Raw genomic sequence first — 56,539 nt, forward strand, 5'->3', positions numbered from 1 at the left:
TGAAATAGAAGACCAACCGAGCAGGCAATGCGCGGGTCCGCTGTTCCCGACGCCAATACTGGTCAATGACCCGATCGACCAACTCCACCGGAAACGTCCGAGTCAGCACACCAACCGCAGCTCGGTCGGCCAGACCGCCGCCCTCGCGCACACCCAACCCAAGATCCACCACCGCAGGCTACAGCCCCGCCATGACCTAACCGACCGGCATTGGGCCTAGGCGAGCAGGTACGGGATGTCGGCCACCGACGGGAGCAGGTGGGTGTGGCGCTCCCGGCCGAGGGTCTCGGCGTCTTGGGCGCCGGTGAGCACGCCGAGCACGTAGCGCGCGCCCGCGTTGGTGCCCGCGCGCAGGTCGAGGATGGTGTCGCCCGCGGTGAGGACGGCGTCGGCGCGCAGGACGCCGGTGGCCTCCATGGCGTGGAAGATCATGTACGGTGCGGGCCTGCCCGCCGCGACCTCGTCGGCGGTGACCAGCGCGTCGATCGCGGCGCCGACCTGCCAGCCCAGCACGTCGAGGATGCCCTCGGCGACGTCGCGGGAGAAACCCGTGGTCAGGGCCACCTGCACGCCTCGGGCACGCAGCTCGGCCAGCGCCGACTCGACACCGGGCAGGGCCGTGGGCGGTTCGGCCTCGTAGGCGGCGGCGAGGCGCGCGCGGAAGTCGTCGAACACCGTCTCGACCTCGGCCGGGGCGCCCGCGAGCAGGGCCGCGATGGCCTCGCGCTTGTCCGCGCCCATCCAGCGCCGGATGTCGGCCTCGGGCACGGGGCGGCCCGCGGCGGCGGCGACCGCGTCGGCCAGCGCCCGGTACACCGCGCCGCTCTCCTGCACGGTGGTGCCCGCCATGTCGAGTGCGACCAGCTCGATGGTCACGAGGTCTCCTTGAGTACGTGTTGGCCCGCGCGGCCCGTCTGGGCGTTGTCGATGGTGAAGGTGACGAGGTCCGGTCGGTAGCGGTCGTCGCCGTACTCGACCCGGGCGCCGGTGGCGTCGGTGGCGCGGCGGCGTTCCCGCAGCAGCGGCGCGCCCTCCGCGATGGTGAGGTGTTCGGCGTCGACCGCGTCGGCGCCGATCGCGTCGATGGTGTGCCGGGCCGCGCGCAGGTCGACGCCGCGGCCGAGCAGGTGCTCGTAGATCGAGCCGGAGTCGGGGTCGAAGTCGAACAGCAGCCGCCCGACCGGCTCGACGAAGCTGCTGCGCTCCAGCATGGTCGGGATGCCGTCGAGCAGCCGCAGCCGCAGCACCTCGACGACCGGCGCGCCCTCGTCGATGCCCAGCGCGTCGGCGGCGACCGGGCTGGCGCCGCGGCGGGCGACCTCGATGGTGCGCTGCCCCGGTTCGCGGCCCATCTCGCGGGCCCAGCGGGTGAAGGAGAGGAACGTCTCGAACGGCTGGGCGACCGCGGCCTGCCGCACGACCGGCGGTTTACCCTGGCCACCGCCGATCAGGCCCTCGTTGCGCAGCGCGGCGAGCGCCTGGCGGACGGTGCCGCGCGAGGCGGTGAACTCCTCGCAGAGTTGCGCTTCCGACGGCAGGGCGGCGCCGACCGGCAGTTGGCCTCGGCTGATCCGGCCGCGCAGGGCGTCGGCCACCCTCAGGTGCAGCGGTGGGGTCACGGACTTGACCATACGAGTCGAGGACACCCCGCTGTCAAGTTCTGTGGTGCACGGCTCTGAACAGGGTTAACAACGCGGAAACTTGTCTGAACAAGTGGCGCTCACCCCTTGTGATCAAGGCGGGTGGCACCGCACCTTTCTCGGCATGGCACCCCGTACACCTCCCACCGGGCACGTCGACCTCGCCATCGTCGGCGCGGGCGTCGTCGGCCTCGCGCACGCGGTCGAGGCGGTCGAGCGCGGGCTCTCCGTCGTGGTCCTCGACCGCGACGAGCGGGCCGTCGGCGCCTCGGTGCGCAACTTCGGCCACATCTGCCTGACCGCCCAGCACGGGCCCGCGCTCGAGTACGGGCTCGCCGCCCGCGAGCGGTGGCTGGCGATGGCGGCCAAGGCGGGGTTCTGGGTGTCGGAGGCGGGCACGGTCGTCGCGGCCCGCACCGCCGACGAGCACGCCGTGCTCGCCGAGTTCGCCGCCGAACGGGGCGATCAGGTCCACCTGCTCGACGCGGCCGGGGTGCGGTCGAAGCTGCCCCGGGTGTCCGACGAGGTCACCGGGGGCGCGTGGCTGCCGCTCGACCTGCGCGTGGACCCGCGCGAGGCGATCCCCGCGCTGGCCGCGTGGCTGGCCGCGCAGGGCGTCGACTTCCGTTGGCACACCTCGGCAACCGGGGTGGAGACCGGTGCGGTGCACACCACGCGCGGCACCGTCACCGCCGACCGCGTGGTGGTGGCGGTCGGGCACGACGTCGACCGGCTGCTGCCCGGTGTCGCCGAGGCGGCGGGCGTGCGGCGGTGCCTGCTGCAGATGCTCGAAGTGTCCACACCGGACTCGGTGGTGTTCGACCCGGCGGTCCTGACCGGGCTGTCGATGGTGCGCTACGCGGGTTTGCGCGCGTGCCCGTCCGCCGACGAGGTCCAGCGCAGGCTCGCCGCCGACCACCCGGACCTGCTCGAGGTCGTCATGAACCTGATGTTCACCCAACGCCCGGGCGGCGACCTGGTGATCGGCGACACCCACGCCTACGCCACCACCCACGGCCCCTTCGACGACGAGGCCACCGCCGACCTCGTGCTCCGCGAAACCGCCCGGCTGCTCGGCGTCGACCGGCTCACCGTGCGCAGGCGCTGGCGCGGCGTCTACGCGTCGGCCGACGCGGAGTTCCTCGTCGCCCAACCGTTCCCCGGCGTCCGCGTGGTCTCGGTGACCTCGGGCATCGGCATGACCACCGCCTTCGGGCTCGCCCCCACCGTGCTCGACGACCTGCTGCGCTGACTTCCCCTCTTCCCCGCCCGGCATCGTCCCCGACTTGGCGAGCCGGCGCGATCCCCGCTCCCCGCTCACACCTGAACCACAGGAGTTCCCCACCATGAAGCGCATCGTCGCTCTCGCCGTCGCCGCGGGCCTCGCCCTCACCGCGTGCGGCAGCGAGGAACCCGCCAAGCCCGCGGCCGCGTCGTCCGCGTGCCCCAACGGCGAGGTCAAGTTCGGCATCGAGCCGTACGAGGACCCCGCCAAGCTCACCCCGGCCTACCAGGTGCTCACCGGCGCGCTGGAGCGCGGCCTGAACTGCGAGGTCAAGCTGCAGATCGTGCAGGACTACTCGGCCGAGGTGCTGGCCATGCAGAACGGCAAGCTGGAGCTGGCCCAGTTCGGCCCGCTCGGCTTCGTCTTCGCCAACCGCCGCGCCGGCGCCGAGCCGCTGGTCTCCTTCGGTGACGCGCAGGGCAAGCTGACCAGCTACCAAGCGGGCATCTGGGTCCCCGCGGACTCGGCCGTCAAGTCGATCGCGGACCTGCGCGGCAAGACCCTCGCGCTGTCCGAGCCCGGCTCCACCTCCGGCGACGCGCTGCCCCGCGCGGCCATGGCCAAGCTGGGCCTGGACAAGACCTCGGTCAAGCTCGACTACGCGGGCGGGCACCCGGAGGCGCTGCTGGCGCTGACCAACGGCAAGGTCGAGGCCGCCGAGATCAACACCCAGCAGCTGGCCACGGCCAAAGCGGCGGGCAAGTTCGACGAGAGCAAGTTCCGCCAGATCTGGTCGTCGGACCCGATCCCGAACGACCCGATCACCGTCGCGGGCGCGGCCGACCCGGCCTTCAAGGAAGCCGTCCGCAAGGCGCTGCTCAACCTCAAGCCGGACGAGGTCGCCCAGGTCGGCAAGCTGCTCGACGTCGACCCGGCGGGCCCGATGGTGGCCGTGGACAAGAACACCTACCAGCCGCTGTTCGACCTGGCCGACACCCTCGGGCTGACCGAAGGCGACGTGTGATCTCCTACGACCGGCAGGCGGGAGGGTCCAGGCCCCTCCCCGCCTGCCCCACTCCTCCCGAGCAGCAGCTGACCCCGTTGGACACCGCGCTCTCGGTGAGCGGGCTGCGCAAGTCCTACGGCGACCGGCAGGTGCTCAAGGGCGTCGACTTCGCGGTCGCGCCCGGCGAGCTGGTGGTCCTGTTGGGCGCCAACGGGTCCGGCAAGTCGACGGCGCTGCGCTGCGTCGTGGGGCTGGCCGAGGCGGACGCGGGTGAGATCCGGCTGGCCGGGCGGCGGCTGCGCGGGCTCGGCGGTGCCGAGCTGGCCAAGGCGCGGCGCGCGGCGGCCATGGTCTTCCAGCAGATCCACCTGGTGCGCAGGCGAAGCGCGCTGGACAACGTGTGCGCGGGCGGGCTCGCCGGGCTGCCGCTGTCGCGGTCGCTGGCCCCCGCGTTCTTCCCGCGCGAGTTGCGGGAGCGCGCGATGGCGTGCCTGCAACGGGTAGGGCTCGCCGACCGCGCGCACGACCGGGCGGGGAGCCTGTCCGGCGGGCAGCAGCAGCGGGTCGCCGTGGCGCGGGCGTTGTGCCAGGGGGCCGAGGTGCTGCTGGCCGACGAGCCGGTGTCCGCTCTGGACCCGGCCGCCGCGACCCAGGTCATGGCGCTGCTGGCGGAACTCGCGCGGCGCGACGGGTTGGCGGTGGCGGCCGTGCTGCACCAGCCGGACCTGGCGCGCGAGCACGCGGACCGGGTGATCGGGTTGGTCGACGGCGAGATCCGCTTGTCCTGCCACGCTTCCGCACTGTCCGAATCGGACATCGATGCGCTCTACCAGTCGGAGGACTCGTGACCACCACCGAACGCCCGCGCGTGCCGGTGCCCGCGCGCGACCGGAAACCGTTCTACCTCGGTGTCGTCGTGGTCGCCGTCGTGCTCGGCGCAGCGCACGTCGGCGCGTGGCGGGTCACCGAGTTCTCCCCCGGCGCGCTGGTCGACGGCTGGCACGGGATGATCCGGTTCCTCGGCGAGGCGCTGCCGCCGGACCTGGACTGGGCTTCCGTGGTCCAGCCGGGCCTGGAGGCGTGCTTGACCACCCTGGCCATCGGGCTGCTCGGCACCACGCTGTCGGTCCCGGCGGCGCTGCTGCTGGCGGTGCTCGGCACGCGCGGCCGGAACCGGGTGGTGTACCAGGTCTCGCGGTCGGTCATGTCGCTGCTGCGCGCGGTGCCGGACGTGGTGTTCGCGCTGATCTTCGTGACCGCGGTCGGGCTCGGGCCGTTCGCCGGCGTGCTGGCGCTGATCTGCCACAACGTGGGCGTGATGGGCAAGCTGTGGTCGGAGGCGATGGAGGAGGTCGACCCGGGTCCCGCCGACGCGCTGCGGGTGGCGGGGGCGCGGGAGTCGCAGGTGGTGGCCAACGCCGTGCTGCCCGCGGTGGTGCCGTCGCTGGTCGGGCTGCTGCTGTACCGCTTCGACGTCAACGTGCGCTCGTCGCTGGTGCTCGGGCTGGTGGGCGCGGGCGGGGTCGGGTTCCTGATCAACCAGTCGATCCAGCTGTTCGCCTTCGACGAGATGGCGACCTACATCCTGATGGTGCTGGTCCTGATCATCGCCGTCGACCTGCTCAGCGCGGCGGTGCGCCGACGACTGGCCGAATGACGTCTCATCGAACGGGGAAGCGATTACCCCCGTTCGGGTGACTACTGAATGTTCAAGTAACAGTTCGTTGCCAGATACGCGATGCACCCCGCACACGGCTTGGTCCAGAGGGGAGCTTGAGATGTCCACACGGGTGAAGTCCGTAGTGATCACATCCCTGCTCGGCGCCGCCCTGCTCGCGGGCTGCGGCAACCAGGCCGGTGTCACGGCGACGGGCAGCGCACCGCCCGCCACCCCGGCCGCGGGGTCCACGACCACCGAACGCCCAACCACCACGACACCTCCCGCGCCGGCGCAAGCCACGGTGTCCGAAGTGGTCGACGCCCGAACCGTCCTGACCTCGGCGGGCGCGCGGGTCGTGGTGGCGGGCCTCGCGGCCCCGGGGGACTGCTGGCAGGCCGCGGCGGTCGCGTTCGCCAAGGACACGTTGGTGGGCAAGCCGATCCAGCTGACGAACGCGGGTTCGGCCCTGCTCGCGGACGGCACTGACTTCGCGGCCCTGGCCATCGGCAAGGGCATGGGCAAGGCCACGGCCGTCGCCACCACGGCGTTGACCGACGCCCAAGCCGCCGCCCAGTCAGCAGCCCTCGGCCTCTGGGGCGCGCCGTGCAACGGCTCGGACGCTCCCCCGGCCCCACCCGCTCCCCCGGCGCCGCCCAAGACGACCACCGCCGCCCCCAGGGCAGCCGCGCCACCCGAGACGACGACGGAAGAAGAACCCGCCCCCAAACCCGCCGCCTACTACAAGAACTGCGACGCGGCCCGAGCAGCCGGCGCGGCCCCCTTGTACACGGGCGACCCCGGCTACCGCGCCGCCCTGGACCGCGACCACGACGGCGTGGCCTGCGAATAGCCGCTAGGCGAGCCGGTACCGCAACGAGTCGATCTGGTCCTGCCGCACGTCCTCGACCGTGAGCCCCGGGTCCCCGATGTGCGCCTGCGCGATCACCGCCGGATCCGGCTGCGCCGACGCGTCCAGCCAGGACTCGGGCTGCCACACCCTGGACCGCACAAAAGCCTTGGGGCAGTGCGTGAACACCTCCTCGGGCCGCACCACCAACGCGGCCCGCGGCGGGTTCCCCACCGCGGTCAACCCCGCGAGCAACTCGGCCCGCACAGAAACACAAGCCCGCCCATTGACCCGCAACGTCTGCCCACGACCGGGAATGATGAAGACCAATCCCACCCGCCCCGTGGCAACCACGTTGCGAAAGGTGTCCAACCGACGATTCCCGGTGGCATCGGGGATGACCACGTCCCCACTGTCCAAAACAGACACAAACCCCGGCGGCCCACCCCGCGGCGTGGCGTCGCACCGCCCATCGGCCCCGAAACTGGCCACGAACACCATGGACGAGCAGGCGATGAACTCCCGAGCCAGCTCATCCACCCCGGAGATCTCCTTGGCCCGGGCATTCGCCTTCGGGTCCTCGTAGATCGAGCGGAGTTCTTCCTCGGAGGCAACGGCGTCAGCGAAGAGGTCCACTCCCGCCACGCTAGCCCGCCCCGGACCACCCCGTCCTGTGCTTTTCCTCGCCCTCCCGCACAGCAAAGAGCCCTGGTTGCCCCGAACGGGGCAACCAGGGCTCTCGACCTGTGGAGCCGCCTAAGGGAATCGAACCCTTGACCTGTTCATTACGAGCGGCTCGCGGCTGTTTGTTCACCTCGACAAACAGGCTGGTCAGCCACCGCGCATCGTCCTAGACAGTCCACGGCGATCCACGGCGATCTAGGGCCGTAGTCACTCGCTTCGTCGCTCACCGCCACCCCGGCAAACCAGGAAGAGCGGCCGGGACACCCCGGCGGTGTCCCGGCCGCTTGTCCGTGAACCCCGCCCCAGGCAGGTGAAGCGTGACAGCGCGCGGAGCTGTCACCGTCAATGTCACTCTCGTTTTCCCAGGTCACCCTGTGCGGTGTGTCAGAGTGACAGGTGTGACACGCGCCCGGTAGAGCCCACGGGTCATTCGAGGGCGTCCAATCCATCGCCGCGTTGCCTGAGCGCGCGAAGGTCGCGTTGGAGCTGGTCGACGTCCCAACGGGCGTGACCTCCTACCGTCTCGCTTGCCGGGGTGACGAGTCCCGCGCGCCACCAGGCCCGCAGCGTCTCTCGGCTGATCCCGAGTTCTCTCGCTGCGTCTCCGGTTGACACGAGACGTACGGCCACGGGACACAGCCTGCCTGGCATTTCTGGCGTTTGTCCTGGTCACCTGGCGTTAGTGGCGGATCTGGCGATTCTGGCGTTTACTGATGGTTGTCAGGGCTAGCTTTCGACTCGAAAGGGTGCCGTCGTGCGGCTCCTGTGGTGTACCCGCGACCGCCTGGTTCACCTCTGGGTGTCCCCTGACCCCGTGCCTGGCCGCGTCAAGGAGACCATATGCGGCTTGAGCATTCCCGTAGAACTCATCTACGACCGGCGCGGCAGGGTCTGCGCTAGATGCTTGCGTGCTGTTTCAGACATGTCCTGCCGTGCTAAAGCTCACGAGTCATCGTTCATCTCGTTTAAGGCCATCTAGCATCTCTTTCAAGTCAGTAACGTAGGGCGTCGCCCGATGTATTACTAGCAGATCTTTTCGCCATTTACCGATTTCGTCAATAGCATCCCATAGGAATATGCCATTGTTGCCAAAATAGCCCTTATGGACGAATGACTCCAGCTCGTTGGAAATTTGGGTTAGACAGTACTCCCATGAATCGCGCGTAAGCGAATGACTAAACAGCCGTGGTATCCATACGTCTGCCTCGGTGATATGCCAGCGTCCTTCAAGCTCAAGCACTCTAGGACGTACGTAGTTTTGTAGAAAATTCCATCGCGCCTCCATATACGGGCGAACCAGTTCGCGTTCCGTTGCGGTTGGAAGATACTTCCCGAAAGCGGCTTTGGTCTCCTTTAGATCGGCCAAGAGCTCTTGTATTGCTGCTTTCAGCTCGTTCGATGCTGGCCTTCTTGCGGATTCTTGCGGATCCACGAGCGACCAATTCCGCTCGTCCCTCGCTCGCGCATAGGCAGGCAGTAGAACGCGCACTTTAGGCTCGATAGCTTCTGCGGCCCCGGCGAGGTCTTTATATAGGTCGAAACCGTTAGGATAATTCAGAATCTGCGCATCCAGTAAGGTCATCACCTCCTCTATTGAGGCTATCGCGAGATTCATCGTCGAGCGCCACTGGGCCTGCTCTGTCGCTCGACTGATCACATTTTGCAGTACCAAAAGCGCAATCGGTACGCCAATTAACGCTCCGCATGCCGCTGACAATATGTTTGTTAGAAATGGCGCATTCTGCAAGGGGTGGGAGCTGGTGAAGTCGAGAATTACTCCGATTATGGCAGATGTTAGTCCCGTAAGGCCGCACACGATTATCGCAATTGTGGTTTTTCGACCATACCGAGCCGCTCTTTTGGTGCCGCCCATCTCTTCTCCTTGGTGTCATCCGATTCTCCCACGGTTGGAGTCGGGCGCGTATCTAAGCTGGATGAGTGTGCGCCTGTGGACCCTCTACTGCGACCGCTCGATGAGCTATGTAGCGATGCGAGCCGGTATTGAGTAGAGAATACCTTCCGTTCGTGCGTCCTCGGCTCAAGTCTGTCTATCGACCCTTATCTTTGAAGGGTGTCGGGTTGATATCTGGACCCTTGACATTCGGATCGTAGTTCGAAACTTCTTTCTCGAATAGGGTTGCGCTTGGGGTCCAATGGTCGCTCACAGTTCTCACGTACTTGAACCCGAGCGATTCGTAGTACTCATGCAGAGACTTGTTGGTGTTCCACGCATCCAAGACCAGGTACTGGCGCCCGTGTGAACGAGCCAGATCTTCCGCAAAGGCGATCATCTCCTTGCCGATTCCTTGGCCAGCGTGGCTGCGAGGAACCATCATCCGATGGACAATATAGGACTTGCTTAGTTCGTCACCGGTCCACAAGCCTTCGTCGGGCACCAGGTCAATTGCGATGGTTCCAACCGGCTCACCGGAATTGTCAAGGGCGAGCCAGGTCTCTCCTGCCTCAATGGACCTGCTGATGCGACGTTGGAACTCATCGCGAGAGAGGCCAGTACTGTCCCACTGGTCGCTGCCCTTGCTGTGAATCCAGTCGGTCACCTCCCAGCGCCAGTCGGTGATGAGGTCCATGTCGGCGACTGTGGCACGGCGGAACTGCATCCTAGGCCCCTTCACTGTTGTCAGTGAGATGGGTGATGATGTTTCTGTCGGCCGGAAGGATTTCGACGGTAAGTCGAGTGACTACATCCTTGGCGGTCGCGAGTCGACGGAACAGCAAGACGGAAACACCTGGTGCTAGGTCGAACCGTTCGCGTTCATCGGCTCTGGCTGGGCGGCTGCTGATTTCGTGGACGATTCGGTCCTCGACGTAGCCGCGTGCGGCCATTCGTCGCACCGTTCCTTCGGCGATATCGGTCGGCGTGTCGAGCCCGCATGCCTTGGCTATCTCGTACGGGTAGAACGTGGTCTGCACGGACCAGGGGATGTCGTTGACGTAACGGAACATCTCGCGCACGACGACGAGGTCATTGACGGCGACGTTCAACCTGTCCGCGATGACGACAGTGGCGGGTTCTATGCGGAATTTGAAGTCTTGACTGGGCTCCCGGCCGGACTCCCGAACCACAGAAGACCAGGTGTCCGTCACTGTGCCCGTACGGTCCCGTCGTCGCGGGTGTTCGGCGTCAACGTTGTACTCAAGCAGGGGGAGCCGTCGGATGTAGGTTCCCGCCCGGCCGCGTGTCTCGATCAACCCTTCGGCGGCGAGTCCTGCCAGGGCAGCCCGGATCGTTCCTCGCCCCGACTGGTAGTGGTCTGCGAGCTCGGGCTCGGTGGGGAGCTTGGCTCCATCCACCAGTTGCACGCCAAGGACCGTCGCCTCAGCCTGGATGGCTTCCCGCAGTTCGTCGGCAAGCTCTTGGTACCTAGGTCCTGGCCCCATGGTCCGCCTCACCCTTTCGATTCGTTCGAACGAATCCTACGCAACCTATTGACACCGGTCCAGCCAGCGCCCTAACGTTCGTATCGTTCGAACGCAACAACGATACGAACCGAAAGGACGATGATCGCAGATGGCAAGTCGACGGTGGTTCGACCCGGAGGGCCGGAGTCGAGCGGACATCGCCGCACTGAGGGTGCCCGAGGCGGAAGGCGGACCGGAGCCCACGACCGCGTTGTTGGACGGGTCCGCCCGGGCACGGCGGGAGCGCCGCGAGATGAACCGGGCGTTGGCAGCCGCGGTTCGTGTGTTGCCGGTGGCGGACCAGGAGGTTGTGTGGGGTGAGGCGGCGTGAAGCGTGGCGGTTCTGTGCGCTTCGCTGTTGCCGAGTTGGGTCCTGCCCTGCGGCTGGTGTACCGGCCTCGCTGGGTGTCCGATCACCACCCGTGGGTGCCGGTCAACGGTGCCCCGTGGCGCTACAGCCACCGGGAGGTCACCGAGACCGCTGTCGATGGTTCGGTGACGGTCTCGTGAGCGCCACGGTGGTCCGGTTGCCGTGGAGCGGGCAGCACTGGCCGGGTCGTATGGCCGATGGTGTCCCGACCTTCCGCTATCGCGACGTCCCCCCGGGGCTGGTGACCCGCCGCTGGCTGCGTGCCCGCGGCTTGTGCCCGGGTGGTGCGGACTGGGTGGCGCAGATCCGGTGGCGGCGGGGGCGTCGGTGGGCGGCGCTGTTCCGGCTGGATCTGGCCCGACCGTCTCCGGGCGCCACGACAGCCCAGTTGGTGTCGCTGCGCAAGGCCCACCGAGTGCTGCGCACCTGTACCGCCTGCGGACTGCTTGCCCCTACCGCCTACCCGTCTCCAACGGTCGCCGCTGCTGGCCGTGCGAGCGGGCCACGAACTCCGAGTCCACGAACTGATCACAGGAAGAGCATCGACATGGCCAAGAACAACAGGAACAGCAACTACGACGAGTACGACCCGGAGCAGGACCCGATGTTCGCCGGGATGATCCGGGGCGCCCGCGCCTGCTATCAGCGGGAGATGGCGGACCTGCACGAGCGTTGGGGCAGGTCGGTGGAGTCCGGCGAGTCGGTGACCGACGACTCGTCCGGGACGGGCAGGTGAACACCGCATCGGCCTTCAGGGCCGTGTACGGGATGTGCCCCCGGTCTGGCGCTCGAACCGCCAAGAACGCTCGCCAGACCGGGTCGCTCAACCACCACCAGGCAACCGGTAATGGAGAGGGACAGATGGTATCCGGAAGTTCGGGCGCGGCCGTGGGTCGTGGGCGCTCGATCAGTGTGGTGTCGTTCGGGTTCCTGCACGGTCCGGCCCCGGAGGCGGACGTGGTGGTGGACCTGCGCCGCTACCTGCGGGACCCGGCGCGGATGAGCGCGGACCTGCTCGACCTCGACGGGCGGGACCTGGCGGTGATGCAGGTGGTGCTCGACACCCCGGGCGCGCTGGCCACGGTGCACGAGGTGGTCGCGCTGGTGGAGGCCGCGCCCCGGATGACGTCGGTGGCGTTGGGCTGTGCGGGTGGTCGTCACCGGTCGGTGGCGCTGGCGCTGTGCGTCGGGTGGGGCCTGCGCGGCAAGGGGCTCGACGTCGACGTCACCCACCGGCACGTCCACCTGCCCCGTGTCCTCACCAACGGCGAAGGGCAGAGCCGGTGAACACCGTGGTCATGGCATCACAGATCGAGCTGCCCGACGGGGGTTGCTACGGGGTGCGGATGCGGGTGCCGGTGGGGGAGCGGGTGTACGCGTTCGACCGGCCGCTGATCCCGGTGTCGCAGGTGGCGGCGGTGGCTCCGGACATCACCGTCACCGACCGGGCGATCGAGATCCGCACCGACCGGTGGGGCGTGATCGAGGTCCGCGACCCCCACATCGGCGAGCAGGCCCGGGTGCTGCCGGTGGTCTGCGGTGACCCCGACCTGGCCGCGCGGGTCGCGTCGGCGTTCACCGCCGACTCCGCCATCGGCTGGGACAGCGACGCGGTGGAGCGCGAGGCGTGGTGCCTGTGCTGGATGTCCACCTACCACCACGACCGCAACGGAGGCGCCGCGTGAGGACCCGAACCCACCCCGCCCCGGCCGTGGAGATCGAGCAGGACGAGGCGCTGTGCGAGTGCCGCTGCGGCCAACTGCCCGGCACCCACACCGCCGGTCAGTGCGGCAGCGCCTGACACCCATCCCCTCCTGCCCCGATAGCACCCCAGTTCAGCGAAAGGACGTGCCATGAGCACCCGCGACAACAACGACAAGACGACCCGGCCCGGTGTGAGCGTGGAGGACCTCGACCGACTGATGCAACGCGCGGCCCGCAACGGCGGCGCGATCGAGCGCGACGGCGTCAGCATCCGCGGCGCCCACCCCGGCCACACCGCGACCGTCGTCATCGACGGCGACTTCCACGCCTGACAAGGAGATCGACCATGGACACGACCAAGCTGATCCTCACCGCCGACGCGGTGGTGTTCACTCGCGCCGACGGGCGCTGGCACGTGCTGCTCATCGAACGCAAGTGGGACCCCTTCGAGGGCCGGTGGGCGTTGCCCGGTGGCCACATCGACCCCGGCGAGTCCCCGGACGCGGCCGCGGTGCGGGAGCTGGGGGAGGAAACCGGGCTGCTCATGCCGACCACCGCCGTCAAGGTCGGTGTCTACGACGCACCGGGCCGTGACCCGCGCGGCCGTTACGCCACCCACGCCTACGCCGCCGTTGTCGACGGTATGCCCACCCCGGTCGCCGCCGACGACGCCCGCGCCGCCCGATGGGTGCCGCTGACCGAGGTCACCGCCACCGGGCTGGCGTTCGACCACGGCCGCATCGTCACCGACGCCATGGCGCAGCTCGCCATCTCCTGACTCTGCCCCGGCCCGGTGGTCCTTCCGGCAAGAACGCCCACCGGGCCGGGCCTTCCAACCACCACCTGACTTCTGTGGAGGCGTTACCGATGGTAGCCACGCCCGACAGGACCGCTGAGGTCCTGGCGCGAGTTGACACGATTCTGACCACTCTGATCACCCTGTCTGCCGAGCACGGCCTGTTCGTTGACCACGTGGCCGTCAGCGGCGACGCGCACGTGTTCGTGGACACCTTCGACCGGTTCACCGCCTGGGCGCGGCTGCTGGGTGCCACCAGCCTCGACGCGTGGACCTCCCGCGACCGGGTCACCATCCTGGTCAAGGGGAGGGTCGACGGGATCGACATCACCGTCTTCGGCGAGTTGCCGCACCTGCCGGGCTTGGGGGAGAAGACGGAGCGGTTCCCGCTCGCCGTCCTGGACACCGTCACCGGTGCCGAGATGGCGGTGGCGGCATGACCAGCGCCTACCCCATCACTGTCGATGCGCTGGTCGAGCGGGTCAAGGCTCGTGCGGTCGAGTTGGGTCAGGTGCCCACGCGTAACCGGATCAAGACGGAGTTCAGGGTCGGTGCTCCGAAGGCGAACGCGGTGCTGGCCGAGTTGGAGGCCACCGGGTTCGACCCCGCCGTCCGGCGCCTGCACACGGTCTCGCCCACCGACCCCGCCCCGGAGGACGAGCCAGGCCCAGAGAACGAGCCCGCCGAGCCCGGCCGGGGTCAAGGTGAGCCGGTCACGGCCGACCCGGACGAGCCGGTCACGTCCCCGGTGACGGAAGCGCCCTGGGCGCCTCTGGTCGCCGACGACACGGGAGCCGCGCGGGTGGCCTGCGCCGAGGTCACCGCACCCGTAGACCCGGGTCCCACGGCCGCCCCGCAACCGGGTCCAGTACCGGCGGAGGCCGGGCAGAAGCCGTGGTGGAGTCGGGGACGGTCGCACTCGTTGCCGTTGCTGGTGATCGCGGCGGGGGCGTTCGTGGCGATCTGGGGCGGGTGGGTCGGACTCGGCGAGAAGGCCGGGTTCGGGCTCGTCCGGCTGCTGCCGGGCATCGCCGACGAGTTCGTCATTAACTCGGCGATCACGTTGCCGCTGGGCATGGAGGCGTACGCGGCGTTCGCCCTGCGGGTCTGGTTGACCAGTTCCCGCGCCGCGAAAGGGCGTGGGTTCGCCAAGTGGTCGGCTATCGCCGCGCTGATCCTCGGGGGACTCGGACAGGTTGCGTACCACCTGATGGAGGCTGCCGGGATCACCGTCGCTCCGTGGTGGATCACCACGTTCGTGTCGTGTCTGCCGGTGGCGGTACTCGGATGCGCGGCGGCTCTGCTGCACCTGTGGCGTCAGGACATCGACGGGTCGGACCGGCGATGAACGGGCAGGTCAACAACCCCGTGGACCCGGGTTCGGGGTGGCGGTCGGTGGTGCGTGCGGGCTGGCGCCGGGTGGTGTCGGTGGTGGGGTTCGTCGCGGTGCCGTTGGACGAGTTGGTGACGGCGTGGCTGGGTGTGGCACCGGTGGTGCCGCGTGTGCGGTGGTGGTGCCAACAGGTGGCCTGCGAGTGGCGTGCGTGGCGGTGTGGCGTGATCGACGCCGAAGTGGTTGACGGGGAGAAAGGGGTGTGGCGATGAGCAGCAGGGATCGCAGGATCGGTGAGCTGGCCCGGGTGGAGTTCACCGGGTCGATGGGTGAGGCGATCGGGCACTACTCGGCGGCGTTGCGCACCATCTCGCGTCGCTGGGACACCGAGTTGGGGCTGGCGTCGGCGGACGTGCGGGCGGCTCTGGTGTCGATCCGCGGGTCGTGGCTGGGGCTGGACAAGGCGGCCCGGCGACTGCGGGCACGGCGGGTCGCGCGGCGGTTGCGGCGGGCTCAGTCGCTGGCATCGGCGCTGGCCGACCGCGCCGACCGGTTCCGGGTCCAGTACGCCAGGCAGTTCCTGGTGATGAGCGCCGACGAGGCCAAGGACCGCACCCGCAAGCTGGACAGGAGCGGCGAATGAAGACCGCAGGGGAACGGATCGAGGAGATCGCCGACTGCGAGTTCACCGGGGACCGGGTGGCGGAGCGCATCGCCCGCTACGCCCAACTCACCCAGCGACTCGCCCACGACCTCGCCCGGGAACTGGACATCGCCGAGGAAGCGGCGGAGGCGGCGTTGCGGCGGCTCAAGGGCCACCCGCTGCTGGTGGGGATCGACGTGCGGTTGCGGGCGCGGAAGGTGGCGCGGGAGCTGCGTGAGGCCCGCGATCTGTGCAAGGGCATCTCCGCTGAGGCGGTCGCGTTCAACCTCCAGTTCCGCCGCGAGTTCGCCGAGGCGCTGGACCCGACCCGGGCCGCGAAGACCAAGCACCACCGAGGGGAGGTCGACCTGTGATGCGCCGCAACACCAACGCCGTGACCATGGTCGCCGCCGACGAGGCGACCACACCACGCCTGTGGGCCAAGGTCGGCAGCCAGGCCGGGGTGTTGGCGCCGCCGTGGTTGTTGCTGGCCGGTACCGCCGGTGCCGGGGCGCTCTCGCACGCGGTGTGGGGCGATCCGGGCGAGGTCACCTGGGCCGCGGTCGCCGCGACCCTGGGCACCACCGGCCTGTCCAGCCTGACATGGGCGATCACCCACGCGCGGCGGCTGCTGGGGCGGGTGCACGCCTCCGCCACGGTCGCGGCCACCGGGGCGTGGCTGACCACCGCCACGGTCACCGGCCTGGACTCCGAGGTGGTCACCGGCGCGCTGTGGTGGGGCGGGGCCGGTCTGGCGCTGTCGTGGAACCTGCGGACGGTCATCCGCCGCCTGGACCCCGACCAGCAGGGCGGAGCGGACGCGCTGGCCACCCTGTTCGACAAGGCCAAGGACCAAGCCGGACTCAAGGGCGCCCGCGCCCGGGCCACCCAGGTCACCGACCGCAAGATCAAGGGCGTGGTCGCGCTGGCGCCCGGTGAGGCGACCGTGCACGACGCACAGCGCTCGATCGGCAAACTGGAGTCCGGGATGCAGGTCCCGCCCGGCACGCTGGCGCTGGCCGCCAACCCCGACCGCGCCGACCTGGCCGAGATCACCGTCTCCGACCCGCGTGTGCTGCGCACCCCGATCCCGTGGCCCGGACCGTCCCGGCCTGGCGCGTCCGTCGCCGAACCGTTGCGGGTCGGGGGGTGGCAGGACGGCGACGACGGCGAGTTCATCCTGCCCGGCAGGCACTTGCAGGTCATGGGCATGAGCGGATCGGGCAAGAGCTTCGGCTCGGCCTGGAACACCCTGGCTGAGCTCATGACCCGCCGCGACGTGCAGATCATCGCCATCGACACCAGCAAGGACGAGCAGACTCTCGGTCCGCTCAAGCCCGGCCTGGCGGCCTTGGTGACCGACCAGAACAGCGCGGTCGAGATGCTGCGCAGGCTGCACCGCCAGATCCCCGAGCGCACCAAGACGCTGGGCCGCAACGGCTACAGCAAGTGGTCCGAGGGCTGTGGCATGGACTTCGTGGTGCTGTGGATCGAGGAAGCCTCCAAGTTCCTCGCCGCGCTGTCGGGAAAGGACGAAGAGCGCTTCGAGGAGATCGTCAAGGAAGCCCGCTCCGCCGGAGTGGCCATCGTGCTGTCGCTGCAACGCTCCGACTACACCCAGATGCCCACCCTGGTGCGCGGCCAACTCTCCAAGTGGTGCTTCGGACTGGGCTCCTCCGACGACGCCAAGTGGGGATTGTCCACCCGCCAACAGAAGGTCGACACCGTCGCCCCCGAGGAGTGGGAGGCCAACTACCCCGGCATGTCCTACCTCGACGCACAAGGCGTCTCTGAGAAGCACGCCATGATGCCGCTGCGCTGCTACAGCTGGGGCGAGACCACCTACAGGGACGCCATGGCCGCCCACCTTGCCGAGTACCACCAGCCCCACGCCCCCGACCCGCTCACCGCCCGACTGCTGGGCCCAACCGCCACCGACACCCGAGACACCGACCTCACCGACACCGACGACGAGGACACCGAGGAGTGGGACGTGGCCGCGGACGAGTTGGACGAGGCGGCCCGGCGTGACCCCGAGCTGGCCGACCCCGACACCGCGGTCACCGCCGCCGCGCGGCCCGACACCCCGATCCAGCACCCCACCGCCGAAGAGGCCCAGGCGGTGGAAAGCGACCCGCCCGCCCGGCGGGCCACCCCGGCGCAATCCCGCGCCGCGCTGCACGACTGGCTCACCGAACGCGTCGCGGCCGGACACGACACCTTCACCGCCTCCGACCCCAGCCTCGCCGCGCTGCGCCACCATCTCGGCATGGGACGCTCCTGGACCTACAAGGTCCTCGGGGAACTCCAGGAAGCCGGACGGCTGACCGTCCACAACGGCGTCTACACCATCGAACCCGACACCGACCACACCCCCGACGTCGACACCGGGCAACTCGCCGCCTGACCCCCGCGCGCGGCTGCGCGTAGGACACCCGGCCGCCGTGAAAATGATCTTGTCACGCGGGTGTCACACCCACCCGCGACCGCTGTCACGGCACCTGTCACAGGCGGTGTCACGGCACCTGTCACGACCCGTGACACCGCCTGCGACCTCCCACTCTCCACCCCAACCCCGCCCCGCGCGCCACCCCGACTGTCACGCGCGCCGACCGGCACCACCACCACACATCACCCCCAAGGCCACGCCCCCGGTTCGACGCGCCCAAAAGACCCGAAGGAGTCCCATGACCACCCAGCCCCCCGACCTCGACCCCCACCGACTCCAGGTCGCCATCCACGAACTGGGCCACTACATCGCCTGGCGCGATCTGCCCGGCGCCGGCATCCGCGCCGTGCGCGTCACCGGCCACGGACGCCACACCGAGGGCATCACCACCGTCGACTGGCCCACCGACGACAACGGCGCCCTCGACCACGGCTACCTCGTCGGTCTGCTCGCCGGACGCGAAGCCGACCTGTTCCACAAGCCGCACTCCACCATCCCCTACGACCCCAGAGGCTGCGCGTTCGACCTCGGCCTGTTCCGCCGCGTGCGCCGCCGTCACCAACCCTCCCGGCAATGGTCGGAACACGACCTACGCGCCAGCGCTCGCGCACTGATCCGCGCCCACTGGGCCGAAATCCAACGACTCGCACCACGCCTGGCCCGCCGGGGACGGCTGTAACCCAGGCCCCGCCCCGGAGAGCCGACCGCCGCCCCGTCCGTCCGACTCCGTCTCGAAGGACTCACCATGACTTCCTTGCTGTCTGCCGCGCTCGCCGCCGTCGAACGCGGATGGACCGTGTTCCCGTTGCAGCGCAACGGAAAATTGCCCGCCTTCCACGGGCGCGACCGGTGCCCTCGGACGGGGCCGTGCGTGTCCGGGCACTTGGAGCCGGAGCGGCGGGCGATGGGCGACCCGGAGAAGGTCCGCTGGTACTGGGGCAGCGAGCGGGGCCGTGACTGCAACGTCGGGATCGCCACCGGCCCATCCGGGCTGTGCGTGGTGGACCTGGACATCGCCAAGGCCGACGACCCGCCGCGCCCGGCCGCGTGGGACCTCCCGGGTGTGGGGGACGGGGCCGACGTGTTCACCGTGGTCTGCCAGAGCGCGGGCCAGGAGGTCCCCTGGGACACCTTCACCGCGGCCACTCCCTCCGGCGGCACCCACCTGTACTTCACGGCCCCGGAAGGCGTGGAGTTGCGCTGCACCAACGGGGATCGCGGTCGTGGGCTGGGCTGGAAGGTCGATACCCGCGCGTGGGGCGGGCACGTCGCGGCCCCCGGGTCCACAGTCGACGGCCGCAACTACACCATCACCTACGACCGCGAGCCCGCGCCGCTGCCCGACTGGTTGGTGGCCCGGCTGCTCCCGCCCCCGGCCCCGATCGCTCCCCCGTTGCCCACGCGCGTGGGCGAGTCCCGGCGGGACAAGTACGTCCACGCGGCCGTGGTCGCCGAAACCGCCAAGGTCCGTGACGCCACCCACGACCGCAACGCCACCCTCTACGGCGCCGCTATCGCCCTGGGGCGCCTGGTCGCCGGGGGCGCGCTCACCGAGGACGACGCCCGCACCGCGCTCATGTCCGGCGCCGCCCGCCACATCGGCGTCCGCCGGTTCAGCGAACACGAGGCCCACAAGACCATCACCTCTGGCATGCTCGCCGGAGCCAAGCGACCCCGTCAGGTGGCCTGACATGGGCACCATCACCCGCTTGCCGACCGTGCTGCCGAAGTTCCTGCTGGGTCTGCACCAGCCCAGCGATCTGCCGAGGGCGGGGGTTCCGGCGTTCGTGTCGGATACGCGGCTGCGGGCGCGCAAGACGCTGCCTCGGGCAGCTGCGCCGGTCGCCTACGACTCCGGCGGGTTCACCCAGTTGCAGAAACACGGCGCCTGGACCATCGGCCCCCGCGAGTACATCGCCCGACTGCGCCGCTACCGCGACGAGATCGGCGGCATGCTCTGGGCCGCACAGCAGGACTGGATGTGCGAACCGCTGATCATCAGCGGCGGACGCGCCGGACCGAACGTGTTCGTTGGCACCGGGTTGTCGGTGCCCATCCACCAACGCCGCACCGTGGACAACCTCATCGAGATGCGCGCCCTGGCCCCCGACCTATGGATCGTGCCGTCCTTGCAAGGCTGGGAAGTCGACGACTATCTACGCTGCCGCGACCTCTACGACCGGGCCGGGATCGACCTCACCGCCGAACCACTGGTCGGACTCGGCAGCGTCTGCCGACGACAAGGCACCAAGGAAGCCGGGCAGATCCTTCGCGTCTTGCACACAGAAGGCATCACCCGCATCCACGGGTTCGGCTTCAAAACCCTCGGACTCATCGAACACGGCCACCTGCTCACCTCATCGGACTCCCTGGCCTGGTCCTACGACGCCCGCCAACTCCGACGCCTTTCCGGGCTGCCCGACTGCCCCGGCACCCACAAGAACTGCGCCAACTGCCTGCCCTACGCCCTGCACTGGCGTGCCCGCGTCCTCGCAGCTGCCACAACGAACACCACAACCACCTGGGAGGCAGTCGCGTGACCCCGCACCTGAGGCCCGTGGTCGACGCCAAACCGGTCCGTCGGCAGTCGCGGTGGACCGACACCGAACTCATGGCCACCCAGTTCCCCGAACCCCGCTGGGCCGTCCCCGGCCTGCTCTGCGAAGGGCTCAACATCCTCGCCGGAGCCCCAAAACTCGGAAAATCCTGGCTGTCGCTGGGACTCGGCGCGTCCATCTCCACCGGAGAACCCGCCCTCGGTGTCGTCGACGTCGACAAAGGCCCCGTCCTCTACTGCGCCCTGGAGGACACCGGACGCCGCCTGCAACGCCGCCGTCGACACATGCTCAAAGCCGGTGGCAGGCCCTCACCCCTGCTGACCCTGGAAACCTCCTGCCCGCCCATGACCGCCGGAGGTGACGCGGTCATCGTGGACTGGTTGGAAGCCAACCCGGCCGCACGGCTGGTCATCATCGACACCTTCGAGAAGATGCGCGGCACCGACACCCCCGGCATGTCCGCCTACGCCGCTGACTACCTCGCCGCCGGGCGGTTCAAGCGCATCGCCGACCACTACGAAGTCCCCATCCTGCTCATCCACCACGTCCGCAAACAGGGCCATGAAGACTGGTCAGCGCTCGTCTCCGGCACCAACGGCCTCACCGGCGCTGCCGACTCCATCCTCGTCCTCGAACGCGGGCGCGGGGAGGACACCGGGGTCCTGCACGTCACCGGCCGCGACGTCGAGGAAGCCGACTACGCCATGCGCTTCGACTCCGACACCGGCGCCTGGACCAAACTCGATGGCCCCGCCGAGGACTACCTCATGGCCGACACCCGCGTCCGCCTCATCCACCACATCCGCGCCTACCCCGGCAGCAAGCCCGCCGACATCGCCGAAGCCCTCGACATCAAGCCCGCCACCGTCCGCAAAACCCTCGGACGCATGGTCACCGACGGACAACTCCGCAACGACCGCGGCGCCTACCACCCACCCAGTGACACCACCCCCGCCCCTGACCCGTCACACCTGTCACTCTGTCACTCCACCTCGGTTGACCAGCGGGAACGGCTGTGACACCGCCTGTGACACCCCGACGACCCTGTCACTCCGCACAAACCGGGGGAAACGCCATGGCCGACCGTCACGTCCCCACCATTGTCCCGCCTCGACACCTCTACAAGGTCGAGGAAGCCGCACAACTGCTCTCCATCAGCCGATCCGCTACCTACGAACTCATCCGCGCCGGAGAACTCAACACCGTCACCATCGGCCGCTCCCGCCGCGTCCCCGCAACTGCAATCAGCGACTACATCGGCCGACTCCTCTCCGGGGCGGAGGTGCGTTATGACCAAGCGTCGTAGTCGAGGTGACGGCAGTCTCCGGTGGGACAAGACTCGCGAACGCTACATCGCTGAAATAACCGTGGGCTACACCCCGGCCGGAAAGCGCATCACCCGCAAGGCCAGCGCCAGGACGAGGAAGGCCGCCAACGACAAACTCAAGGAGATGGTGCGCAATCTCGACGACGGCCTTGCGGCAAAGGCATCGGCGACTTACACGGTCGGCGACGCCGTGAACGATTGGATGGCGAATTACGAGTTGATCGGTCGAGACCCAAATACGGTCAGGACCGTACGGTCGCTCGTCATCCACCATATCCTGCCTGATCTAGGAGCCCGAAAGCTGGTGGACCTTTCGGCCGAGGACGTGGACCGGTGGCTTGCCGCAAAGGCGCAGACGATGGTCACATCAACCCTCCGAAATCTCCGGTCGATCCTCCGCAGGGCTATCACGCGCGCACTGGCGCGTGACCGAGTAAAGCGGAATGTCGTACTCCTCTGCGACTGCCCAACCGGGAAGGGGAAGGGGAGACCGTCCAAGTCCCTCACGCTCGCCCAAGCGGAAGCCGTGATGAAGGCAGCGGAAAAATCACCGATGCGTGGCTACGTCGTTGTGGCCTTGCTGACAGGGGCACGAACCGAGGAATTGCGCGCACTCACCTGGAATGACGTGGACACGGTTGGGGCGCTTGATGCATCACCGGCCGTGCCTCCCAATATTCAGGTGCTGCGCTCGGTGCGGGCGAGCGGTGACACAAAGACCAAGAAGTCGCGCCGTGCGCTTGCACTGCCCCAGCGAGCCGTGGACGCGCTCAAAGCGCACAGAAGGCTTCAGGAAATTGCGCGCGAAGCCGCTGGCAAGTTGTGGCGTGACCACGGGTTGGTGTTCCCCACGATGTTCGGCACTCCCCAGGACGTCAACAACGTGAGACGCGACTTCCGGCGCGTGATCAAAGCGGCGGGATTGCCAGGAGTCCAGTGGACTCCCCGCGAGTTGCGGCACAGCTTCGTCTCGCTGCTCTCCGACAGTGGCGTCCCCCTCGAACAGATCTCCCGCCTTGTGGGGCACTCCAGCACGGCCGTCACCGAGCTGGTCTACCGGAAGCAGATCCGGCCCGTCATCGACGACGGTGCGGTGGCCATGGACCGCCTGTTCCCAGGCGCCCAAGACGACCGGGGGGAGACCGGGGCGGCTTAGTCACTCACTTAGTCACTCAGAGACGACTCAGGCCCCGTCCACACCACTGTGGACGGGGCCTGACCTGCGAGCCGCCTAAGGGAATCGAACCCTTGACCTGTTCATTACGAGTGAACCGCTCTGGCCGACTGAGCTAAGGCGGCGTGACCGTGGCCAACTATAGCGGGTCCGGGGGCGTGACTCGCAGGGGGTTACGTCGTTTACTGGGGAGTAGCTGTGCAGCCGAGGTGTCGAGGAGGACCCTGGCGATGCGACGACGTCTGGTGGCCTTGCCCGTGACCGTGGTGGTGGGGGTGCTGGTGGCCGGGCCCGCCGCGGCCCAGGTCCCCACGACGCCGGTGCCGCCGCCGAGGAACCCCGGGGCGCCACCCGCTTCGGCGCCTGCGCAGGTCCAGCCGCTGGGGCGGGCGATCGGGGACGCGGGGACCGGGTTGGCCGTGGTGCGGCTCTTACCCAACTCGGCGCCGACGAAGTCGATCATTCCGGGGGCTGCGGACAAGCTGCCCAGGCAGTCGGCCGTGGAGGTCGGGTTCGGGTTGGCCAGCGCCCAGGCGAACTCCGAGGCCTACCTGGCCTTCGAGCGGTCCATCGCCCAGTCCTCGCCGGGTGGGATCGCGCTCCAGGGGGCGAGTCCGCAGACCCCGGGAGCCCTCGCCCAGACGGCGCCGCCGAACAACGCGCAGCCGCGTAGTGGTGGGGTGAATCCGCCGTCAACGCCGTTGAACACGTTGGTCAAGGTGGGGGCGTTGAACGGGCGGGTGCAGGCCCAGTGGAGCGACACGCTCGGGCCGTGCGTCGACACGATCGCCGACTCGTCCACCGAACTGGCGAGCCTCTCCGCGCTCAACGCGATCCCCACCCTGCCCAGCACCCGCGACCTCACCGGGGTCTTCGACGCCCCCAACCTCGACCCGGCCGCCGACCAGTCGATCATCGACGGGCTCAAGTCCCTCACCGGCGGCCTCAACACCCTGGGCGGGGTGCTGGGCGGCGCGGGCAGCAACACCGGTTCCCTGCTCAGCCTCCCCAACACCATGGCCGCCCGCTCGGTGGTCAAGCTGGTCGACATCCCGGGCTCGAAGAACAAAGCCGTGCAGTCCACCTCGACGCTCCAGGTCTCCTCGGTCAAGCTGCTCGGGGGCACACCGTTCGAGATCTCGGTCAACGTGGTGAGTCAGCCGACGCTGGTGGTCACCTCGACCGGGGACAAGGCCACGTCGACCGTCCAGTACACGGCCCCGGTGGTCGACGTGGTCCAGGGCGGCAAGAGCCTCGGGCGCCTCGACGCCGCGAACCCCAGGCTGGACATCCCCATCGGGGTTCCACTGCCGACCGGCGCGGCCCTGCCCGGGCTCGAGAAGCTGCCCGTGATCGGCAACCTGCTGGCGAACGGCCAAGGCGTCCAGGACGCGCTCGGCAACGGTCTGAAGAAGCTGGACCTGGGCGTGCTGCGGCTCTCCGTCGCCGGACTGAACCAGAAGACCGAGGAGTCGACCCAGCCGTTCAAGGGCTACCAGCTCGGCGCCACCGCGCGGCTGCTGGACCTCCAGGTCCTGCCGACCGACGCCCTGGGCCTGCCCAACCTGCCATCCGCGCTGGCGCAGGTCTCGCTGGGCGAACAGGTCGCCCGCGCCTTCGCCCCCGCCGGTGGTGTGGTCTGCGGGACCGGTACGGCCGCGCCCGCCGCGCCGCCCGCGGCGACGCCGCAGAACCGCGGTCCCGCGCTGGCCTACACGAACGCCGCCTACCAGTCCGTGCCGATCTTCTGGGCGGGCACCGCGATGCTCCTGCTCGGCGTGGTGATCGTGGCCGCGCTGCCGCGCCGCCCGCGCACCGTCAGCCCACGTAGAGCCGGGTGAGCATCGCCTCGATCGCGATCCGGGGCTTCACGTTCTGCTCGATGGCCTCGCGGCAGGACAGCACGGCCTCCAGCCGCCGCAGGGTGGACTCCTGGGTCCACTTCGCGGCGGCCTGGCCGGAGCCGCGCTCGTGGTCGGGGTGGTTCAGGGTGACCGGCGAGCCCGACGCCGTCACCAGCACGTCCCGGTAGAAGCCCGCCAGGTCGACCAGCGCCAGGTCCAGCGCGTCGCGCTGGGTCCGGGTCGCGCGGGACTTCTGCCTGCGCTCCAGCTCCTTGATCGCCCCCGCGCTGCCCCTGGTGGCCGACGCGGTGCCCTTGCCGGTGCCGCCCGCGCCCATGGCCGTCTTCAGGGCTTCCTTCTCCGCCTCGTCGCGGTTGCCGCTGACCTCGGTCGCGTCCGTCTCGGCCGTCTTGACCAGGTCGTCGGCCGCGGTGAACACGTCGGTCAGGCCGCGCAGGGTGATCGGGATGCGCAGCACCTTGTCCCGGCGCTCGCGGGCCGCCGGGTCGGTGGCCAACCGCCGCGCGCGGCCGACGTGACCGCCGCACACCGACGCGGCCCAGTTCGCGGTCTCGGCGTCGATGCGGTCGCGCAGCTGCAAGACCTCCGCGATGGCCGCGGGCGCCGGGGTGCGCAGCGCGATCACGCGGCACCGCGAGCGGATCGTCACCGACACGTCGTCCGGGTGGTCCGACGGCGCGCACAGCAGGAACACCGTCCGCTCCGGCGGCTCCTCCACGGCCTTGAGCAGCGCGTTCGCCGCGCCCTCGGTCAGCCGGTCCGCGTCGGTGATCACCACGACCTGCCAGCGCCCGCCCGTCGGCCGCCTGGCCGAGGTCTGGACCAGGGCGCGCATCTCCGCGACCGAGATCGACAGCCCCTCCGGCACGACCATCCGCACGTCGGCGTGGGTGCCGGACATGCTGGTGTGGCAGCCCTGGCACTCGCCGCAGCCCGGCTCGGCCGACGTGCACTGCAACGACGCCGCGAACGCGCGCGCCGCCACCGAGCGCCCCGACCCCGGCGGACCGGTGAACAGCCAGGCGTGGGTCATCCCCGTCGCGTCGCCGGTCCCGGCGACCAGCCGCGCCGCCGCGCGGGCGGCGGTCCCCAGCACCTCGGCCGCGTCCGGCTGGCCGACGACCTGGGACCAGACCGTCATCGGGTGGCCTCGGCGAAGGCCTCGTCGAACTGGGCCAGCCTGCGGCCCGCCAGCGTGGTCCGCACGGCGAGCCGGACCCGGTCGTGCACGTCCTCCGCCGAGCCGTCGCCGTCGACCACGACGTAGCGGTCCGGGTCGGCGGCGGCCATGTCGGTCAGCACGGTCTGCACGTGCCAATGATGCTCCGCGTTGCCCGCGCGCGGCGGCAGGGTGCTCGGGTCGCGGTCGAGCAGCACGGTGATGTCCGGGCGCAGGCTCTCCATGGCCCACGCGGACAGGCCCTCCAGCTCGGACGGGTCCAGTCCTGCCGCCACCGACAGGTGCGCGACCGGGCTGTCGGCGAAGCGCTCCATCACGACCAGCGCGCCGCGGTCCAGCGCGGGTTGGATCTCCCGCTCCACCAGGTCGGCCCGCACGGCGGCGGCGACCAGCGCGTGCGCCCGGATCGTGCTCAGCCCCGCCCCGGTCAGCACCGACCGCAGCCGCACGTCGTCGAGCGCCGGGTCCACGGCGAGCAGGACCTCCTTGCCCGAGACCGCGCGCAGCCACGCGGCGAGCAGACCGGCCTGGGTGGAGGTGTCGATGTGGGTGTTGCCCTCGACCGCGACCAGCAGGCCCGCGCTGCGCCGGGCCTTGCGGCCGAGCGCGGCGCGCAGGTCGGACATGATCGTCTCGGGCCGCCGGTCGTCCATCTGCCGGTAGGCGATCACGCCCATGACCGCGGCGAACAGGCCCGCGCCGAGCAGCACCGGCCGGGTGCCGTCGATGGCCATCTCGCGGCCGAACACCGTGACGCTGTGCGGGCGGACCAGGCCGACCAGCACCGGGGTCAGCGCCATCCCGCCCGCGAAGATGATCTTCATCAGGGACTGGTAGATGGCGTTGATCCGGCCCCGGATGGCGTCTTCGACCTCGATGCCGATCATCGTCACGCCGGTCAGGAACGCGGCGCCCGCGCACGCGCCCAGCAGCGCCACGGTGATCAGCGAGACCGCCAGGTGCGGGGACAGCGCCACCAGCACCAGGTCGGTGCCCGCGGTGACGATGGCGATGCCGAACAGCCGGTTGCGCGGCAGCCGCCGGGCCAGCTTCGGCGCCCCGCCCATGCCGGTGGCCAGGCCGATGAACAGCGCGACGAAGAACAGCCCGAAGCTCGCCTGCCCGCCGAGCACGCTGGTCGCGTAGACCTGCGAGGAGCCGACCAGCGCGCCCGCCGCGACGAACGCGCCGATCATGCCGATGAGCAGCCCCCGGACCAGCGGCGACGTGCGCACGAACTGGGCGGCGTCGCGCACCATGGCGGCGAACCCGCTGTGCGCGGGCTCGTCCGACTCGGCCGCCTCGACCGGCGCCGACGAGACCCGGCGCGACAGCTCCGGGACGCGGGTGGCGACCAGGACCGCGCTGCTCAGGTACAGCACCGAGATGATCACCAGGACGAGCTTGGTGGTGCCGGTCTGCGAGGTGGCCGCCGACTGGAAGCTGAAGTTGGTGCTTATCCCCGTGATGGCCGCGTAGACGCCACCCGCGCTGATGACCGCGATGCCGTAGGTCATCACCATGCCGAGCTGGTTGGCGGTCTCCACCTGGTCCGGCCTGCGCAGCAGGTTCGGCACCGCGGCGTCCTTGGACGGGATCCACAGCAGCGAGCAGCAGCCGACCAGGAAGTTGCCGATGAACAGCCAGATCGGCGAACCGACGACGGCGATGGACAGCAGCAGCCCGAACCGGCCGATGTCGGCGCACACCATGACCTTGCGCCGGTCGAACCGGTCGGCGAAGAGACCGCCGAGCGGCGCGAACAGCAGCCCGGGCAACAGCTGCGTGAGCACGACCCCCGTGAAGGCGAAGCTCTGCGCCTTGTAGTCGTTCGTGGCCTGGGTGACCAGACCGGTCAACGCCATCAGCGACAACCAGTCCGCCATGCTGCAGAGGTAGGTCACCCCCCAGAGCCGCCGGAAGGGCCGGATGGACAGCACGCTGCGTGCCCGGTGGGTCATCGACCCCTCGGAGCCTGACGGTGCCTCCGCACTGCTGTCGCCGTTCAGGGCGCCCACCCACCTTCCACGCGGTCGTCGCCGCTGCCCAGCGTAACCGTGGAACCTGTGCGGGCAGGTCATCCGGGTGGCGCACGGCACGCGGGCGCACGGTCACACTTGGCGACGGGTTACCCCGGGACGACCCCGCGTGGTTGCGCCGTACAGGTGATCCCCCGACCGCCAGTCACCAGGCTAGCCAGGTTTTCCACCCGACCGGGTGACTTCGGCCGAGGTCGCCACACCTGGCATCGCGGTCCGGCTACGACTGGGTCTTGGTCGCCGTCGCGCTCTTGGCCGTCGTGGTCTTCTTCGCGGTCGTCGTCTTCTTGGCGGCGGTCGTGGTCGTCTTCTTGGCCGCGGTGGTCTTGGCGGTGGTCGCCTTGGCCGTGGTCGCCTTGGCCCGCGTGGTCGTCTTCTTGGGCGCCGGGCCCTTGGCGCGCTTCTCCGCGAGCAGTTCGGCGCACCGCTCGTCGGTGATGGACTCGACGCTGTCGGACTTGCGCAGCGAGGCGTTGAACTCGCCGTCGGTGACGTACGGCCCGAACCGGCCGTCCTTGATCACCATCGGCTTGCCGGACACCGGGTCGTTGCCCATCTCGCGCAGCGGCGGCTGGGCCGCGGCGGCCTGCCTGCCGCGCTTCTTCGGCTCGGCGTAGATCTTGAGCGCCTCGTCCAGCGTGACGGTGAAGATCTGGTCCTCACCGGCCAGCGACCGCGAGTCGGTCCCGCGCTTGAGGTACGGGCCGTAGCGGCCGTTCTGCGCGGTGATCTCCTCGTTGCTGGCCGGGTCGACCCCGACCACGCGCGGCAGCGACAGCAGCTTGAGCGCGTCGTCGATGGTGACCGTGTCCAGCGTCATCGACTTGAACAGCGACCCGGTGCGCGGCTTCGGCTTGGCCGGGGCCTTGGCGCGGGTCTTCTTCGCGCCCTCGGCGGGCGGCGGCGGCTCCTCGACCTCGGGCAGCACCTCGGTCACGTACGGCCCGAAACGGCCCTCCTTGGCCACGATCTCGTGCCCCGTGACCGGGTCGGTGCCCAGCGAGCGGCCCTCCATCGGGGTGGAGAACAGCTTCTCGGCGATGTCGACGGTCAGCTCGTCCGGCGCCAGGTCCTCGGGCAGGTTCGCGCGCTGCGCCGCGCCGTCCACCTCGCGCTCCAGGTACGGCCCGTAGCGGCCGACCCGGACCACGATCGGGCGCTCCTCGGCGTCCTTGAACACCTCGATCGAGTTCACGACCTTGGCGTCGATGTTGTCCACACCGGAGCCGACCAGCTTCTTGAGCCCGCCGGAGCGGCCCACCGAGCCCTCGGGGCCGACCGGGCCGCCGAAGTAGAACCCGGACAGCCAGTTGGTCCGCTGCTGGGTGCCCGCGGCGATGCCGTCGAGCTCCTCCTCCATGGCGGCGGTGAAGTCGTAGTCGACCAGCCGCTCGAAGTGCTGCTCCAGCAGCCCGACCACGGAGAACGCGATCCACGACGGGACCAGGGCCGAGCCCTTCTTCCACACGTAGCCGCGGTCCTGGATGGTGTTGATGATCGAGGCGTAGGTGGACGGGCGACCGATGCCCAGCTCCTCCAGCGCCTTGACCAGGCTCGGCTCGGTGTAGCGCGGCGGCGGGCTGGTGGTGTGGCCGTCGGCGGACAGGTCGGTCGCGGTGACCGACTGGCCCTTGGTCAGGATCGGCAGGCGGCGCTCGGCGTCGTCGGCCTCGCCTCCGGCCTCGGAGTCCACGGCCTCGACGTAGGCGCGCAGGAAGCCGGGGAAGGTGATGGTGCGGCCGGAGGCGGAGAACACGCACTCCTCGCCGCTGGCCGCGTTGCCGGTGATCCGCACGGTCATCGTGGTGCCGCGCACGTCGGCCATCTGCGAGGCGATCGTGCGCTGCCAGATCAGCTCGTAGAGGCGGAACTCGTCGGCCTCCAGCTCACCCGCCACCTGGCCGGGGGTGCGGAACACCTCGCCAGCGGGGCGGATGGCCTCGTGCGCCTCCTGGGCGTTCTTGACCTTGCGGGTGTACTGGCGCGGCGTCGGGTGCACGAACTGCGGGCCGTACAGGTCGGACGCCTGGCTGCGGGCGGCCTCGATGGCGGTGTCCGACAGCGTGGTGCTGTCGGTTCGCATGTACGTGATGTAGCCGTTCTCGTAGAGCCGCTGGGCTGTGCGCATCGTGCGGTCCGAGCCGAAGCGCAGCTTGCGGCCCGCCTCCTGCTGCAGCGTGGAGGTCATGAACGGCGCGTACGGCTTCCGCGTGTACGGCTTCTCCTCGACGCTGGAGACCGTCAGCGCGGCACCGCGCAGCGCCTCGGTGAGCCGACGGGCCTCGGTCTCCTCCAGCCGCAGCACCTCGGTGCCCGCCTTGAGGCGGCCGTCCTGGCCGAAGTCGCGACCGGCGGCCAGCCGGACGCCGTCGACGGAGAGCAGCCGGGAGCCGAAGGTGGGCGGCTCGGCGGCGGCGCCCGCGTCCATGGTCGCGGAGATGTCCCAGTAGTCGGCGGCCACGAAGGCCATCCGCTCGCGCTCGCGCTGCACCACGATCCGGGTGGCCACCGACTGCACGCGGCCGGCCGACAGCCGCGGCATGACCTTCTTCCACAGCACGGGGCTGACCTCGTAGCCGTAGAGCCGGTCGAGGATGCGCCGGGTCTCCTGGGCGTCGACCAGGTCGCGGTCGAGGTCGCGGGTGTTGGCCGCGGCGGCCCGGATGGCGGGCTCGGTGATCTCGTGGAAGACCATCCGGCGCACCGGCACCTTGGGCTTGAGCGCCTCCAGCAGGTGCCAGGCGATGGCCTCGCCCTCGCGGTCGCCGTCCGTCGCGAGGTAGAGCTCGTCGACGTCCTTGAGCAGGCCCTTGAGCTCGGTGACCGTGGACTTCTTGTCCGGGGTGACGATGTAGATCGGCTCGAAGCCGTTGTCCACGTTCACCCCGAGGTTGGACCACGCCTCGCCCTTGAACCGCTCCGGCACCTCGGCCGCCTTGCGCGGCAGGTCGCGGATGTGACCCCGGGAGGACTCGACGACGAAGTTGCGGCCGAGGTAGGACGCGATCTTGCGCGCCTTCGTTGGCGACTCGACGATCACGAGTCGACGTGGCTCGGCACCGCCGGTGCCGTTGCCGTTCCTCTTCGTCCCAGTCGAGCCTGCCACGCGTGTCCCGCTCTCTTCTAACCCGTGTCCATCCCGCGTCAGCCTGTCAGTGTGCACGCCGAGGCGGGAATGCCCTATCCCAGGTCACCCCAGCCAAGTGGATCAGCCGACGAAGTATGGCCCTTTTTCAACCAGTAGCACGGTCAGGACACGACACGCATCCGGGAAACGTCCGGCCACTGGTCGGCGCAGCCCGGTCCGGCGGGTGGCCCGACCAGCTCGCGCAGCCGGGCCAGCCTGCGCCTGCCGACCAGCCGCAGGGCCGGGTCGCCGTCCCCGGTCGTGTACATCGCCGCAGGTAAACCGGCACGGGCCAGCGCCGCGCGGAGGGGTTCGTGGGTGCCGGGCGCGGCCCCGTCGAGGGGCAGCAGGTAGGTGCCGTCCTGCCAGCGCCCGACGGCCAGGACCCACATCCGCAGCACCGCGCCGTCCGGGGCGAAGCCGACGGGCACGGACTTCGCCAAGTCGGTGCCCCAGGCACCGGCGAGCGGGGCCAGGTCGGCCCGGAAAGCGGTGCGCATGGTCGGCGCGCCGGTCTGGTCGCAGGCGGTCACCTCGGCTGTGACACCACGCTCGGCACAGGCTCTGACCAGCGCGTTCGCCCGCCAGTGGGCGCCGACGGGGAGCAGCAGCCGGGCCGTGGTGCCCGCGAAGACGACCGTCCGACCGGGGCCGCACAGCAGACCCGCGAGGTCGGCGACGCGGGGTCGGCAGGCCTCGGCGGAGAAGAACGACATCTGCTGCGCCACGACGGCCAGGGTAGAACAGCAGTTCGATCCCCGGGAAGTGACTGGATCGGTTCAGCGACGCAGCGCGGGGATCCGGGCGCACTGCGGTGCCCGTTCGGCCCATCGGGTGAAATCGGTGCCGACCGCGCCCGCGAGCGGTTCGGCGAGGTCGAGCGCGGCGACCTTGGGGGCCACCTCGCCCAACGCCGCCGCCACCCGGTCGGGGGCGTCGGGCCACTCGGCCATCGCGGTCCCGGCCTCGGCGAGCGGGGCGCGCAGCAGTCGCAGCGCGTCGACGGCGGCGTGCGCGACCCGGTCGCCGTCGGGGAACGGCGCGGGCCCCATCGCCCCGATCGCCGTCGCCGCGCTGCCCAGCGCAGCGACCACCCGGTCGAGGTAGGCGCGGAACTCGGTCTGCACGACGGCCGGGTCACCGGGGTCGATCGACGGCGGCGCCTGGACCAGCACGACGTCCACGTCCGCGACGATCGCGCACAGCCGGTCGGCCCACGCGGAATTGGCCGCCGGGTCCGGTTCGGGCGCGGCGGAGCAGGCCGTGGCGAGCAGCACGCCCGCCACGGCCGCGGTCCACCCCCTGGCCAGCGCCGTGCCCTAGGAGGTCGGCGTGCTGCCGGCGCTGCCGGTGAACGTCTGCTCGAACTTCTTGCAGTTCGGCCCCTGCTTGAAGGCGGACGCCAGCTCCGGGTTCGCGCGCAGCGCCTTGATCGGGTCGGCGAGCTCGTCGAGCTTCTGCAGCTCCTCGGCGACCTGGACGAACCCGGCCTGGAACTCGGCCGGGTTGGTCGCCGAGACGTTGCGCATCATCGTCTGGGCCTTCTCGGTGGCTGTCTTGGCGGTGCTGAGCGCGGTGACCTGGGCGGCCAGCAGCTTCTCGCCGTCGGCGACCGGCGGCGCGCCCGCGGCCTGGACGCCCTGCGCCGAGCGGTCCAGCGCGCCGACGAGCACGCCGAGGAACTTGACCAGGCCGTCACGGGCCTTGGCCGAGTCACCCGCCGGGTCGATGCTGGGCTCGCTGTTGAGCGTGGCGATCTCGGGCGTCAGCGTGCCGCAGACCTTCTCCGCCCACGCCACGACCTTGTCCCCGGCGGGCGCGGTCCCCGCGGCGGTCGTCGAGGGCACCTCGCCTGCCGACGCCGAGGCCGACCCCGCCTGCGAGGTGGTGGTGCCCGGCGCGGAAGTGGGGGTGCCGCCGCCCGCGTCGTTGGTACCGCCGCAGCCCGCGAGGGCGGCGGTCAGGGCGACGGCCGTCACGGAAACCGCGACGAGTCGGCGGGCCATGTGCACTCTCCTTGATCGACAAACCGATACGCGCCGAGACCGGGGCTCGACACGGGGGTAGATGCTCGCACGCGGAACCGACACCACACAGCACGGATGAGGCCGGTCCCGCCCACGGCGGAAACCGGCCTCATCTTCGCTCAACTGGTGTCCCGGTCACCACGGTGTCGTGGTGACCGGGAATTTTCACGCGTTGGCCGGGGCCTCTGCGGGCGTGTCCGCGATGGCGGTGCCGCGGCGCTTGGACACCACGACAGCCGCCACGATCAGCACGACCGCCACCAGCGCAATCGCGACGCGGGTGCCGGTGGAGGCGTCCACGCCAACGGACAACGTGACGATCGCGGGCGCGATCAGCAGCGAGACCAGGTTCATCACCTTGATCAGCGGGTTGATGGCCGGACCGGCGGTGTCCTTGAACGGGTCGCCGACGGTGTCGCCGATGACCGTCGCGGCGTGCGCGTCGGAGCCCTTGCCGCCGTGGTTGCCGTCCTCGACCAGCTTCTTCGCGTTGTCCCAGGCACCACCGGAGTTGGCCAGGAACACCGCCATCAGCGTGCCGGTGGCGATGGCGCCGCCGAGGTAACCCGCGAGCGGGCCGACGCCGAGGCCGAAGCCGACCGCGATCGGGGCGAGCACCGCGAGCAGACCGGGGGTGGCCAGCTCGCGCAGCGAGTCGCGGGTGCAGATGTCGACCACGCGGCCGTACTCGGGCTTGCCGGTGCCCTCCATGATCCCGGGGATCTCGCGGAACTGGCGGCGCACCTCGAACACGATCGCGCCCGCGGCCCGGGTCACCGCATTGACCGCGAGACCGGAGAACATGAACACGACCGCCGCGCCGAGCGCGATGCCGACGAGCACGTTCGGGCTGTACACGATGTAGGTGAACGCCGAACCCGCGTCCTCCAGCTTGACCCCGACGTCCCTGAGCGCCTCGATGATGGCGCTCGAGTACGAGCCGAACAACGCGGTAGCCGCCAGCACCGCAGTAGCGATGGCGATGCCCTTGGTGATGGCCTTGGTGGTGTTGCCGACCGCGTCGAGCTCGGTGAGGATCTGCGCGCCCTCGCCGTGCACGTCACCGGACATCTCGGCGATGCCCTGCGCGTTGTCGGAGACCGGGCCGAAGGTGTCCATGGCCACGATCACGCCGACGGTGGTGAGCAGACCGCAGCCCGCGAGCGCGATGGCGAACAGCGCCACGATGACCGAACCGGACAGCAGGAACGCGCCGTAGACGGCGGCACCGATGACGATCGCGGTGTAGACGGCGGACTCGAAACCCACCGAGATACCCGAGAGGATCACCGTCGCAGCACCGGTCAGCGAGGTCTTGCCGACCTCCTGGACCGGCTTGTGCTCGGTGCCGGTGTAGTAGCCGGTGAGCCAGAGGATCACGCCCGCGAGCACGATGCCGATGATCACGGCGACGGCCGCGATGACCGCAGGGCTGCCCGCGACGCTCTTCTGCGCCACGTCTTCCAGTCCGGCGAGCTCGGAGAACGAGCCGGGCAGGAAGATGAACGACGCTGCGGTGCACAGCACTGCCGAGATCAGCGCAGAGATGTAGAACGAGCGGTTGATCGCGGTCAGGCCGTTCTCCCCCGGGCGGACCCGGGTGATGTAGACGCCGAGGATCGCGGTGATCACGCCGAGCGCGGGGACGACCAGCGGGAACAGCAGGCCCAGCGAGCCGAACGCGGTGCTGCCCAGGATCAGCGCGGCGACCAGGGTCACCGCGTAGGACTCGAACAGGTCCGCGGCCATGCCCGCGCAGTCGCCCACGTTGTCGCCGACGTTGTCGGCGATGGTCGCCGCGTTGCGCGGGTCGTCCTCGGGGATGTTCTGCTCGACCTTGCCGACCAGGTCGGCGCCGACGTCCGCGGCCTTGGTGAAGATGCCGCCGCCGACGCGCATGAACATCGCGATGAGCGCGGCGCCGAAGCCGAAGCCCTCCAGCACCTTGGGCGCGGTGCCGGTGTAGACCAGCACGACGATGGCGGCGCCGAACAGTCCCAGCCCGACGGTGGCCATGCCGACCACGCCGCCGGTGCGGAAGGCGATGCGGGTGGCCTTCTCCCGGCCACCGTCCTCGACCGACGCCGCCGCGACCCGCAGGTTGGCCTGGGTGGACAGCCACATGCCCAGGTAGCCGATGGTGAACGAGAAGACCGCACCCACCAGGAAGAACAGGGAACGGCCGATCCGTTCGCCCGTACTGTCGGCCGGGAGCAGGAACAGCAGCAGGAACACGACTGTGCCGAAGATGAGAAGTGTGTTTCGCTGCCGTTTGAGATAGGCCGCAGCGCCCTCTTGGACCGCCTTCGCGATGTCCTGCATCTTCACGGTGCCCTGACCCGCGGCCAGGACCTCCTTCAGCAGCACATAACCGACGGCAAGAGCGGCGAGGGCGATCACGGCGACCACGGCGACTACACCGCGGTCCCCGCCGGTGAGCGTCAAGCTCTCCGCGAGGAACTGCCCGGACATCCGTCCTCCTGATGATCTGCCTGTACAGCGCCGACATCCGCCATTACCACACGGCTTCCGACGGCCCCGTTTTCGCGTGTGCGCCACCACAATCGGTGGGATGCCGGCGGAGTCTATTGGTAAAGCGGAACACCTACGCGAGCTGTCCCATACCGTGCACGTTGGGTGACGTTACGCGGGCGGAGTGTGATCAAGCTCTCATGATCATTTTTCGGGATGCCGGGATCGCCGTCGCGGTGTGCGAAGCTCGTCGGGTGAGTGTCGACGCGGCGACCGAGCGTGGCACCGTGCTGCTCGGCCGGGTCCTGGCCGGTGTGGCCAGTGGCGAGAACCCGGTGACGCACGTCGCCGAACTGCCCGAGCGCGCCGCGCGGCCCGTGCCGTGGCCCGACTGGGTGCCGGACGGCGTCCGCGCGGCCTTCACGCGCTGCGGCGTCGAACTGCCGTGGGCGCACCAGGTCGAGGCGGCCGAGCACGCGGCGGCCGGGCGCAGCGTGGTGGTGGCGACCGGGACGGCGTCGGGCAAGTCCCTGGCGTACCAGCTGCCCGTGGCGACCGCGCTCACCGAGGACCAGCGGGCCACCGCGCTCTATCTCTCGCCCACCAAAGCACTCGGCGCGGACCAGTTGCGGTCGGTGCGCGAACTCGACCTGCCCGACCTCCGCGCCGCGAGCTACGACGGCGACACGCCGACGGCCGAACGCGACTGGGTCCGCGCGCACAGCCGGTGGGTTTTCACCAACCCGGACATGCTCCACCGTGGAATCCTGCCCGCGCACGGCCGCTGGACCACGTTCTTCCGCCGCCTGCGCTACGTCGTCGTCGACGAGTGCCACTCCTACCGGGGCGTCTTCGGCTCGCACGTGGCCCTGCTGCTGCGGCGACTGCGCCGGGTGGCCCGGCGCTACGGCGCGGACCCGGTGTTCGTGCTGGCGTCGGCCACCGTCGCCGACCCGGCCGCGTCCGCCAGCCGACTGTCCGGAGTGGACTGCGCGGCGGTCGTCGACGACGGGTCGCCGCGCGGTGCCCGCACGGTGGCGCTGTGGGAGCCGCCGCTGACCGAGTTGTCCGGGGAGAACGGCGCCCCGGTGCGCCGGTCGGCGGGCGCGGAGACCGCCCGCATCCTGGCCGACCTGGTCCTGGAGGGCGCGCGGTCACTGGCGTTCGTCCGCTCCCGGCTCGGCGCCGAGCTGACCGCCCTGGGCGCCCGGCGCATCCTCGACGAGGTCGACCCGGCCCTGTCCCACCGGGTCGCGGCCTACCGCTCGGGCTTCCTGCCGGAGGAGCGGCGGGCCCTCGAACGGGACCTCGGCTCGGGCGAGCTGCTCGGTGTGGCCAGCACGAGCGCGCTGGAACTGGGCGTGGACATCGTCGGCTTGGACGCGGTGGTGATCGCGGGCTACCCGGGCACCCTGGCGTCGTTCTGGCAGCAGGCCGGGCGCGCGGGCCGGGCGGGCGACGGGTCGCTGGTGGTGTTCGTGGCCCGGGACGACCCGCTGGACACCTACCTGGTGCACCACCCGGCGGCGGTGCTGGAGAAGCCGGTCGAGGCCACGGTGACCGACCCGGCGAACCCGTACGTGCTGGCCCCGCAGCTGGCGTGCGCGGCGGCGGAGCTGCCGCTGACCCCCGACTGCCTGCCGACCTTCGGCGACGGCGCCCGCGCGGTGCTCGACGACCTGGTCGCCGACGGGGTGCTCCGCAAGCGCCCGACGGGCTGGTACTGGACGTCCCGCGACCGCCCGCACGCGTCGGTCGACATCCGGGGGTCGGGCGGCGAGCAGATCGCGGTGGTGGAGGCCGACTCGGGTCGGATGCTGGGCACGGTCGACCAGGGCCGGGCGTGCTCGACGGTGCACCCGGGGGCGCTGTACCTGCACCAGGGGAAGTCGTACGTGGTGGACGAGCTGGACCTGGAGTCGTGCCTGGCCCTGGTGCACGCGGAAAGCCCGGACTGGACCACGACCCCGCGCGAGGTCGTCGACATCTCGATCCTCTCGACCGCCGAGCAATCGGTGCACCCCGTCCCCGGCGGCGGTGAAGTGACGGTCTGCCTGGGCGAGGTAGCCGTCACGTCACAGGTAGTCGCCTACCTCCGCCGCCTCCCCACCGGCGAGGTCCTGGACCAGATCCCCCTCGACCTCCCCGAACACACCCTCACCACCCGCGCCGTCTGGTACACCGCCAGCACCAAGGCCTTGCTCCCCACGGGCCTGACCCCACAAACCTTCCCCGGCGCCCTCCACGCCGCCGAACACGCGGCGATCGGCCTGCTCCCCCTCTTCGCCACCTGCGACCGCTGGGACCTCGGCGGCGTCTCAACGGCCAACCACCCCGACACGGGACACCCCACGGTCTTCGTCCACGACGCCCACCCCGGCGGCGCGGGCTTCGCCGACCGAGCCCACGCGGCCCTCATCCCCTGGCTCACCGCCACCCGCAGAGCCATCCAATCCTGCGAATGCCCCAACGGCTGCCCGTCCTGCGTCCAGTCCCCGAAGTGCGGCAACGGCAACGAACCCCTGGACAAAGCAGGCGCGATCACGGTCCTGACCACGGTGCTGTCCGCCCTCACCTGAGATTGATCAACACTCGTTGATCAACAACCGCCCCAACCCCTCGCACCCAGCCCCGCCCTCCTCCGGCAGGGGTCGGCAAAGTCATTTCTGGTGGTAGGTGGGGATTCCGAGCAGGGTGAGTGGTCGGGCGGTGTGGCGTAGTCCTGGCGTTGGCCGCGGCGGCGGTGTTGGCGGGTGCGCGGTCGTTCGCCGCGATCGGGGAATGGATCGCCGATGTCCCGCAGTGGGTACTGGCGGCGCTGGGTGCGCGATTCGACCGTCGTCGTCACTATCTCGTCCCGGACGAGTCCACCGTGCGGCGACTGGCCCGGCAGGTGGACGGTGACCTGCTCCACGCCGCGATCGGCGCCTGGCTCGCAGCGCACACCCCCCGACCGAGCCGGTGACCGGGACACCGGGCAGGTCGACACCCCGCCACCGAGCGCGATCGCGGTGGACGGCAAGTCGCTGCGCGGCACGTTCGCCCGCACCGGCGGAGCCGGGGTCCATCTGCTGGCCGGGATCACCCACACCACCGGTACACACCGCGCCCACGCCGCCCTCGGCCTCACCAACCTCCCCACCGAACTCGCACACCCCGCCCGGATCGCCACCCACGTCCGCAACCACTGGCACATCGAGAACCGCCTGCACTGGGTCCGCGACGTCACGTTCCACGAAGACCACTCCCGGGTCCGCACCGGCAACGCACCCCGCGTCATGGCCAGCCCGTGCAACCTCGCCATCAGCGCCCTACGCCGACACGGATGGAACAACACCGCCAAACAACGACCCGACCGGATGCCGCGCACCCCGCCGAGCCCGCGGATCCGGCACCCGCCCGAGATATTCCCGCAGATCGGCCACCCGATCGGGCATGAGCACAGACTCCGCGCCCGACCCGACACACGGGGCCAATCGATCGAACGCGGCAGGGATCAGGCTGGATTCCGCCACGGGCACGGCTCTCCAACGATCATGCGACATCAGCAATCACATGACGTCAAGGGGCGACCGAGTGCGAGTTCCGCTCCGGAAGATGGCGGCAAGGTCGCCGCAGCGGAGCGGGACTGAACAGGGCACTCGGCACCAGAGTCGAACTCGCCGAGTGGGCGAACGAACCTGGGAACGCAGCAGCGCGCCGGGGGCAACCGGTCGAGGACCGGTCGCGCATCCCGGCGCGCTGCATGCCGCCGAGTTTCGCGGTTCCGACTCTGCAACCGCCGATCACGGGTGTGTGCGTGGGACTGTCGACGGGGAATACCTCGACCCTGCGTGTGCGGTGGCACCTGGAGGCGGTAGGTGCCGGGCAGGGCGGTCATCCCGGGGCGGGGTTACGTCGACTGGCGGCGAGGCCGCCGTGGTCCCTTTCCGTGATCTGGCGGGAGAAGCGGAATCTCCAGCGGGTTACTCGGCAGGCGCCTGTCCGACGGGCGACACGAACACGGGCGGGAGGTCGTGTCGGCGCCGCTGAACAGGCTGTTGCGGTTGACCGCGCACCGGGCGGAGGTGACGCGGACAACCACTGTGGTCGGTAGTCGGGTCAGTTCGGTCTTGCTCGCTCAGCCGGCCACGAGCTGCCGGGTGCGCGCACCCGCCGACTCCTGGATGGCGTCGAGGAGAGCGTCCTGGACGACCCGCGAGGACGGGATCTGCCAGCCGCACACCTCGGGCTTGACGCGCCAGTGCACCACTCCGTGCTGGAACGGGCTGGGCGGCAGGGAAATCCAGCCACCCTCGCCGTGGTGGACCACGTCGGCGTTGGCGGCCAAGTCGGCGACGAGCTCGTCACCGGAGCGGGTGAGGAAGAACCACCGGTGCTCCGGCGTGGCGATGATCGGCACGGGCAGCCCGACCGACCGCAGCACACGCGCGGCACCGCGACCCAGGTCGTCGCCGACCTCGATCGCGTCGTAGCCCGCGCCGGTCGCCAGCAGGAGGGTGTAGGGGTGACCGGTCCACCAGGTCGCCACCTGCTCCGCCCGAGTGCCGACGCGGTCGCGCCAGTCGGCGTGCACCGGGACCGGTCCGGTGTCCTCGACACCGTCACGGCCCGCCCAGTGGCCACCCACCGGGTAGGTGCCTGGCAGCACCGGCCAACCGCGGAACGCCAAGCCGATGGCCTCGGCCCGGAGTTCGACGCGGAACGCTCTCCGCCAGTTGTCCGACCTGTCGCTTCCCAACATCTCGGGCAGAGCCTCCTCGCGGCTGCGAGCACCGGGTTCGGCGCCCTACACAACACTCAACGGCACGAACGGGCCCGTCCGAAACTCGGCGTCGGCAACTGGTCGGTCTGGCGAGGTAAACGACCGGTTGCCCGACCTGAGCGACCAAACTGCGCTTACCGGTCGCCGTCGCCCGACCGCTCACCCACCAGAGCGGCCCGCTGAGCGGGCAAAACCGCCGCGGCACCCCGCCCAATGCGGCTTCTAGCTGCACAGATGCCGAGCGGCGGCGCCGTGGTCGGAATTCCGCCGGGTCACCCGTTCGCTGGTGCTGTGATGCCGTTCACCGTATGGGGCCGACCGCTGATCCGTCGGCGAGCGCGTCGCCGACCGGTCCGGCGCGGGCGCGGGCGAACGCCGGGCCGATGACCGGCACCGTCGCCGCGGGACGAACGGCGGCCTCCACAGTGCTCTCAACACCCCTGGCCCCCGTCACACCCGACGCGGCGCCGTCCACCACGACAACATCCACGGCGACCTCGACCGTGGCGACCCAACCGTCCAGCCCGCACGCGACCAGCCGCGCGCCCATCCGCCGCGCGACCCGTTCCGCCCGGCCGCAGGCCACTTCCGGCCCGGCCGCGGCGTGCGCCGCGGCGGCCAGCGCACCGAGGTCGGCCGCGCTTTCCGCCCGGTGACGTGCGACCACGGCGGAACCGAGCGCCAACACGACCGCCGCGAGCGAGACCATCCCGATCGTCACCACGGCCAACAAGGCCGTGGCGGACCCGCGATCACGCGTCACGGTGGACCGCCGGGTTCCACAACGGCATAGGCGTCACCGTGCAGATGCACGGGTAAAAGCCCGGCGCCAACCCGCACGGATACGGACACCGTGTCGCCTTCGGTGCGCACGGTGACGACCGCCCCTTCAGGAGCGATGTCGGCGGCCGCGCCGAGCGCGCGCTCCCCCTCACCGCGCGCGACCAACCGCGCCGCCTCCCGAGCGGCGTCCACACAACGGATTTGATCAACCACCGCGCCGAACCCGGCCAGGCACAGCGCGACGACGGCGAGCAGGCCGCCGATGGCGATCGCCGCCTCGACCGTGACCGAACCGCGGTCCGGTCGGGTGGCCGTCACCGCAACGCCTTCATGATCAGGTCGAGGACGGCGCCCTCCATCACCGGGCCGGTGAACAAGGCGACCAGCACGCTGGCCAGCGCCGCGAAGGCGACGATGCAGAGGACGTGCTCGACGGTCGCGGCGCCGTCGTCGGCACCGAAGCGGACACGGGAAAACATATGTACCTCCATGCATGTGTCTGGTGTGGATGGTCAGTTCAGGGTTCGGCCGACCAGGCCGATCAGCACGGGCGCGACGCCCGCGCAGAGAAAGGCGGGCAGGAAGCACAGCCCCAGCGGCGCCGTGACCAGGACCGTGACGCGCTGGGCGCGCGCCTCGGCCAGTTCGTCGGCACGGTCGCGCACGCCGGTGGCCAGCGTGCGGGCGACACCGGCCAGCGCCGCGCCCGAGCGCGCGCTCCGCCGTGCGCCGCGGGCGAGGGCGGCGGTGTCGGGGCAGTCCAGTGCCGCACTCCAGGCACGCACCGGGTCGGCACCGAGCGCCAGCGACTCGGCGACCTCCCGCAGCGCCGCACGAGGGTGGTCCGGCAACCCGTCGAGCACCGCACGGATGGCGTCCGGCACGGGCATGCCCGACCGCAGGCACGCGGCTAACAGGTCCCAGGTGGCGGCCAGGTCGAATGGGTCGACAGGTGTTGGCCTTGGCTTCAGGAGTCGGACCGCAGTCCACATCGCGAGGGGCGCGACGAGGGCTCCGGCAAGGGGCGCGGCCACGACCGCCACCAGTGCGCCCAGTGCTAGGCCGAATACCAGCGGGATTAATTTGCGTAGCGGGCGTTTAGGTGTACGTCCGTAGATGCTCGCGAGCCGTTTCCTGACGGGGGCATGCGGGAAGGCGATCAGGATGGCCAGGGCGATAAGGGTCAAGGCGAGGCTCATGTGATCGCGGCCTCGGTCAACCGGTTCGTCCAGAGGATTCCGGCGCAGGCGAGGATGGCGCCGGTGGCCAGCAGGATTTGGCCGGTGGCGGTATGCGCGAGGGTTTCGTAGGGGTGGGCGCCGACGGATTCGCCCGCGACGAAGCCCAGCAGTGGCAGGCAGGCGAGGATCGACGCGCTGGTACGTGCGCCCGCCATCTTCGCCAGGACCTGACGACCGAAGCGGGCTCTGCGCTGGAGGTCGTCGGCCAGTGGTCCTAGCACGTCCGCCAGCGGCAGGCCGTGGCGGTTTGCCAGTTGCCAAGCGTGGGCCAGGCCGGCGTTCGGGATTTCCGTGGCGGGCGCGCCCAGGCGTAGTGAGGTGGCGAGGGTTTGCAGGACTTGGGCGCCGGGGTGGGTCGCGTCTTCGGCGGCGCGCTCGGCGGCGTGGGCGGGGTGGGCTCCCGCAGTGAGTTCGGCTACGAAACCTTTGATGGCTTCGCTTGTGCTGTCGAGGTTGTGCAGACGGGTCCGGATTTCGTTTTTGGCTCGGTGGCGGTGCCAGGTGATGGCAGCGAGCAGGGCAGCGGAGATGGCTCCGGCAGGGCCCAGGAGGAACCAGCCGGTGGCGGCGGCCAGGGCTGTGCTGGTGGGCATGGTGGGGCGGGGGAGGCGGAAGGGCGGGCGTTTCCGGTGGGCGAGGTTGCGGAGTCGCTGTTGGGGCCGGGCGGCGCGGGGTTGCCAGGCGAGGGTGGCGAGGGTGAGGAAAAACAGGGGGACCATGACGCTCCCTTCGGTTGTCTGCCATAGACGGTTGTTCTGATGCGCTGATTGGGGCTTTACGTTGTGGCGAAAAGGAAAGAGGGCGGGCTACGGGTGAGCTACTCCTCGAGCGCGCAGGAGGGCGGTCAAGGCGGGGCGGTGACTGGTCCAGGTTCCGTTGGCCCACAGGGGAACGACCGAAACGCCGGTGGGAGTGCGGGATAGGAGACCGATGTGGGTGAGGGTTCGGGTCGGGGTGCGGTGCAGGTGGAGGACGAGGTGGATGGCGGCGGCGAGTTGGCTGTGCAGGGCGCCGGGAGTCAGCTGAGCCAGCGCGCCCAGGGCTTCCAGGCGGGCGGGTAGTTCGGTGGGGGAATTGGCGTGGACGGTTCCCGCGCCGCCGTCGTGGCCGGTGTTCAGCGCGGTGAGCAGGGGAGCTACCTCGGCACCCCGGAGTTCGCCCACGACGATGCGGTCGGGGCGCATGCGGAGGGCCTGGCGGACGAGGGTCTCCGGGGACACCTCGCCTGCGCCCTCGATGTTCGGGGAGCGCGTGGTGAGGCGGATGTACTGGGGGTGGGCGGGTTGGAGTTCGGCTACGTCCTCGACGCCGATCACGCGTTCGTGGTGGGGGACTTCGCCGAGCAGGGCGGAGAGCAGGGTGGTCTTGCCCGAGCCCGTGCCGCCGGTGACGAGGAAGGCGAGGCGGGCGTGGACGATGGCGGTCAGCAGGTGGTGGATCTCCTCGGGGAAGGTGCCCAGGGCGTGGAGGTCCGCGAGGCCGTGGGAGGCCGGGCGGAGGACCCGCAGGGACAAGCAGGTGTGGTCGCTGATCGGGGGAAGGACGGCGTGCAGGCGGACGTGGCCACCGGATGCGGCCGGGAGCCATCCGTCCACATAGGGCAGCGCGTCGTCGAGCCTGCGGCCCGCGGACATCGCCAGTCGTTGGGCAAGGCGCCGGACGGTGTCCTCATCGGCGAAGCGGATGGTGGTGCGGCGCAGTCCTGCGGTGTTGTCGACCCAGACCTGGTCGGGGGCGGTTACGAGGATGTCGGTTGTCGTCGGGTCGCGGAGCAGGGGGTCGAGCGGGCCTGCGCCGACGAATTCCTGGCGTAGCAGGGTCAGGGCGGTCAGAACGTCCGCGTGCCCCACTACGCCACCGGCCTCATCACGCACGGCACCCGCGACGACCGAGGCGCTGACGTCCGTGGGCCCGCCCGCCGAGGCGAGTCGGCGGCGGACTCGGTCGACCAGGTCAACAGGCATGACCGGTCCTTGTGGACGGTGCGGTCAGGGCGTGCAGGACCGTTGTGGCGGCTCGGGCCAGGGAGGTTCGTGGGCGGAGGCGGAGGGTGCCTTGGTCCAGCGTGTTCGGCAGTGATGGGTCATGGCGGTATGTGGTCAGCAGCGGTAGGCCCACTACGGCGGCGATGTCCGTTGGTGACAGTCGGGTCGGGGTTGGGTTGCGCACCACCAAAGCCGCCGGAACTCCCTGTGCTGCCAGGTAAGCCGCGACGCGCTTGGCGGCGGCGGTGGCGCGGACCTCGGCCGGGGTGATCACCACCGTCAGGTCCGCGCGGTCCAGGGCGGCGCGGGCCGACGGGCCCGGGGTTCTCGGCACGTCGCAGATGACGGTTTCGCCTGCGCGGCGGCCCGCCTCGACGATGGCCGCCACCGCGTCCGGGGCGGGCCCGTCGCCTTCCCTGGCACCGGAAAGCAGGGTCAGCCGGGCTCCGCCCTTGGTTCGCCCGGGCAGGGAACTGTGCAGGCTGGACACCGGTACCCGCCCCGCTTTCAGGCGGAGATCGGGCCACCGCAGTCCCGGCTGCTCCTCCGCGCCCAGCACCAGATCGATGCCGCCCGCCATCGGGTCGCAGTCGACGAGCATGGCGTTGTCCCCGGCGTCGACGGCCGCCAGTGCCACCGCGGCCGCGAACACCGACGCGCCCGCACCGCCCCGACCTCCTATGACGGCCAGCACTCGCCCCACCGCGCTCGCCGGTGCCTCGGCCGCGTCGGCGAGCGCGCTGATGAGCGCGTTCTCGTCCGCCGGAAGGGAGAACAGCCGTTCCGCGCCCAACAGCGCCGCGGCCGCGGACAGTTCCGGCGGCGGGGAACCGCTGGCCACGACCACCACCTCGGCCCGGCGCGGCAACGCGGCGGCCACGCACGCCGCAGCCGCGGGTTCGTCGAGCACGACCAGCGGTGCCTCGCGCCAGCGGGCGCGGAGGTCGACCGGGTCGGCCGCGCGGGTGGGTTCGGCGCCCGCGGCGGCGGCCAACCGCAGCACCTCGTCGAGCAGGGTTTCGTCGTGCACGCACACGGCGGGTCGCCGCGGCGGGGTGGTTTCGGGCATCTCGATCGCTCCTGGTGGGTTGTTCCCGGAAGTTGTGACCAGAATCTGGGGAAAACCCGGAGCGGTGAAAGAGCGCTGGTCAACCTGTGGATGGCTGAGCCGCATGTGGATAACTCAGAGGGTTCTTTGGTGGTGCCGACCGCGAACTGTCGGTGCCATGCGGCAGGCTGGAGGGGGGGTGCCCTGTCCGGACATGGGACGACCCCCGCCAGGGGGGAGGGGCGGGGGTCGTCGAAGGGTTCAGCCCCGGGGGGTCGGACTGAACCGGCCTGGCTCGAGGCCAGGTAGGCATACTGTATCCCCTCGCGGGGGTCCCTTGGCTACATACGGGAGAAGACACCCGCCCGAGTTCTCCCCGCACCCGGGCGCCGCGCGGGTGGGAAATCCGGCTTCGGCGCCGCTGGCAGGGCCGTTCGTCCACCGCGGACCGCCGCACCCGGCCACCCGCTCCTATGCTGGGCCGCGTGAGCGAGCCCGACCAGGCCGCGCCCGGGCGGGTCGCGGCGTTCTTCGACCTCGACAAGACGGTCATCGCCAAGTCGAGCGCACTGGCCTTCAGCAGGCCCTTCTTCCAGGGCGGGCTGATCAACCGGCGGGGTGTGCTCAAGAGCGCGTACGCCCAGTTCGTCTTCGCCTCCTCCGGCGCGGACGCCGACCAGGTCGAGCGGATGCGCGCGCACCTGACCGCGCTGTGCGAGGGCTGGGACGTCGAGCAGGTGCGGTCGATCGTCGAGGAGACCCTGCACGACATCGTCGACCCGCTGGTCTACGCCGAGGCCGCGGAACTGGTGGCCCGGCACAAGGCCGACGGGCACGACGTGGTCGTGGTCTCGGCCTCCGGCGCGGAGATCGTCACCCAGATCGGCGCGATGATCGGCGCCACGCACAGCGTCGGCACCCGCATGGTGGCGGTGGACGGCCGCTACACCGGCGAGATCGACTTCTACTGCTACGGCCCGAACAAGGCCACCGCGATCCGCGAGCTGGCCGCGGCGCACGGCTACGACCTGGCCGCCAGCCACGCCTATTCGGACTCCAGCACGGACCTGCCGATGCTGGAGGCGGTCGGCAAGCCGTCGGTGGTGAACCCCGACCGCGGCCTGCGCAAGGTGGCCGTCGAGCGGGAGTGGCCGGTGCTCACCTTCACCAGGCCCGTGTCGCTGCGGTCGCGCTTCCACGCGCCGTCCGGCACGGCGGTCGCGGTCACCGCGATCGGCATCGGCGCGGTGGCCACGGCGGGCGCGGCCGCATGGTACGGGCTGCACCGGCGCCGGAAGAAGTGACGAAATCCCCCTGATCGCAACGGTTGCCGGGCCGGGTGGCGAGGGCAGCGTACGCGTACCGACCGTCGAGGTCGACGTTTCGACATACCTTGACCGGTGCACACGAAAGTGCCCTTGAAGTGACCTTCCTCACTGGGTAGAAACATAAGTGCGGACCCCGAGTCGGCCAGGGACAGAGCGAAGAGAAGCTCCGATCCACCCCGAGCGGGCTCCGTGCGCGGACACCGGAGCACCCACGCGCAGCGCGCCGCGGGAGGCATGTCGTCAAGGGACTGCGTACCGGGACGCCGGACGCCGAGTCCAGGTAGGTACGACTTGAGTTGCACGCTTGGTAAACCGAGTGGTTCGCGCCGCCGGTTTGGGCGGTCCCGCCTGCAGAGCGGGACCGCCTAATCCGTTTTCCGGGCCCTTCTCGCCGCGATTTCCCCGACTGTTCCACGTGTTGACGCGCTTTCGCGCCAGTGGGTAACTTCCGTCTGATGTTCGACTTTCGGTGAAGACCTCACGAGTCGACGGAGGCCCCGTGCCCGCAGTCCCGATCCCCCGACACCGCGCCCGGCGGTGGGCGACCGCCGCGGTGGCCGCCACGGCCGTCACCGCCGCACCGGCCGCGGCGGCACCCGGGCAAGATGGACCCTCGATGTCCACAAGCTCCGATATAGCGATGAACTCCTGGGCCGACAGCCTCTTACGCCACATGCCGTTGGAGCAGAAGGTCGGCCAACTCTTCGTGGCAACGGTTTGGGGGAAGTCCGCCGACGAGGCGCACCCGGAGAACCGCGCCCACTACGGCGTCGACACGCCCGCCCAGGTGGTGCAGCGCTACCAGGTCGGCGGGGTCATCTACTTCAACAACGCCTCCACCGACAACGTCGACAGCCCCCGGCAGCTGGCGGCGTTCTCCAACGGTCTGCAACGAGCCGCCCTCGCCAAGGGGCCGCGCCTGCCGCTGGTCGTGTCCATCGACCAAGAGGGCGGCAACGTCACCCGGATCCCCGCACCCGCCACCGAGTACCCCGGCGCCATGGCCGTCGGCGCGAGCCGCAACGCGGCCGACGCGCGGACGCTGGCCGCGGTCAACGGTGCCGAGCTGCGCGCGATGGGGGTCACCCAGAACTTCGCCCCCGTGGCGGACGTGAACTCCAACCCGCTCAACCCGGTCATCGGGGTGCGGTCCTTCTCCGCTGACCCGCAGCTGGCCGGTGAGCTGGTGTCGGCGGAGGTCCGGGGCTACCAGGGCTCCGGCAGACCGACCGAGACCGTGTCCGCCGCGGCGAAGCACTTCCCCGGCCACGGCGACGCGGCGACCGACAGCCACACCGGCCTGCCGGTGATCACCCGCACGGCCGAGGCGTGGCGGCGGACCGACCTGCCGCCCTTCCGCGCGGCCATCGCGGCCGGGGTCGACTCGATCATGACCGCGCACATCCAGGTCCCCGCCCTCGACCCGTCCGGGGTGCCCGCCACGCTGTCGCGCCCCATCCTGACGGGCCTGCTCCGGGAGGAGCTGGGTTATCAGGGCGTGGTCGTGACCGACGCGCTCAACATGCAGGGTGTGCGGGAGATGTTCGGCGACGCCGAGGTACCCGTGCTCGCCTTGTCGGCCGGGGCCGACCAGTTGCTGATGCCACCGGACCTCAACCTGGCCAAAAACGCCGTAGTGAGCGCTGTGCGCAGCGGCAGGCTCACCGAGCGGCGGATAGACGAAAGCGTGCGTCGGGTCTTGGCGCTGAAATGGAAGCGCGGGGTCATCAGCCGCCCGTTCGTCGAGGAGCGCCAGGTCGACCGGGTGGTCGGGTCGGCGGCGAACCGCGCCACGATCCAGCGGCTGACCGACCGAACCGTGACGGTGTTGCGGAACGCGACCGACACGCTGCCCCTGTCCGCCCCCGGCAAGGTCCTGGTGACCGGTGTGGGCGACCCGGGCAACCCGAACAACTCCCCCAACACCGTCGCCGCGGCCATCGCCGCCCGGGGCTCTACTACGACGTCACTGCCGACCGGCACGCGCCCGGCGGAGTCCGCGATCGCCCAGGCCGTGGCCACGGCCCACGAGTCCGACCTCGTAGTGGTGCTGACGAACAACCTCTCCACCTACGAACCCCAGCGCAACCTCTTGGCCGCCCTGCTCGGCACGGGCAAGCCGGTCGTCGCCGTGGCCGCCCAGGTCCCCTACGACGCCGGTTTCCTCGACGCCCCCACCTGGGTGGCGACCTACTCGTGGCGCGGTGTGTCGCTGGAATCGCTGGTCAAGGTGCTCTTCGGCGAGGTACCGCCGCTCGGAAGACTCCCCGTGGACGTGCCGTCGAGCACCGACCCGACGAGCGTCCGCTTTCCGTTCGGGCACGGGCTGACCTGGTAGGGGCGCATGGACAGACGGCGGTTCCTGACCGCGTCGGTGGGGGTCGCCGCGACCGGCTCGACCCTGGTCGCGGCCACCCCGGCCCAGCCGACCGCGCTGGCCGAGACCCTTGGGCAACCCCGGCCGAGCCGGGTCACCCCGGGCGCGGACGTGCTCGCTGAGCAGCACTGGCGCCGCCTCGCGGGGCACCGCGTCGGGGTCGTCTCGAACCCGACCGGCATCACCCGGGACGGCACGCACGTCGTCGACTCGATGGTCGCCGCCGGGGTCCGGCCGGTGGCGGTGTTCGGCCCCGAGCACGGTTTCCGGGGTACCGCGCAGGCGGGCGGCTCGGAGGGCGACTACCGCGACCCCCGTACCGACCTGCCGGTCTACGACACCTACGGCAAGACGGCCGCCCAGGTCGCCGCGCAGTTCGCCAAGGCGGGCGTCGACCTGGTGGTGTTCGACATCGCCGACGTCGGCGCGCGGTTCTACACCTACATCTGGACCATGTACACCGCCATGCACGCGGCGGTGCTCGCCGGCGCGGCCTTCCTGGTGCTGGACAGGCCCAACCCGGTCGGCGGCAGGGCGTACGGGCCTGTCCTGAACCTGGCATACGCGTCCGCGATCGGCCTCAAGCCGATCGTCCAGCAGCACGGCATGACCGTCGGCGAACTCGCCGCCCTCTTCGACGCCGAGTTCCTGCCCCAGGACGCGGGCAAGCGCTTGCGCGAACTCCAGGTCGTCGAGGTGCGCGACTGGCGCCGAGACCGGCTCTTCGCGCAGACCGGGCTCACCTGGGTCATGCCGAGCCCGAACATGCCCACCCCGCAGACCGCGCTGGTCTACCCCGGCACCGGCCTCTTCGAGGGAACCACCCTCTCCGAGGGGCGCGGCACCACCCGGCCGTTCGAGATCATCGGTGCACCGGGGATGGACTGGCGGTGGGCCGACGCGCTCAACGGGCACGGGCTCGCTGGTGTCGGTTTCCGCGAGCACTACTTCCAACCGACGTTCGGCAAGTTCACCGGCGTGGCGTGCGGCGGTGTCCAGGTCCACCTGACCGGCGCCGCCGACTACGACGCGATCACGACGGCGGTAACGATGCTCGTCTCCGCCCGACTGCTCTATCCGGAGGTATTCGCCTGGCGACCCGACAACTACGTGGACAAACTTTCAGGTTCCGACCGGCTCCGCCACATGGTCGACGCGGGTGCGGGCATCCTGGAGGTGGTCGGGGCGTGGCAGGCGGAACTGGCGGCGTTCCACGAGAGGCGGGCACCGTATCTGCGGTATCGGTGAGGGGGAGCGATGGCCGGGAAGGTCCGGACCGGGGTGGCGCTGGTCGCCGTGGGTCTACTCGCAGGCGGCACGGTGACGAGCGCGACGCCGAACCCGCCGGGGAGGTTCGACCGCCCCGAGATGGGGTTCGCCGCGCCGAGCACCGTGCTGCGCGACGGCCCTCCGGCGTCGGTGGGGCTGGACCCGGCGCCGATCCGCGAGGCCGACACCGCGATAGCCGAGTGGACGCGGGGCGGCTCACCGCTCTACCCGGGCGCGGTCACGCTCTTGGCGCACAACGGCGTCATCGTCGACCGGACGGCCGTAGGGCACGCGGTTAAGTACGCCGACGCGCAGGCGGAGTTACCGGCCGACCGCCAGGTACCCATGCGCCGGGACACCATCTTCGACGTCGCCTCGATGAGCAAGCTCTTCACCTCGGTAGCGGTCATGTGCCTGGTGGACGACGGTCGCGTGCGGGTCGGCGAGCGCGTGTCGGTCTACCTGCCGGAGTTCGGCGTCAACGGCAAGGAATCCATCACCGTCCAGCAGTTGCTCACACACACCTCCGGCCTCGAACCGACCATCCCGCTCTGGCGCGACTGGCCGGACCGCGCGTCCCGGATCAAGGCGGTCATGGACCGCGCGCCCGCCACGCCCCCGGGTGTGTCCTTTACGTACTCCGACCTGAACCTGATCACCCTGGGCGTGTTGGTCGAACGGCTGAGCGGCAAGCCGCTCGACAACTTTGTCGCCGAACGCATCACCGCGCCACTACGCCTCACCGATACCGGCTACAACCCCCCAGCGACCAAACTCGACCGGATAGCCGCGACGGAGTTCCAGGCCTCCCCACCGCGAGGCATGGTCCGCGGGCAGGTGCACGACGAGAACGCGTGGGCACTCGGTGGGGTCGCCGGGCACGCGGGGGTGTTCTCCACGGCGGACGACTTGGCCGTGCTGGGTCAGGCGATCCTCAATGGAGGCACTTACGCCGGAAGGCGGATTCTGCGGCAAGACACGGTGCGGGCGATGTTGACGAACTACAACACTTCTTTCCCCGAAGACGCGCACGGACTCGGGTTCGAACTCGACCAACCCTGGTACATGGGCGGCCTCTCCGGCCCCCACTCCGCCGGGCACACCGGGTTCACGGGCACCTCGCTGGTACTCGACCCGGCATCGCGCTCGATCGCCATCCTGCTGACCAACCGGGTCCACCCGGGGCGGGACCGGGGTTCGATCAACGCCGCCCGGCAGGAACTGGCCACCGGGCTGTCCCGCGCCCTCGCGGTCCGCCCCTCAGCGGGCGAGCGGCACTGGTCCACCGGTCTCGGCGACTCGGCCGAGGCGACGCTCACCGGGCCCGCCCTCCCGGGCACCCGCGCGCTGCGGGTCGGGTTCGACGCCTTCGTCGACGCGGGCCCCGGCGACGAGTTGCGGCTGGAGGCCACCGACAGGAACGGCTCGTGGCGGAGCGTGCTCGTGCGTGCGACCGGCCCGGGTGCTCCGGTTGGCGAAACATCGGCTTTGTCCGGTTATGGCCATCGCAGTTGGTGGAGAGTCAACGCAATCGCGCCGGTCAGCGACAAGATCACTCTGCGCTGGCGCTACCTCACGGATAGTCGCTACACCGGCCGGGGAGTAATCGTGGATCGGATACTCGTGACCGACGGTAGTCGGATGCTGCTCAACGGTGAGAAAGAACCCCACTTGATGCGACCGGTCGGGTGGGAACTTGGAAGTCATTGACGATCAGACGCTAACAATCCGCGTTCGCGTAGCGATGCGGTGGTCAAGCCCCCACCAGGGCCGACCACGACGATGAACGCGGTTCGGTAGCGTTCCCGCCGCGGTGCCACACAGCGCCTTGTACTACCCCGTAACTGTTAGTAAGTTTCCCACGTGAGTGCGAGTCAAATGACAGCAGAACACAGCGAGTCAAGCCCGTTGGTCCGCATTCGCTCGCTCCTGCCCGGCCTGGCCCGTGCGGAGCAGCGGGTCGCCAAGGTCGTGCTCGACAGCCCGTCCACCGTGGCGCGGCGCAGCATCACCGAGGTCGCCGAGGCCGCCGGTACGAGTGAGACGACCGTGACCCGGTTCTGCAAGGCGATCGGCGTCGGGGGTTACCCCGAGCTGCGCATCGCCCTTGCGGCCGACACGGCCCGCACGGCGGCGCGAGCCGACCGCGACCTGGGCGGTGAGATCGCACCGGACGACGACCTCAAGACGGTCGTCGGCAAGGTCACCTTCGCCGACGCCCGCGCCGTCGAGGAGACCTCCGAGCAACTCGACATCGACGTGCTCGCCAAGGTCGTCGAGGCCTTGGCGACCGCGGGTCGGGTGGACGTCTACGGTGTGGGCGCCAGCGCCTTCGTCGCCGCCGACCTGCAGCAGAAGCTGCACCGCATCGGTCGGGTCAGCTTCGCGTGGAACGACACGCACATCATGCTGACCTCCGCGGCGGTACTCGGTCCGGGTGACGTCGCGGTTGCCATCTCGCACACCGGCGCCACGGCGGACACCGTCGAGGCGCTGCGGACGGCTCGGGAGCACGGCGCGACCACGGTCGCGCTCACGAACTACCCGACCTCCCCGATCGCCGAGGTCGCCGACCTGGTGCTGACCACCGCGGCCAGGGAGACCACGTTCCGCTCGGGCGCCACGGCGAGCCGCATCGCGCAGCTCACCGTCGTCGACTGCCTGTTCATCGGCGTCGCCCAGCACCACCTCGACCAGTCGATCAAGGCGCTGGACTCCACCCGGGACGCGGTCGGCCCGCACCGGCTGGAGACCAGGCACGACGGCAGGCGCAAGCCGAGAGAGACCGGGAAGTGACCCGTGGTGCGCGGTTCCGCCGCGCCGGGAAGGGGGACCTGAGATGACCGTGCCACGCCAGTCGATCCACGTCGAATCCCCAACCGAGTGGCGGAACCCGCGCACCACGGAGATCGACCGGATGTCGACGCTGCAGATCCTGCGGACGATCAACTCCGAGGACCAGCTGGTGCCCGCCGCCGTCGCCGCCGCGCTGCCCCAGCTGGGCCGCGCGGTGGACAAGGCCACGGAAGCGCTGCGCACCGGTCACCGCGTGCACTACGTGGGCGCGGGCACCTCGGGCAGGCTCGCCACGCTCGACGCCGCCGAGCTCGCCCCCACCTACAACGTCCCCGACGACTGGTTCCAGGTGCACCACGCGGGCGGCACGGCCGCGCTGCGGGTCACCGCGGAGGGCGCCGAGGACGACGAGTTGGCGGGCGCCGCCGAGATGCGGCGCGACGTCCGACCCGGCGACTTCGTGCTGGGCCTGACCGCGTCCGGGCGCACCCCCTACGTGTTGGGGGCGTTGGCCGCGGCGCGCGAGATCGGCGCCACTACGGCGCTGGTGTCGAACAACCCGGACTCCATCGTCCCCGGGGTGGACCTGATGATCGCCGTGGACACCGGTCCGGAGGCGATCTCGGGGTCGACCAGGATGAAGGCGGGGACGGCGCAGAAGATCCTGCTGACCTCGTTCTCCACCGCGGTCATGGTGAAGATGGGGCGCACCTACTCGAACCTGATGGTCAGCATGCGGGCCTCCAACGCCAAGTTGCGCGGTCGCAGCCTGCGCATCCTGCGGGAGGCCACCGGATCGGGCCCCCAGGAGTGCACCGCGGCCCTGATGGCGGCCCACGGCGACCTCAAGGTGGCCATGGTCCACCTGCTCTCCGGCGTGGACATCCGCGACGCGGCCCGCGCGCTGGCCGAGGCCAGCGGCCACGTCCGCCGCGCACTCGGCCTCCTCGCCGCGCCCGTGCTCTGATCCGGGTGAGCGGAAAACGCGATCAATAGCGAAACTCCCCGGGGACGGATCCGTCCCCGGGGAGTGGCCGCGGCGAACTAATAGTGGCACCCCTGGATGCGGCCGTCGTTGACGATGTATCCGTCGCTGTGACCATTCCCGTGGCCCAAGGCGTAGCCGTCACCACGCACCTCGTGCAGCCGGAAACCGCCACCCGCGTCAATGGTGTAAACGTGCTTCCCGCCGGGCGAGTCGAACACCCAGGTGTTGCGGTCGACGTGGCAGAGCGGACCACCTTCGGACGCCTGCGCGGGCACGCTGACCACGGTCACGGCCACCATCGCGCCCAGGCTCGCGACCACTAGCGCGAACCGACGAATACTGCTGCTCATGAACCCCTCTTACCCATTGACGAGGACTGCTATCGGTTAGTTCCTATCTCACCAAAAGCGGTCCGAGATAGGAATCGGCCAATCGGGTTGAGGCAGTCAGAGCTGCCATAACTCCGCGCCAGCGAGGAGTTATGCGAAATTGGCAGGAATTCGTCAGCCGGTAGCGGCGTCGGCGATGCTCGTGGCCTCGCGGGCACCTGCCTGGACTGCCTCGCAGCAGAAGACGATCCAGGCGGCGATGGCGTCCGGGTCTCCGGTGGTGAAGCCGTCCGCCAACGCGCCGTAGTGGTCGCGTCGGCGCATGAAGGCGACCTCCGGTACGGCGAGGCCCTTGGGATCCAGGCCGGTGCCGATGAGGGTCAGTCGGGCCGCCGCTCGGGCTACTACGCCGTCGGCGGTGCCGAAGGGTGTCAACGCCAGCAGCTCGCCGTGGACAATGGCGGCCAAGACCGGGCCCGGCACCTTCGTACCGCCCGCGACCAGGCCCGCGAGCAAGTCGAGCCTGCTCGTCACGCCCAAGCCCGCGCGGGGACGGCCCAGGGACTCCTCGTCGGTCAGGTCGGCGGCGGCGAGTACGTGCAGCTTGGCGAGGGCCTGCATGGGGGCTCGTTCCCACGTCGGCAGCAACGGGCCCAGTGCCTCGGCGACCCGCAGCGCACCCGCCAAGACAGGGTCGCGGACCTCCCCCTCCTCCGGGATCTCCGGATCGCCACCGTCCAAGACAGCCGACGCGCGGGCAGCGCGCACGGACGCCTCCGCGGCCGTCGCGGGCCAACCCCGGCGGTTGGTCGGGTGGCGGTGGACGTCGGCGACCGCGTCGCGGGCGGCGGCCACGGCATCGGTGATGCCGGGCAGGTCGAGCAGCGGGGCCAGCGGATCTGTCACGCCGCCGGACACTACCGGCGCCTCACAGCGGCGTGTCGAGGATCCGCGCGGGCAGCGCCGGGCAGACCCGGACCTGATTCCGACCGCCCTCCTTGGCCTCGGCCAGCGCCTGGTCGGCGCACTCCTGCAGGGTGGCCAGGTCCGCGCCGTGCTCCGGGGAGAACGCGATCCCCCCGGAGATGGTGAAGCCGCCGACCCACTCGGCGCGACCCGCCTTGGTCAGCCGCACCATCATCGACTCCACGGACGCGCGGACGAGCTCGGCGACGGCCCACGCGTCGGAGCGGGTCGTGCTCGGCACCACGACCGAGAACTCCTCACCGCCCCACCGGCACACGAGGTCGTCGGACCCCACGGAGTCGCGCAGCACCGCCGCCAAGCCCTTCAGCACCTCGTTCGCGCCGAGGTGCCCCAGCCGCGAGTTGACCTGCTTGAACCGGTCGAGGTCGAACATCAGCACCGCGGTCCGCCGCTGCCTGGCGTGGTCGGCCAGCAGCGCGAGCGCCGCGGCGCGGTTGAACCCGCGCTGGTTGGCCAGGCCGGTCAGGGGGTCGTGCAGCGCGTCGACCTCCAACCGGTCGCGCTCCTGCTCCAGGAGCTCGATCCGCTGCGTGTGCCGGGTGTACGCCACTACTACGACCAGCACGCCCACAAGAAGCGCCCCATTGGCGACACCGGCACCCCACGCGCCGACCAAGCCCAGGCAGAGCGTGACGACCAGGTCGAAGTTCTGTCGCCGATCGCCCAGCATGCCCACCAACGACCAACCGGTGCGCAGACCGCGCGCGACACCGATAACGACCGTCTGCGCGACGTAGTAGAGCGCGAACGCGGCGGTGACCATGAGTGCCGCCGACGCCACCCGCTCCGGTGGGATCGGCGCGCCTCGAACCCAGTCGTGCACCCCGGACACAGTCGCCACGGCGTGCGCGGCCAGGACGGACGAGGTGACGGCGCAGGTCGTGAACACATAGCGACCGAGTGGTTTCCTTATGATGAAGTACCGCCGCAACCGGATCGCCAACACCAGGACGACCACTACAGGAACCGGCAGCAACAACGCGCCCGCGAAGGTCCACACCCCCGCGTGGTCAATGTGCTCACCGGTGACGGGAGCGGCCCAGCGGCGCATCTCCGCAGTGCGGGTGGCCTCTATGTGCGCGACGGCGCACGCGGTC

58 protein-coding genes, 1 tRNA gene and 1 pseudogene (1 of these 60 cut by a window edge) are annotated in these 56,539 nt (G+C 70.4%); 33 read left to right on the top strand and 27 right to left on the bottom strand.

Features of this window, described 5'->3' with window-relative positions; translation table 11 throughout:
* The 3 genes from CLV40_RS40595 to CLV40_RS21345 all read right to left on the bottom strand — a co-directional run.
* Positions 1-172 (bottom strand): transposase domain-containing protein (locus CLV40_RS40595; RefSeq protein ID WP_219824066.1); only part of this gene is annotated, 172 nt, incomplete at its 3' end.
* Between the two features lie 44 nt (positions 173-216).
* Entirely contained in the window at positions 217-876 is a 660-nt protein-coding gene (locus tag CLV40_RS21340; protein WP_245931440.1) for a phosphonatase-like hydrolase, read from the bottom strand.
* Positions 873-1,619, bottom strand: a complete 747-nt coding sequence (locus CLV40_RS21345; protein ID WP_245931441.1) for a GntR family transcriptional regulator — start codon at positions 1,617-1,619, stop codon at positions 873-875. The genes CLV40_RS21340 and CLV40_RS21345 overlap by 4 nt, the downstream gene beginning before the upstream one ends.
* A 145-nt stretch (positions 1,620-1,764) precedes the next feature.
* On the opposite strand from CLV40_RS21345, the gene CLV40_RS21350 reads away from it, so the two are divergent.
* The 5 genes from CLV40_RS21350 to CLV40_RS39000 all read left to right on the top strand — a co-directional run bounded on the left by CLV40_RS21350 (position 1,765) and on the right by CLV40_RS39000 (position 6,381).
* Positions 1,765-2,892, top strand: a complete 1,128-nt coding sequence (locus CLV40_RS21350) for a TIGR03364 family FAD-dependent oxidoreductase (protein WP_104480745.1) — start codon at positions 1,765-1,767, stop codon at positions 2,890-2,892.
* Between the two features lie 94 nt (positions 2,893-2,986).
* Positions 2,987-3,889: a phosphate/phosphite/phosphonate ABC transporter substrate-binding protein gene (locus CLV40_RS21355; protein ID WP_104480746.1), complete on the top strand. Its 903-nt coding sequence runs from the start codon at positions 2,987-2,989 to the stop codon at positions 3,887-3,889.
* Entirely contained in the window at positions 3,886-4,719 is an 834-nt protein-coding gene (locus tag CLV40_RS21360; RefSeq protein WP_245931442.1) for a phosphonate ABC transporter ATP-binding protein, read from the top strand. Before CLV40_RS21355 ends, CLV40_RS21360 begins: the two co-directional genes overlap by 4 nt.
* On the top strand, positions 4,716-5,528 hold the full coding sequence (gene phnE / locus CLV40_RS21365; RefSeq protein WP_219824059.1) for a phosphonate ABC transporter, permease protein PhnE: 813 nt from the start codon (positions 4,716-4,718) through the stop codon (positions 5,526-5,528). Before CLV40_RS21360 ends, phnE begins: the two co-directional genes overlap by 4 nt.
* A 121-nt stretch (positions 5,529-5,649) precedes the next feature.
* Positions 5,650-6,381 (top strand): excalibur calcium-binding domain-containing protein, encoded by a 732-nt coding sequence (locus CLV40_RS39000; RefSeq protein WP_219824060.1) that lies wholly within the window; start codon positions 5,650-5,652, stop codon positions 6,379-6,381.
* Positions 6,382-6,384: 3 nt separating this feature from the next.
* On the opposite strand, the gene CLV40_RS21375 is transcribed toward CLV40_RS39000, so the two are convergent.
* The 5 genes from CLV40_RS21375 to CLV40_RS21390 form a co-directional block, all read right to left on the bottom strand.
* Positions 6,385-7,014 carry an MSMEG_1061 family FMN-dependent PPOX-type flavoprotein gene (locus CLV40_RS21375; RefSeq protein ID WP_104480747.1) on the bottom strand — a complete coding sequence of 210 codons (630 nt, stop codon included), beginning with the start codon at positions 7,012-7,014 and terminating at the stop codon, positions 6,385-6,387.
* Positions 7,015-7,488: 474 nt separating this feature from the next.
* Entirely contained in the window at positions 7,489-7,713 is a 225-nt protein-coding gene (locus CLV40_RS21380) for a MerR family DNA-binding transcriptional regulator (protein ID WP_104480748.1), read from the bottom strand.
* Positions 7,714-8,011: 298 nt separating this feature from the next.
* On the bottom strand, positions 8,012-8,935 hold the full coding sequence (locus CLV40_RS37360) for a hypothetical protein (protein ID WP_146108159.1): 924 nt from the start codon (positions 8,933-8,935) through the stop codon (positions 8,012-8,014).
* 175 nt (positions 8,936-9,110) lie between these two features.
* The gene (locus tag CLV40_RS21385; protein WP_181043642.1) at positions 9,111-9,650 is read right to left on the bottom strand and encodes a GNAT family N-acetyltransferase; all 540 of its coding nucleotides are present in this window, start codon (positions 9,648-9,650) and stop codon (positions 9,111-9,113) included.
* A 31-nt stretch (positions 9,651-9,681) separates the two neighbouring features.
* The gene (locus tag CLV40_RS21390; protein WP_104480750.1) at positions 9,682-10,473 is read right to left on the bottom strand and encodes a GntR family transcriptional regulator; all 792 of its coding nucleotides are present in this window, start codon (positions 10,471-10,473) and stop codon (positions 9,682-9,684) included.
* A gap of 118 nt (positions 10,474-10,591) precedes the next feature.
* On the opposite strand from CLV40_RS21390, the gene CLV40_RS21395 reads away from it, so the two are divergent.
* The 18 genes and pseudogenes from CLV40_RS21395 to CLV40_RS21480 all read left to right on the top strand — a co-directional run bounded on the left by CLV40_RS21395 (position 10,592) and on the right by CLV40_RS21480 (position 22,818).
* Complete coding sequence (locus tag CLV40_RS21395) at positions 10,592-10,813, top strand: hypothetical protein (RefSeq protein ID WP_104480751.1); 222 nt, start codon at positions 10,592-10,594, stop codon at positions 10,811-10,813.
* A gap of 229 nt (positions 10,814-11,042) precedes the next feature.
* Positions 11,043-11,288 (top strand): annotated as a pseudogene (locus CLV40_RS40840) (RRQRL motif-containing zinc-binding protein); the annotation flags it as partial.
* A 111-nt stretch (positions 11,289-11,399) separates the two neighbouring features.
* Positions 11,400-11,588: a hypothetical protein gene (locus CLV40_RS21400; RefSeq protein WP_104480752.1), complete on the top strand. Its 189-nt coding sequence runs from the start codon at positions 11,400-11,402 to the stop codon at positions 11,586-11,588.
* Positions 11,589-11,767: 179 nt separating this feature from the next.
* Entirely contained in the window at positions 11,768-12,139 is a 372-nt protein-coding gene (locus CLV40_RS21405; RefSeq protein ID WP_181043643.1) for a RapZ C-terminal domain-containing protein, read from the top strand.
* Positions 12,140-12,150: 11 nt separating this feature from the next.
* Positions 12,151-12,537, top strand: a complete 387-nt coding sequence (locus CLV40_RS21410) for a hypothetical protein (protein WP_146108160.1) — start codon at positions 12,151-12,153, stop codon at positions 12,535-12,537.
* A 168-nt stretch (positions 12,538-12,705) separates the two neighbouring features.
* Positions 12,706-12,888: a hypothetical protein gene (locus CLV40_RS21415; RefSeq protein WP_104480755.1), complete on the top strand. Its 183-nt coding sequence runs from the start codon at positions 12,706-12,708 to the stop codon at positions 12,886-12,888.
* 14 nt (positions 12,889-12,902) lie between these two features.
* Positions 12,903-13,334 (top strand): NUDIX domain-containing protein, encoded by a 432-nt coding sequence (locus tag CLV40_RS21420; RefSeq protein ID WP_104480756.1) that lies wholly within the window; start codon positions 12,903-12,905, stop codon positions 13,332-13,334.
* A 194-nt stretch (positions 13,335-13,528) separates the two neighbouring features.
* Complete coding sequence (locus CLV40_RS21425) at positions 13,529-13,792, top strand: hypothetical protein (protein ID WP_146108161.1); 264 nt, start codon at positions 13,529-13,531, stop codon at positions 13,790-13,792.
* A complete protein-coding gene (locus tag CLV40_RS21430) occupies positions 13,789-14,700 on the top strand; it encodes an ABC transporter permease (RefSeq protein ID WP_104480758.1) in 912 nt (303 codons plus the stop codon). Before CLV40_RS21425 ends, CLV40_RS21430 begins: the two co-directional genes overlap by 4 nt.
* 253 nt (positions 14,701-14,953) lie before the next feature.
* Positions 14,954-15,328, top strand: coding sequence for a hypothetical protein (locus tag CLV40_RS21440; protein ID WP_146108162.1), 375 nt, complete (start codon positions 14,954-14,956; stop codon positions 15,326-15,328).
* Positions 15,325-15,702, top strand: a complete 378-nt coding sequence (locus CLV40_RS21445; RefSeq protein WP_104480761.1) for a hypothetical protein — start codon at positions 15,325-15,327, stop codon at positions 15,700-15,702. The genes CLV40_RS21440 and CLV40_RS21445 overlap by 4 nt, the downstream gene beginning before the upstream one ends.
* Positions 15,702-17,735, top strand: a complete 2,034-nt coding sequence (locus CLV40_RS21450; RefSeq protein WP_146108163.1) for a hypothetical protein — start codon at positions 15,702-15,704, stop codon at positions 17,733-17,735. Before CLV40_RS21445 ends, CLV40_RS21450 begins: the two co-directional genes overlap by 1 nt.
* 280 nt (positions 17,736-18,015) lie before the next feature.
* Positions 18,016-18,456 (top strand): hypothetical protein, encoded by a 441-nt coding sequence (locus tag CLV40_RS21455; protein ID WP_104480763.1) that lies wholly within the window; start codon positions 18,016-18,018, stop codon positions 18,454-18,456.
* 66 nt (positions 18,457-18,522) lie between these two features.
* Positions 18,523-19,467 (top strand): bifunctional DNA primase/polymerase, encoded by a 945-nt coding sequence (locus CLV40_RS21460; RefSeq protein WP_104480764.1) that lies wholly within the window; start codon positions 18,523-18,525, stop codon positions 19,465-19,467.
* A gap of 1 nt (position 19,468) precedes the next feature.
* Positions 19,469-20,317: a deazapurine DNA modification protein DpdA family protein gene (locus CLV40_RS39735; RefSeq protein WP_104480765.1), complete on the top strand. Its 849-nt coding sequence runs from the start codon at positions 19,469-19,471 to the stop codon at positions 20,315-20,317.
* Positions 20,314-21,354, top strand: coding sequence for an AAA family ATPase (locus CLV40_RS21470; protein WP_245931443.1), 1,041 nt, complete (start codon positions 20,314-20,316; stop codon positions 21,352-21,354). Before CLV40_RS39735 ends, CLV40_RS21470 begins: the two co-directional genes overlap by 4 nt.
* Positions 21,355-21,410: 56 nt before the next feature.
* Positions 21,411-21,641, top strand: a complete 231-nt coding sequence (locus CLV40_RS21475; protein WP_104480766.1) for a helix-turn-helix domain-containing protein — start codon at positions 21,411-21,413, stop codon at positions 21,639-21,641.
* Positions 21,625-22,818: a tyrosine-type recombinase/integrase gene (locus CLV40_RS21480; protein ID WP_104480767.1), complete on the top strand. Its 1,194-nt coding sequence runs from the start codon at positions 21,625-21,627 to the stop codon at positions 22,816-22,818. The genes CLV40_RS21475 and CLV40_RS21480 overlap by 17 nt, the downstream gene beginning before the upstream one ends.
* 69 nt (positions 22,819-22,887) lie before the next feature.
* On the opposite strand, the gene CLV40_RS21485 is transcribed toward CLV40_RS21480, so the two are convergent.
* Positions 22,888-22,961 (bottom strand) — tRNA-Thr (locus tag CLV40_RS21485).
* A 105-nt stretch (positions 22,962-23,066) separates the two neighbouring features.
* On the opposite strand from CLV40_RS21485, the gene CLV40_RS21490 reads away from it, so the two are divergent.
* A complete protein-coding gene (locus tag CLV40_RS21490; protein WP_104480768.1) occupies positions 23,067-24,677 on the top strand; it encodes a hypothetical protein in 1,611 nt (536 codons plus the stop codon).
* Here CLV40_RS21490 and CLV40_RS21495 read toward each other — a convergent pair.
* The 7 genes from CLV40_RS21495 to CLV40_RS21525 all read right to left on the bottom strand — a co-directional run bounded on the left by CLV40_RS21495 (position 24,655) and on the right by CLV40_RS21525 (position 35,546).
* Positions 24,655-25,842, bottom strand: a complete 1,188-nt coding sequence (locus CLV40_RS21495) for a DNA polymerase III subunit delta' (protein WP_104480769.1) — start codon at positions 25,840-25,842, stop codon at positions 24,655-24,657. The genes CLV40_RS21490 and CLV40_RS21495 overlap by 23 nt on opposite strands.
* Positions 25,839-27,842: a bifunctional MFS transporter/dTMP kinase gene (locus tag CLV40_RS21500; RefSeq protein ID WP_104480936.1), complete on the bottom strand. Its 2,004-nt coding sequence runs from the start codon at positions 27,840-27,842 to the stop codon at positions 25,839-25,841. Before CLV40_RS21500 ends, CLV40_RS21495 begins: the two co-directional genes overlap by 4 nt.
* Before the next feature lie 298 nt (positions 27,843-28,140).
* A complete protein-coding gene (gene topA / locus CLV40_RS21505) occupies positions 28,141-31,026 on the bottom strand; it encodes a type I DNA topoisomerase (RefSeq protein WP_104480770.1) in 2,886 nt (961 codons plus the stop codon).
* A gap of 143 nt (positions 31,027-31,169) precedes the next feature.
* Positions 31,170-31,775 (bottom strand): hypothetical protein, encoded by a 606-nt coding sequence (locus tag CLV40_RS21510; protein WP_245931445.1) that lies wholly within the window; start codon positions 31,773-31,775, stop codon positions 31,170-31,172.
* A gap of 51 nt (positions 31,776-31,826) precedes the next feature.
* Positions 31,827-32,333 (bottom strand): hypothetical protein, encoded by a 507-nt coding sequence (locus tag CLV40_RS21515; RefSeq protein WP_104480771.1) that lies wholly within the window; start codon positions 32,331-32,333, stop codon positions 31,827-31,829.
* Between the two features lie 33 nt (positions 32,334-32,366).
* Positions 32,367-33,053 (bottom strand): hypothetical protein, encoded by a 687-nt coding sequence (locus CLV40_RS21520; protein WP_104480772.1) that lies wholly within the window; start codon positions 33,051-33,053, stop codon positions 32,367-32,369.
* Positions 33,054-33,239: 186 nt separating this feature from the next.
* Positions 33,240-35,546 (bottom strand): sodium-translocating pyrophosphatase, encoded by a 2,307-nt coding sequence (locus CLV40_RS21525; protein ID WP_104480773.1) that lies wholly within the window; start codon positions 35,544-35,546, stop codon positions 33,240-33,242.
* Positions 35,547-35,800: 254 nt separating this feature from the next.
* On the opposite strand from CLV40_RS21525, the gene CLV40_RS21530 reads away from it, so the two are divergent.
* From CLV40_RS21530 to CLV40_RS40845, 3 genes are all read left to right on the top strand, one after another.
* On the top strand, positions 35,801-38,125 hold the full coding sequence (locus CLV40_RS21530) for a DEAD/DEAH box helicase (RefSeq protein WP_245931447.1): 2,325 nt from the start codon (positions 35,801-35,803) through the stop codon (positions 38,123-38,125).
* A 119-nt stretch (positions 38,126-38,244) separates the two neighbouring features.
* On the top strand, positions 38,245-38,511 hold the full coding sequence (locus tag CLV40_RS39740) for a transposase family protein (protein WP_245931448.1): 267 nt from the start codon (positions 38,245-38,247) through the stop codon (positions 38,509-38,511).
* Positions 38,447-39,178 carry a transposase gene (locus CLV40_RS40845; protein WP_425428241.1) on the top strand — a complete coding sequence of 244 codons (732 nt, stop codon included), beginning with the start codon at positions 38,447-38,449 and terminating at the stop codon, positions 39,176-39,178. The genes CLV40_RS39740 and CLV40_RS40845 overlap by 65 nt, the downstream gene beginning before the upstream one ends.
* A 488-nt stretch (positions 39,179-39,666) precedes the next feature.
* Here CLV40_RS40845 and CLV40_RS21540 read toward each other — a convergent pair whose 3' ends face one another.
* The 8 genes from CLV40_RS21540 to ssd form a co-directional block, all read right to left on the bottom strand.
* Positions 39,667-40,290, bottom strand: a complete 624-nt coding sequence (locus tag CLV40_RS21540; protein ID WP_104480775.1) for a bifunctional DNA primase/polymerase — start codon at positions 40,288-40,290, stop codon at positions 39,667-39,669.
* Between the two features lie 322 nt (positions 40,291-40,612).
* Positions 40,613-41,074 (bottom strand): Rv3654c family TadE-like protein, encoded by a 462-nt coding sequence (locus CLV40_RS21545; protein WP_245931449.1) that lies wholly within the window; start codon positions 41,072-41,074, stop codon positions 40,613-40,615.
* Complete coding sequence (locus CLV40_RS21550) at positions 41,071-41,412, bottom strand: TadE family type IV pilus minor pilin (protein WP_104480776.1); 342 nt, start codon at positions 41,410-41,412, stop codon at positions 41,071-41,073. Before CLV40_RS21550 ends, CLV40_RS21545 begins: the two co-directional genes overlap by 4 nt.
* The gene (locus CLV40_RS21555; protein ID WP_104480777.1) at positions 41,409-41,573 is read right to left on the bottom strand and encodes a DUF4244 domain-containing protein; all 165 of its coding nucleotides are present in this window, start codon (positions 41,571-41,573) and stop codon (positions 41,409-41,411) included. The genes CLV40_RS21550 and CLV40_RS21555 overlap by 4 nt, the downstream gene beginning before the upstream one ends.
* A gap of 33 nt (positions 41,574-41,606) precedes the next feature.
* The gene (locus tag CLV40_RS21560; RefSeq protein WP_245931451.1) at positions 41,607-42,293 is read right to left on the bottom strand and encodes a type II secretion system F family protein; all 687 of its coding nucleotides are present in this window, start codon (positions 42,291-42,293) and stop codon (positions 41,607-41,609) included.
* Entirely contained in the window at positions 42,290-42,928 is a 639-nt protein-coding gene (locus CLV40_RS21565; RefSeq protein ID WP_181043644.1) for a type II secretion system F family protein, read from the bottom strand. The genes CLV40_RS21560 and CLV40_RS21565 overlap by 4 nt, the downstream gene beginning before the upstream one ends.
* Positions 42,929-43,141: 213 nt before the next feature.
* The gene (locus tag CLV40_RS21570) at positions 43,142-44,299 is read right to left on the bottom strand and encodes a TadA family conjugal transfer-associated ATPase (protein WP_104480779.1); all 1,158 of its coding nucleotides are present in this window, start codon (positions 44,297-44,299) and stop codon (positions 43,142-43,144) included.
* Entirely contained in the window at positions 44,289-45,389 is a 1,101-nt protein-coding gene (gene ssd, locus CLV40_RS21575) for a septum site-determining protein Ssd (protein WP_104480780.1), read from the bottom strand. The genes CLV40_RS21570 and ssd overlap by 11 nt, the downstream gene beginning before the upstream one ends.
* 452 nt (positions 45,390-45,841) lie before the next feature.
* Here ssd and CLV40_RS21580 point away from each other — a divergent pair, with 452 nt between their 5' ends.
* From CLV40_RS21580 to CLV40_RS21605, 6 genes are all read left to right on the top strand, one after another.
* Entirely contained in the window at positions 45,842-46,672 is an 831-nt protein-coding gene (locus CLV40_RS21580; protein WP_104480781.1) for an HAD-IB family hydrolase, read from the top strand.
* Between the two features lie 640 nt (positions 46,673-47,312).
* Positions 47,313-49,034: a glycoside hydrolase family 3 protein gene (locus tag CLV40_RS21585; protein ID WP_104480782.1), complete on the top strand. Its 1,722-nt coding sequence runs from the start codon at positions 47,313-47,315 to the stop codon at positions 49,032-49,034.
* Positions 49,035-49,040: 6 nt separating this feature from the next.
* A complete protein-coding gene (locus CLV40_RS21590; RefSeq protein WP_104480783.1) occupies positions 49,041-50,321 on the top strand; it encodes an exo-beta-N-acetylmuramidase NamZ family protein in 1,281 nt (426 codons plus the stop codon).
* 9 nt (positions 50,322-50,330) lie between these two features.
* Positions 50,331-52,052, top strand: a complete 1,722-nt coding sequence (locus CLV40_RS21595) for a serine hydrolase domain-containing protein (RefSeq protein ID WP_104480784.1) — start codon at positions 50,331-50,333, stop codon at positions 52,050-52,052.
* Between the two features lie 168 nt (positions 52,053-52,220).
* Entirely contained in the window at positions 52,221-53,138 is a 918-nt protein-coding gene (locus CLV40_RS21600) for a MurR/RpiR family transcriptional regulator (protein WP_104480785.1), read from the top strand.
* Between the two features lie 43 nt (positions 53,139-53,181).
* On the top strand, positions 53,182-54,105 hold the full coding sequence (locus tag CLV40_RS21605; RefSeq protein ID WP_104480786.1) for an N-acetylmuramic acid 6-phosphate etherase: 924 nt from the start codon (positions 53,182-53,184) through the stop codon (positions 54,103-54,105).
* A 77-nt stretch (positions 54,106-54,182) separates the two neighbouring features.
* Here CLV40_RS21605 and CLV40_RS21610 read toward each other — a convergent pair whose 3' ends face one another.
* From CLV40_RS21610 to CLV40_RS21620, 3 genes are all read right to left on the bottom strand, one after another.
* Complete coding sequence (locus tag CLV40_RS21610) at positions 54,183-54,476, bottom strand: hypothetical protein (RefSeq protein ID WP_146108164.1); 294 nt, start codon at positions 54,474-54,476, stop codon at positions 54,183-54,185.
* Between the two features lie 153 nt (positions 54,477-54,629).
* Entirely contained in the window at positions 54,630-55,361 is a 732-nt protein-coding gene (locus CLV40_RS21615; RefSeq protein WP_104480940.1) for a Fic family protein, read from the bottom strand.
* A gap of 22 nt (positions 55,362-55,383) precedes the next feature.
* A protein-coding gene (locus CLV40_RS21620) for a GGDEF domain-containing protein (RefSeq protein ID WP_104480788.1) crosses the window boundary here: on the bottom strand, positions 55,384-56,539 show its 3' portion. 176 nt of this gene lie beyond the right edge of the window; only the last 1,156 of its 1,332 coding nucleotides appear in the window; its start codon lies beyond the right edge, outside the window; the stop codon is at positions 55,384-55,386.

Source organism: Actinokineospora auranticolor, assembly GCF_002934265.1.
GTDB classification, from domain to species: Bacteria; Actinomycetota; Actinomycetes; order Mycobacteriales; family Pseudonocardiaceae; genus Actinokineospora; species Actinokineospora auranticolor.

Coding starts and splice junctions, on each gene's coding strand:
- CLV40_RS21355 (WP_104480746.1), top strand. CDS start 2,987: ATGAAGCGCATCGTCGCTCTCGCCGTCGCCGCGGGCCTCGCCCTCACC.
- CLV40_RS21605 (WP_104480786.1), top strand. CDS start 53,182: ATGACCGTGCCACGCCAGTCGATCCACGTCGAATCCCCAACCGAGTGG.
- CLV40_RS21490 (WP_104480768.1), top strand. CDS start 23,067: ATGCGACGACGTCTGGTGGCCTTGCCCGTGACCGTGGTGGTGGGGGTG.
- CLV40_RS21455 (WP_104480763.1), top strand. CDS start 18,016: ATGACCACCCAGCCCCCCGACCTCGACCCCCACCGACTCCAGGTCGCC.
- CLV40_RS21500 (WP_104480936.1), bottom strand. CDS start 27,842: ATGACCCACCGGGCACGCAGCGTGCTGTCCATCCGGCCCTTCCGGCGG.
- CLV40_RS21520 (WP_104480772.1), bottom strand. CDS start 33,053: ATGGCCCGCCGACTCGTCGCGGTTTCCGTGACGGCCGTCGCCCTGACC.
- CLV40_RS21350 (WP_104480745.1), top strand. CDS start 1,765: ATGGCACCCCGTACACCTCCCACCGGGCACGTCGACCTCGCCATCGTC.
- CLV40_RS39000 (WP_219824060.1), top strand. CDS start 5,650: ATGTCCACACGGGTGAAGTCCGTAGTGATCACATCCCTGCTCGGCGCC.
- CLV40_RS21585 (WP_104480782.1), top strand. CDS start 47,313: ATGTCCACAAGCTCCGATATAGCGATGAACTCCTGGGCCGACAGCCTC.
- CLV40_RS21395 (WP_104480751.1), top strand. CDS start 10,592: ATGGCAAGTCGACGGTGGTTCGACCCGGAGGGCCGGAGTCGAGCGGAC.
- CLV40_RS21560 (WP_245931451.1), bottom strand. CDS start 42,293: ATGAGCCTCGCCTTGACCCTTATCGCCCTGGCCATCCTGATCGCCTTC.
- CLV40_RS21430 (WP_104480758.1), top strand. CDS start 13,789: ATGACCAGCGCCTACCCCATCACTGTCGATGCGCTGGTCGAGCGGGTC.
- CLV40_RS21525 (WP_104480773.1), bottom strand. CDS start 35,546: ATGTCCGGGCAGTTCCTCGCGGAGAGCTTGACGCTCACCGGCGGGGAC.
- CLV40_RS21595 (WP_104480784.1), top strand. CDS start 50,331: ATGGCCGGGAAGGTCCGGACCGGGGTGGCGCTGGTCGCCGTGGGTCTA.
- CLV40_RS21555 (WP_104480777.1), bottom strand. CDS start 41,573: ATGTTTTCCCGTGTCCGCTTCGGTGCCGACGACGGCGCCGCGACCGTC.
- CLV40_RS21580 (WP_104480781.1), top strand. CDS start 45,842: ATGCTGGGCCGCGTGAGCGAGCCCGACCAGGCCGCGCCCGGGCGGGTC.
- CLV40_RS21380 (WP_104480748.1), bottom strand. CDS start 7,713: ATGCCAGGCAGGCTGTGTCCCGTGGCCGTACGTCTCGTGTCAACCGGA.
- CLV40_RS21410 (WP_146108160.1), top strand. CDS start 12,151: ATGGCATCACAGATCGAGCTGCCCGACGGGGGTTGCTACGGGGTGCGG.
- CLV40_RS39735 (WP_104480765.1), top strand. CDS start 19,469: ATGGGCACCATCACCCGCTTGCCGACCGTGCTGCCGAAGTTCCTGCTG.
- CLV40_RS21400 (WP_104480752.1), top strand. CDS start 11,400: ATGGCCAAGAACAACAGGAACAGCAACTACGACGAGTACGACCCGGAG.
- CLV40_RS21385 (WP_181043642.1), bottom strand. CDS start 9,650: ATGGACCTCATCACCGACTGGCGCTGGGAGGTGACCGACTGGATTCAC.
- CLV40_RS21570 (WP_104480779.1), bottom strand. CDS start 44,299: ATGCCTGTTGACCTGGTCGACCGAGTCCGCCGCCGACTCGCCTCGGCG.
- CLV40_RS21600 (WP_104480785.1), top strand. CDS start 52,221: ATGACAGCAGAACACAGCGAGTCAAGCCCGTTGGTCCGCATTCGCTCG.
- CLV40_RS21495 (WP_104480769.1), bottom strand. CDS start 25,842: ATGACGGTCTGGTCCCAGGTCGTCGGCCAGCCGGACGCGGCCGAGGTG.
- CLV40_RS21475 (WP_104480766.1), top strand. CDS start 21,411: ATGGCCGACCGTCACGTCCCCACCATTGTCCCGCCTCGACACCTCTAC.
- ssd (WP_104480780.1), bottom strand. CDS start 45,389: ATGCCCGAAACCACCCCGCCGCGGCGACCCGCCGTGTGCGTGCACGAC.
- CLV40_RS21460 (WP_104480764.1), top strand. CDS start 18,523: ATGACTTCCTTGCTGTCTGCCGCGCTCGCCGCCGTCGAACGCGGATGG.
- CLV40_RS37360 (WP_146108159.1), bottom strand. CDS start 8,935: ATGGGCGGCACCAAAAGAGCGGCTCGGTATGGTCGAAAAACCACAATT.
- CLV40_RS21440 (WP_146108162.1), top strand. CDS start 14,954: ATGAGCAGCAGGGATCGCAGGATCGGTGAGCTGGCCCGGGTGGAGTTC.
- CLV40_RS21610 (WP_146108164.1), bottom strand. CDS start 54,476: ATGAGCAGCAGTATTCGTCGGTTCGCGCTAGTGGTCGCGAGCCTGGGC.
- CLV40_RS21445 (WP_104480761.1), top strand. CDS start 15,325: ATGAAGACCGCAGGGGAACGGATCGAGGAGATCGCCGACTGCGAGTTC.
- CLV40_RS21450 (WP_146108163.1), top strand. CDS start 15,702: ATGCGCCGCAACACCAACGCCGTGACCATGGTCGCCGCCGACGAGGCG.
- CLV40_RS21480 (WP_104480767.1), top strand. CDS start 21,625: ATGACCAAGCGTCGTAGTCGAGGTGACGGCAGTCTCCGGTGGGACAAG.
- CLV40_RS21415 (WP_104480755.1), top strand. CDS start 12,706: ATGAGCACCCGCGACAACAACGACAAGACGACCCGGCCCGGTGTGAGC.
- CLV40_RS21565 (WP_181043644.1), bottom strand. CDS start 42,928: ATGCCCACCAGCACAGCCCTGGCCGCCGCCACCGGCTGGTTCCTCCTG.
- CLV40_RS21590 (WP_104480783.1), top strand. CDS start 49,041: ATGGACAGACGGCGGTTCCTGACCGCGTCGGTGGGGGTCGCCGCGACC.
- CLV40_RS21420 (WP_104480756.1), top strand. CDS start 12,903: ATGGACACGACCAAGCTGATCCTCACCGCCGACGCGGTGGTGTTCACT.
- CLV40_RS21540 (WP_104480775.1), bottom strand. CDS start 40,290: ATGTTGGGAAGCGACAGGTCGGACAACTGGCGGAGAGCGTTCCGCGTC.